Consider the following 56822-nt stretch of genomic DNA (forward strand, 5'->3'; position numbering starts at 1 on the left):
TCGACTCCGTCGTGGCCAGCACGTCGTCCTTGCCCGCGAGGACGGTCACCGGGATCCGCAACCCGCTCAGGTCCTGGCGCGGCGCCTGGCCGAGCGCGAGCGCCAGCGTGAAGTACCACCGCCAGTCGTGCCGCAGGAACGGCGCGATCGCGGCCTTCACGTCCTCGGGATCACTCGACGGCTTGATCACGCCACTGTGCCTGAGCAGGAACGACGTCACGTCGGTGACCGGCATCCGGTGCAGCACGGAGTCCAGTACCGGCCCCGCCGCGCGCAGCAGCCTCGTGCCGGTCAGACCGATCGAACGGCGCAGCCGGGACGGCAGCAGCGGCAGCATGCCCTCGAACGAGTCACCGGGCGCGCCCGCGACGAGCATCAGCCCGGACACGCGCTCGGGGTGCCTGCGCGCCAGCTCGGCGGCGATGGTGACGCCCATCGACCAGCCCAGCACGACGCACCGGTCGATCCCGGCGTCGTCCAGCGTGGCGAGCGCGTCGTCGACGTGATCGGCCAACGTGATGCGCGTCTCATCGCTCGGGCGGTCCGACCCCATCGTGCCGCGCATGTACCAGCTGATCACGTGCGCCTGGTCGAGCAGCGCCGGCCACGACTCGGGCCCGGAGCCGACACCGGGGCAGAGCAGCACCACGGGGCCGTCCGCGTCGGTGCGCCAGACCCTGATCTTGGTGCCGTCGGAGGAGATGACCTCATGCTCCCGCATGCGCGTAAGTCTGCCGTACGGTGCAGGGGTGACGCTCACCGTGCTCGTACCCGACGAATTCGGCGTCGAGAAGCTGTCCGGCGTGGACGGAGTCCGGCCCGTTCGCTACACGCCTGGAGAGCCCTTTCCGCCTGAGGCCGCCGAAGCCGAGGTGCTGGTGCCCAAGTTCCTCGCGGGCACGGATCCGCGTGAAGTGTTCGCGCGGCTGCCGAAGTTGCGGCTCGTGCAGCTGCTGTCCGCGGGCGCGGAGAACTTCGTCGGCCGCGTGCCCGAGGGCGTGCTGCTGTCAACGTGTCGCGGCGCGCACGGCGGCAGCACCGCGGAGTGGGCGATCGGCGCGCTCCTCGCGATATATCGAGACTTCTTCGCGTTCGAGCGGGCGCGCGTCGACGGCCGGTGGGACTACCACTACACCGACACGTTGCAGGACAAGAAGGTTCTCGTCGTCGGCGCGGGCGACCTCGGCGAGCAGTTCCGGCGGCGGCTGGAGCCGTTCGACGCCACGGCGACCCTGGTCGGCCGCACCGCGCGCGACGGCGTGCACGGCGTGGACGAGCTGCCGAATCTGCTCGGCTCGTTCGACGCGGTCGTCGTCTTCACGCCGCTGACCGAGGAGACCGTGCGGCTGGTCGACGCCAAGTTCCTCTCGTCGATGAAGGACGGCGCGATCCTCGTCAACGGCGCGCGCGGCCCGGTCGTCGACACGGATGCATTGGTGGCGGAACTGATGTCGGGACGGCTGCGCGCGGCGCTGGACGTCACCGACCCGGAGCCGCTGCCCGAGGATCATCCACTGTGGACGGCGCCCGGACTGTTCCTGACGCCGCACGTGGCGGGCAGCTGCGAGGGCAACATGCGGCGCGCTTATTCCATTGTCGTCTCGGAAATATCGCGATTCGCGGCCGGACAGTCGCCCCAAAACCTGGTCAACGGGCTGTATTAGACCGTTCGGAGCAACTGAAGCTGCCGATCGGACCTGTTGGACCACTGGCGGGTCTCCTAGCGTGCGGGCCGTGGCTACTCACGACGACCGCTCGACGAAGACGAGCGCGTTTACCGACGAAACCGCCTACTCGTCGGGCGTGCACCACTTCGACGACGGCACGCAGTCCTACGACTCGAAGACCAAGTCGTTCGACAACAGCGGCTACACGCCGCTGACGACGTCGTCCGTTGTGGACACTCGCGACGACGACCTGTTCGACGACGAGCGAACCCCGTTCAGATGGACGGCGGGCCCCGACATCGGCCTGCTGGTGCTGCGCGCGGTGCTCGGTGGTGTCTTCGTGCTGCACGGACTGCAGAAGGTCTTCGGCATGTTCGGCGGCCCCGGCATCGACGGCTTCGCGCAGTTCCTGGAGAAGTCGGGCTTCCGCGAGGCGAGAATCCTCGCGTGGGTCACGGGCGTGACCGAGCTCGCCGGCGGTGGCCTGCTGGTGCTCGGGCTCTTCACGCCGCTGGCCGCGGCGGGCCTGCTCGCGGTGATGGCCAACGTGATCGCCATGAAGTACCGCGGCGGGTTCTTCGCGCCCAACGGCGTCGAGCTCGAACTGGTGCTGGCGGCGGCGGCCTTCGGTGTGCTGTTCGCCGGTCCGGGTCGGGCGGCGCTGGACTACAACCGTTCGTGGTTCCGGCACCCGGTGCTGTCCGGGTTCCTGTGCCTGTTGATCGGCGGTGGTGGCGCGGCCGTAACCCTGTTGGTGTTCCGCTAGCGTTCTGGTTCGTGAACAAGCGTGTGACGGGCGCCCTGATCCAGCTGGCTCTGCTGGTGGTCGGGGTGCCCGTCGTCTATCTCGTGTCTCTTCCGCTGGGGCTGTCGGCGCGGTCGCTGCTGCCGCCGATCGGACTGCTGGCGGGGCTGATCATCGCGGGCTTGATCGTCAAGAAGACGGACCAGCCGGTCAGCGGACCGCTGACCGGCTGGGTGGTGTTTCTGACCTGCGTGGCGCTGGCGCTGTCGATCTAACGCGCAGGTGATCGACTCGCGCGATTGGGCTGCGCCCCCCGGTATCCAGCGTACCGACGGGGTCTGACAATCCCGCGAGTCCTACGTTCCCGCCCCGCGAGTCCCACGTTCCCGCCCCGCGAGTCCCACGTTCCAGCCCCGCGAGTCCCACGTTCCCGCACCGTGAGTCGTACGTTCCCGCCCGGTAAGTCGTACGTTACCGACCCCCTGGGACACCGCCCAGGGGGTCGCATTCGATCGCTCTACCGGTTCGGGTCGCGCACCGCGCCCGTGGACGCGTCGGTCGCCATCCGCGCGTACGCCCGCAGCGCGCCGGTGACCGGTCGCACCCGGTCCTTCGGCTGCCACGGCCGCTCGGACGCCTCCATCTTGGCGCGGCGCTCGGCCAGCACCTCGTCGTCCACCAGCAGTTCCAGCTTCCGCTCGTGCACGTCGATCAGGATCCGGTCGCCGTCCTCGACGAGCCCGATCACGCCACCACCGGCCGCCTCCGGCGAGACGTGGCCGATCGACAGGCCCGAGGTGCCGCCGGAGAACCGGCCGTCGGTGATCAGCGCACACTTCTTGCCGAGGCCCGCGCCCTTGAGGAACGCCGTGGGGTGCAGCATCTCCTGCATGCCGGGACCACCCGCCGGGCCCTCGTAACGCACCACGAGCACGTCACCGGCCTGGATCTCCTTGTTCAGGATCACCGAGACCGCCTGCTCCTGTGACTCCACGACCCGCGCGGGCCCTTCGAAGCGCCACAGGTCCTCGTCGATGCCCGCCGCCTTGATGATCGCGCCGCGCTCGGCGATGTTGCCGCGCAGCACGGCCAGGCCGCCGTCCTTGGTGTAGGCGTGCTCGACGTCGCGGATGCAGCCGCCGGCCGCATCCGTGTCCAAAGAGGACCAGCGGTTCGAGGTCGAGAACGCCTCCGTCGTGCGCACGCCACCCGGCGCGGCGTGGAACAGCTCAACGGCCTTCTCCGACGGCTCCGAAGCGCGGATGTCCCACTCGGCGAGCCACTCCTCCAACGACGGGCTGTGCACCGACCAGACATCGCGGTTCAGCAGGCCGGCCCGGTCGAGTTCGCCCAGCAGAGCCGGGATTCCGCCAGCGCGGTGCACGTCCTCCATGTGGTAGTCGGAGTTCGGCGACACCTTGGACAGGCACGGCACGCGGCGCGACAGGTCGTCGATGTCCTGCAGGGTGAAGTCGATCTCGCCTTCCTGCGCGGCGGCGAGGATGTGCAGCACGGTGTTCGTCGAGCCGCCCATCGCCATGTCCAGCGCCATGGCGTTCTCGAACGCCTTGCGGGACGCGATCGACCGCGGCAGCACGGAAGAGTCGTCCTCCGAGTACCAGCGGCGGCACAGGTCGACGATCACGCGACCGGCCTCGGAGAACAGCTCGCGGCGCGCGGCGTGCGTGGCCAGCGTGGAACCGTTGCCCGGCAACGAAAGGCCGAGCGCCTCGGTGAGGCAGTTCATCGAGTTCGCGGTGAACATGCCGGAGCACGAGCCGCACGTGGGGCACGCGGAGCGCTCGACCTCGGTCAGACCGGACTCGTCCACGTCCGGAGAGGCCGACGCGGAGATCGCGGTGATGAGGTCGGTCGGCGCGACGGCGACGCCCTCGACGACGACGGCCTTGCCCGCCTCCATCGGTCCGCCCGAGACGAAGACGACCGGGATGTTGAGGCGCATCGCGGCGTTGAGCATGCCGGGCGTGATCTTGTCGCAGTTCGAGATGCAGACGATCGCGTCGGCCTGGTGCGCGTTGACCATGTACTCGACGGAGTCCGCGATGATCTCGCGCGAGGGCAGCGAGTAGAGCATGCCGCTGTGGCCCATGGCGATGCCGTCGTCGACCGCGATCGTGTGGAACTCGCGCGGCACGCCACCCGCCTCGCGCACGGCCTCGGCCACGATGTCACCGAGATCGCGCAGGTGTACGTGGCCCGGCACGAATTGCGTGTAGGAGTTGGCGATCGCGATGATGGGCTTGCCGAAGTCACCGTCGGTCATGCCGGTCGCGCGCCAGAGCGCGCGGGCGCCGGCGGCGTTGCGGCCGTGGGTGGTCGTGCGAGAGCGGAGCTGAGGCACTGCTCCTCCAGATTCACTTCAAACAAAAGGCGCGAGGCGTCCAGATCATGGACGTCCAAAAGCGTGTGTCAGTCTCGAAGCGGTGCCGCAAGGTTACTCGGCCGCAGAGCCGCGGACACCAGTAGACCTGCTAGTACCAGCGTGATGACGTGCACAACCGTGCACCACAGGCAGATCTTGCCGATCAGCAGCACCTCGGCGGCGACCAGGTAGACGACCATCAGCACGCCGACGCCGATCCCGACCAGACGCACCGCGCCGAGGGCGGGAACTCGCCACGCGAAGGGGAGCGTGAGCACGGTCATCCCGGCGAAGAACGCGAGCCCGAGGAACGCGACCGGGATGCCGAACAGCTCGGACCACTTGCTCGTGGTGACCGTGGCGCAGTCGATGACCGCGCTCTCAGAGCAGACGAGCGCCTCGGCGTTGAAGTGCGCGTACGTCATGTACGCGGACACGAGCAGGCCCGCGATGGACAGCCAGAGACAGAGCCGAGCGATCACTCCTCCGAAGATACGGGCTCCTCGGTTACCTCTGCGTCAGGCTCGGCCGTGGGATCGGGAACACGCCCACCGCTCACGAGGGACAGCGCGGGCAGGTGGATGAAGCGCACGGCGGGCAGCTTCACCTCGGAGTCGTCCGTGCGCACGGCCGCGAGCCAGCCCTTTTGTGCGACACGGATGGACTTCACGTCCGTCCACGGGAGTACGGTCGAGCCGAACGTGGTCCGAACTAGGAGTTTCTCCGGGTCGACCGTCGTACGGTTGCGCAGAACCCACCATGCCAGCCCGAGTGGCACGACGTAGAGGGCCTGCGTACCGGGCGCGAGCCAGGCGACAGGGGTGATGCAGATTGCCACCATACCCACCGCTAGCAGCGCCGTTGCCGGAATCCGAAAGACGATCCTCTTCACTCGAAAGATTGTTCCACGTCCACGATCCGGGATTTCCGTCTCGCAGAGTTGACGCGCCGACACGCACGGGGATAACGTCCCCGCCATGCAGCGCACGCTCGTTCTCGTACTTCTCAGGCGCGTCGACGCCTGAGCCGAACAAGCTGCGTCGACGCGCGACCCTCGTACGACCCACTCGGGTTGTCGAGGGTTTTTTCGTGTCCGGACCCCGAACCCACGAGGCAAAGAGATGACCAGCGCACCATCGCGACAGGCCCAAGAGCCCCCGTCGCCCCGGCCGGGCCCCCGGCCCAAACCGGCTCCGCCGAGTGGCGCCCCGATTCGCGTCACCGGAGCACAGTCGCTCGTCCGCTCGCTCGAAGCGGTTGGCTGCGAAGTGGTCTTCGGCATTCCCGGCGGGACGATCCTCCCCGCCTACGACCCGCTGCTCGACTCCACGAAGGTCCGGCACATCCTCGTCCGCCACGAGCAGGGCGCGGGACACGCGGCGACCGGTTACGCCCAGGCGACCGGCAAGGTCGGCGTCTGCATGGCCACCTCCGGTCCCGGTGCGACGAACCTCGTGACCCCGCTCGCCGACGCGCACATGGACTCCGTGCCCGTCGTCGCCATCACCGGCCAGCAGACGCGGGCCCTGATCGGCACGGACGCCTTCCAGGAGGCGGACATCTGCGGCATCACCATGCCGATCACCAAGCACAACTTCCTCGTCACCGACCCGGCGGAGATCCCGCGGGCGATCGCCGAGGCGTTCCACCTGGCGTCGACGGGCCGACCGGGCCCGGTGCTGGTGGACATCCCCAAGGACGTGCTGCAGGAGACCACGAGCTTCTCCTGGCCGCCCGAACTGCGCCTGCCCGGCTACCGGCCGACGACCCGGCCGCACGGCAAGCAGGTCCGCGAGGCCGCGAAGCTGATCGTCGGCGCCCGCCGGCCCGTGCTCTACGTCGGCGGCGGCGTGATCAAGGCGGACGCGCACGCCGAACTGCTGCGCCTCGCCGAGGAGACCGGCATCCCGGTCGTCACGACGCTGATGGCGCGCGGCGCGTTCCCGGACTCGCACCCGCAGCACTACGGCATGCCCGGCATGCACGGCACGGTCGCGGCCGTTGCGGCCATGCAGAAGTCGGACCTCCTCGTCGCGCTGGGTGCCCGGTTCGACGACCGCGTGACCGGCCAGCTGTCGACGTTCGCGCCGGACGCCCAGATCGTGCACGCGGACATCGACCCGGCCGAGATCTCCAAGAACCGGCGCGCCGACGTCCCGATCGTCGGTGACTGCAAGGAGATCATCACCGAGCTGATCGACGCGGTGCGGACCGAGAAGGAGAACCGGGCCAAGCCGGTCGACCTGTCCGAGTGGATCAAGACGCTCGACGACATCCGCGGCACGTTCCCGCTCGGCTACGACTGGCCGGAGGACGGCACGCTCTCGCCGCAGTACGTGATCGAGCGCATCGGCCAACTGTCCCCTTCGGACACCATCTACACCGCGGGCGTCGGCCAGCACCAGATGTGGGCGGCCCAGTTCATCAAGTACGAGAACCCCCGCACGTGGATCAACTCCGGCGGCCTCGGCACGATGGGCTACGCGGTCCCGGCCGCGATGGGCATCAAGGCCGGCATGCCGGACCAGGTCTGCTGGGCGATCGACGGCGACGGCTGCTTCCAGATGACCAACCAGGAACTGGCCACGTGCGCGATCGAGGGCATCCCGGTCAAGATCGCCGTCATCAACAACGGCAACCTGGGCATGGTCCGCCAGTGGCAGAACCTGTTCTACGGCGAGCGGTACTCCAACACCGACCTCGGTACGCACAAGCACCGCATCCCGGACTTCAAGCTGCTCGCCGAGGCGCTCGGCTGTGTCGGCCTGCGCGCGGAGTCGCGGGACGAGGTCGACGCCGTGATCCAGCAGGCGCTGGAGATCAACGACCGGCCGGTCGTCATCGACTTCGTCGTCGGCAAGGACGCCCAGGTGTGGCCGATGGTCGCAGCCGGCACCGGCAACTCCGAGATCATGGCCGCACGCGGCATCCGCCCCCTGTTCGACGAGGATCTGTGATGACTCGCCACACCCTGAGCGTTCTGGTCGAGGACAAGCCCGGTGTCCTCGCCCGCGTCGCCGGCCTGTTCTCCCGGCGCGGCTTCAACATCGAGTCGCTCGCCGTCGGCCGCACCGAGTACCCCGACATCTCCCGGATGACGATCGTCGTCTCCGTGGACGAACTGCCACTGGAGCAGGTCACCAAGCAGCTCAACAAGCTGGTGAACGTCATCAAGATCGTCGAGCTCGAGCCGTCCGCGTCCGTGCAGCGACAGCTCCTGCTCGTCAAGGTTCGTGCGGACGCCACCGTCCGTTCACAGGTCCTCGAGACCGTGCAGTTGTTCCGCGCGAAGGTCGTCGACGTATCGCCCGAGGCGGTCACCGTCGAGGCCACCGGCACGTCTGAGAAGCTCGACGCGCTGCTGCGGATGCTGGAGCCCTACGGGCTCCGCGAGATCGTCCAGTCCGGCATGGTCGCCATCGGCCGTGGCGCTCGTTCCATCACCGCCACCGCGGTGCGTTGATTACCTGAGAGGAAATACCTGTGAGCGTCGAGATCTTCTACGACGACGATGCCGACCTGAGCATCATCCAGGGCCGCAAGGTCGCCGTGATCGGTTACGGCAGCCAGGGCCACGCCCACGCGCTGTCGCTGCGCGACTCGGGCGTCGAGGTCCGCATCGGTCTGCAGGAGGGCTCCAAGTCGCGCGCCAAGGCCGAGGAGGAGGGCCTCGAGGTCGGAACGCCGGCCGAGGTCTCCGCGTGGGCCGACGTGATCATGATCCTGGCGCCGGACACCGCGCAGCGGCACATCTACGCCAACGAGATCGCGGCCAACCTTTCCGAGGGTGACGCCCTGTTCTTCGGCCACGGCTTCAACATCCGCTACGGCCTGATCACCGTTCCGTCCGGTGTGGACGTCGCCATGGTCGCCCCGAAGGGCCCCGGCCACCTCGTGCGCCGCCAGTTCGTCGACGGCAAGGGCGTGCCCGCCCTGATCGCGGTCGAGCAGGACGCGTCCGGCAACGCCCAGGCGCTGGCCCTGTCCTACGCCAAGGGCATCGGCGGCACCCGTGCCGGCGTCATCAAGACGACGTTCAAGGAAGAGACCGAGACGGACCTCTTCGGCGAGCAGGCCGTCCTCTGTGGTGGCGCCTCCGCGCTGGTGCAGGCGGGCTTCGAGGTGCTCACCGAGGCGGGCTACGCCCCCGAGGTCGCGTACTTCGAGTGCCTGCACGAGCTCAAGCTGATCGTCGACCTCATGTACGAGGGCGGCATCGCGCGCATGCGTTACTCCATTTCGGACACCGCCGAGTACGGCGACGTCACCCGTGGCCCGCGCGTCATCACGCCCGCGGTCAAGGAGGAGATGCGCAAGATTCTCGCCGAGATCCAGGACGGCCGCTTCGCGCAGGAGTGGGTCTCCGAGGACGACGCCGGCCGCCCGAACTACAAGAAGCTCCAGGCGGAGGGCGAGCAGCACCCGATCGAGGAGGTCGGCAAGAAGCTGCGCGACCTCATGTCGTGGGTGGACCGTCCCATCACCGAGACGGCCTGAGTCTTTCCGCTGGATTGGACTTTTTTCCGGGGAAGGCCCGTGGCGCGCGTGTGACGCGCCGCGGGCCTTCCCGTTTGCCTAGGGCAGGTCCAGGTGGGCCGACACATCGTCGTCGAAGAAGCCCGCGTTCAGATTGATCGTCTTCGTGTCAATGCTGAATCCGACGTCGAGCAGCGGATCGGCACTCGCGGCGCCGGCTCCGAGGGCGAGGGCCCCTGCCGTCATTGCGGTCACGGCCAACATTCGAATCATGAGCGCACCTCGTCAATTCGGGCGAATCTCACTATTTCGGCAGTCGGCGATGCTAGGGGCGCCTTCGGTACGCGGCCACTCGGATCCGCTAGCTTCACTCGCATGACCGACAGTGCTGACAGCGCGCCGATCTACGACGACAAGGCCCACGTCCGCGGCCACCTGGACCTGAGCAAAGCCGAGTGGCTGCGCAGCGAGGAGGGCGACCCGGACGACGAGCACGTCGAGATCGCCTTCGTCGAGCACACCGACGAGAAGACGTACGTGGCGATGCGGAACTCCAAGCATCCGGAAGGTCCGGTCCTGGTCTTCACCATGGCCGAGTGGGACGCGTTCGTGGCCGGCGCCAAGGACGGGGAGTTCGACGAGCCCTGGTGACCCGCGAGTCCCACCCTCGTGCACCCCGAGTCCCACATTCCGGCAGCCCGGAATGTGGGACTCGCGCTGTTGGAGGGTGGGACTCGCGGTGAGCTGGGCCACCCTGGGTAAAACCCGGCACACCCGCTGATTAGACTCGTTAACAGTCCGGACACATTGCGGTGCCCGGTCGGCGCGGGATTCGCGAACGACCGTTCCGCGCCTCACCACCTTCCGAATCATGGGAGCGATGTCCGTGACCAACACGAGCCGACCCGTTGTCCTGATCGCCGAGAAGCTCGCTCCGTCCGTGCTCGACGTGCTCGGCGACGGGGTCGAAGTGCGCCACGTCGACGGCACCGACCGCCCGGCGCTGCTCGAGGCCGTCGCCGACGCCGACGCGCTGCTCGTGCGGTCCGCCACCAAGGTCGACGCCGAGGTGTTCGGGGCGACCCGCAAGCTGAAGGTCGTCGCCCGCGCCGGCGTTGGCCTCGACAACGTCGAGGTGCCCGCGGCGACGCAGAACGGCGTCATGGTGGTGAACGCGCCGACGTCCAACATCGTCAGCGCCGCCGAGCACGCCCTCGCGCTGCTGCTGAGCGTGGCGCGGCAGATCCCGGCCGCCGACCGCAGCCTGCAGGGCGGCGAGTGGAAGCGCAGCTCGTTCAACGGCGTCGAGCTGAACGGCAAGACCGTCGGCGTCGTGGGCCTCGGCAAGATCGGCCAGCTGTTCACGGCCCGCGTCCAGGCGTTCGGCACCAACGTCATCGCGTACGACCCCTACGTGAGCGCCCAGCGCGCCACGCAGCTCGGCGTCGAGCTCGTCAGCCTCGAGGAGCTGCTGGAGCGCGCGGACGCGATCAGCATCCACCTGCCGAAGACGCCGGAGACCAAGGGCCTCATCGGCTCCGAGCAGCTCGCGAAGGCCAAGCGGGGCGTGATCATCGTCAACGCCGCGCGCGGCGGCCTGATCGACGAGGACGCGCTCGCGCAGGCGATCACCGACGGCATCGTCGGCGGCGCGGGCGTCGACGTGTTCGCGACCGAGCCCACCACGTCCAGCCCGCTGTTCGGGCTGCCGAACGTGGTCGTGACGCCGCACCTCGGCGCGTCCACCGGCGAGGCGCAGGACCGCGCGGGCACGGACGTCGCGCGCAGCGTGAAGCTCGCGCTCGCCGGCGAGTTCGTTCCGGACGCGGTGAACGTCCAGGGCGGCGGCGTGGTCGGCGAGGAGGTGCGCCCGTACCTGCCGCTCGTGCAGAAGCTCGGCACCGTCCTCAGTGCACTGTCCTCGAAGGCGCCGGCCGCGGTTCACATCGAGGTGCGCGGTGAGCTGTCCAATGAGGACGTCACGGTGCTGCCGCTCGCCGCACTGCGCGGCGTTTTCTCCAGCGTGGTCGAGTCGCAGGTGACCTTCGTCAACGCGCCGCGGCTCGCCGAGGACCTCGGCGTGGACGTGCAGCTGGTGCGTGAGCCGGAGAGCCCGAACCACCGCAGCGTCGTCAGGGTGCGCGCGGTGCACGCGGACGGCACGCAGCACAGCGTTTCCGGCACCATCAGCGGTATCGCTCAGGTCGAGAAGCTCGTCGAGATCAACGGACGGTCCTTCGACATCCGCGCCGAGGGCCACGTGCTGCTGCTCGAGTACCCGGACCGGCCGGGCGTCATGGGCACCGTCGGCACGCTGCTCGGCGAGGCCGGCGTGAACGTCGAGGCCGCGCAGATCAGCCAGACCAAGGACGGCGCGGACGCGTTCATGCTCCTGCGCGTCGACCGTCCTGTTGACACGGCCGTGCTCGACCCGATCGGAGCAGCCGTGGGCGCCCGCACGGTGCGTGCGGTTGATTTCGGCTGACAGGTAACGGAAACACCCTACGATGGGAGGGAGCCGATCGGCCCCTCCCATCATCATTAATTAGCCTGATTGGCGCAGTTCCTCAAGCAAGATAGAGGATTAGCGTCCTCGGTTTGTGAACCGAACTCGTCTCGCGGTGGTCGCTGCCATCACCGCGCTTTTGATAGACCCCGCGAGCGCGTCAGCGCAAGACGCCCCGCTCGCCAGAAGCCAACCCACCGCCCACGGTCTGGACGCGAAAGCGCTGGCGCTGAAGGTCTCGCCGCGACTGGCGAAAGCGGGCAAGGTCACCGCTTTCGTCGAGCTGGAGAGCAAGCCCGCTGTCGACGCGTTCACGGAAAAGCAAAGCCAGGGCAAAGAAGCGGCCAAGCAGGCCGCGAAGGACGCCCGCAACGAGACGAAGAGCAAGGCCGACCAGGTGGTCGGCCAACTGCGCGTCGCGGACAACGGCACGAAGGAACTGTTCCGCACCACGAACGGTGTTCCCGGTGTCGTCGTGAGCGCCGACGCGAAGAAGGTGCGTGAGCTCGCCTCACGCCCGGACGTGAAGTCCGTCTACCCGGTGGTGCCCAAGAAGCGCACCAACTCCAACGCCGTGCAGCTGACCAAGACGCTCAACGCGTGGCAGCAGTACGGCAAGCTCGGCGACGACATGCGCGTCGGCATCATCGACACCGGCGTCGACTACACGCACGCGAACTTCGGCGGCCCCGGCACGCCGGAGGCGTTCAAGGCGGTCGACCCGCTGAAGGCCGACCCGAAGTACTTCCCGACGGCCAAGGTCGTCGGCGGCTACGACTTCGCGGGCGAGGAGTACGACGGCGCGGACCCGAACTCGGTGCCGAAGCCGGACAACAACCCGATCGACTGTGAGGGCCACGGCTCGCACGTCGCGGGCACCGCGGCGGGCTTCGGCGTCAACGCCGACGGTTCGACGTTCAAGGGCGACTACACCAAGCTCGACGGCAAGACGCTCGACGCGATGCGCATCGGCCCCGGCACCGCGCCGAAGGCGCTGCTGTACTCGCTGAAGGTGTTCGGCTGCGAGGGTTCGACGAACGTCACGGGCCAGGCGCTGGACTGGTCGCTCGACCCCGACGGCGACGGTGACTTCTCCGACCACCTCGACGTGGTCAACCTGTCGCTGGGCAGCGACTACGGCGCTCCGGACGACCCGGACAGCCTGTTCGTCAAGAAGCTCTACAAGAACGGCGTGCTGAGCGTCTTCTCCGCGGGCAACGGCGGCGATCTCTACGACGTCGGCGGCTCGCCGGGCGCGACGCCCGAGGCGCTGACGGTCGCCAGCGTGCGCGACGCCTACGTGCTGCGCGACGCGGCCGAGGTTGTCGGCCAGGGCGTGAAGCCCGGTCAGTACAGCCAGAACTACACCGGCTACCCGACGCTGGACCTGACCAAGCCGGTCGTGGCGCTGACGCAGGCGGGCAACGCCGACGGCTGCCTGCCGTTCACCGAGCAGATCGGTGGCAAGTTCGTCTGGCTGGAGTGGGACGACAACGACGCGACGCGCCGCTGCGGTTCGGGCGCCCGCACCAACAACGCGCAGGCCGCCGGCGCGGCCGGTGTCGTGCTCTCGTCCAATTTGGACAACTTCGCCGCCGGTATCGCCGGCAACGCGGGCATCCCGGTGTTCCAGTTCACCGGCACCGCGACCGCGCAGGTGCGGCCGCTGCTGCAGGCGGGCACGCTGCAGGTCCACATGGCGGGCAACCTGCGCACCTCGCTGCCGACGTACGACAAGAAGCTCGACGACACCCCGAGCACCTTCACCTCCCGCGGCAACCGCAACCTCGCGGTGAAGCCGGACGTGGCGGCGCCCGGTGACACCATCACCTCCACGCTCGTCGGCAGCGGCAACGGCCGCCTGACGATCAGCGGCACCTCGATGGCGGCCCCGCACACCACGGGTATCGCGACCCTCGTGCGCCAGGCCCACCCGGACTGGTCGCTCGAAGAGGTCAAGGCCGCGATCATGAACACCGCCGGCGCGGACGTGAAGCAGGACGGCAAGACCTACGCGCCCAACCGCGTCGGTGCCGGCCGGATCGACGGCAAGGCCGCGCTGGACAACCAGGTCCTGGCGTTCGTGCAGGACGACCCGTCGTACGTCAGCGCGAGCTTCGGCGTCGTCGAGGTCTCGAAGCCGGTGTCGCTCACCAAGACCATCAAGGTCGAGAACAAGAGCACCAAGTGGGTCGACTACAACGTCGGCTACGAGGCGCTGACCACGATCCCCGGCGTGAGCTACCAGCTCTCGACGAACACCGTGCGGCTCAGCCCGAAGGGCATCGCGCGCGTGCAGGTCACGCTGAAGATCGACAACCCGGCCGCGCTGCGCAAGACGATCGACCCCACCATGGTGACGACGCAGCTCGACGTGCCGCGCCAGTTCCTGGCCGACGCGTCCGGCCGCGTGGTGCTCACGCCGAAGTCCGGTTCGTCGGTGGCGCTGAAGGTGCCCGTGTACTCGGCCCCGAAGCCCGTCGCGAACATCTCCACCGCGGGCAGCATCCGCTTCCGCGGCACGGACAAGCAGGCCGTGCTGAACCTCAACGGCCGCGGCATCGACCAGGGCTCGGGCGCGCAGGCGTACCGCTCGCTGGTCAGCGTGCTCGAGCTGCAGGCCAAGTCCCCGCGCCTGCCGCGGTGCAAGGCGAACGTCACGGAGAACTGCACCCTGAACGACACGGCCAAGGGCGGTGACCTGCGCTACGTCGGCGCCGCGTCGACCGCGCCGCTGGCCAAGGCGCAGGGCAAGCCGGAGGAGTCGCTGCTCGCGTTCGGCATCGCGACCTGGGGTGACTGGTACAACCTCGGCGTCAACACGATCCCGTTCGTCGACATCGACGTGAACGGTGACGGCACGCCGGACTTCGAGACCTACGCGACCCGGTTGACCGACACCGACCTGCTGGTCGCCACGACGGTCAACCTCGCCAGCGGCGCCACCGTGGACATCCAGTCCGTGAACGGCCTGTTCGGCGACGTCGACACGAACACGTTCGACACGAACGTCATCGTGCTGCCGGTCTCGCTGGTCTCGCTCGGCATCGACCCGACCAAGGACACCGCGCGACTGTCCTACACGGCCGGTTCCACCGGCTACTACCGCGCGCCGGGCAACGCGAACGGCCTGATCGACGTGATCGACCGGTCGCTGTCGTTCGACCCGCTGAAGCCGGGCCTGTGGGCGCAGGGTGGCGGCGACGCCGCGCTGTCCTACCTGGCGCGGCCGGGCACGGCCCTCGTCGTCAACCGCGACGCGGCCGCGCTGGCGGCGGACAAGGCCGAGGGTCTGCTCGTCCTGAACCACCACAACGCCCGAGGTGACCGTGCCTCGGTCGTCGAGGTGCGGGCCCCGAGGCCGAACGCCTCATAACCGTTCCGTTCACCCTTGACGCGGCCCGGTTCCTACGGTCGAGTGACACTCGACAGTGGGGACTGGGCCGTGTGGGTGTCCCGCAGTACGGGAGACATCACCCCAGAAGGGTGTCCGCCATGCGGCGCAGGGTCCCGATGCCGGTAACCTTTCGCGAAGTAAAGGGTCCCGGAGAAGAACAGGGACTGACACCTGGGAGGTGTGTGGATGCGGCTCGCAGTGATCCCAGGAGACGGGATCGGGCCCGAGGTCGTCGCCGAGGCGTTGAAGGTGCTCGGCGAGGTCGTTCCGGCGGCCGAAATCACCCGCTACGACCTCGGCGCGGCGCGCTGGCACGCCACGGGAGAGTTGTTGCCTGAGTCCGTGCTCGGCGAGCTACGCCAGCACGACGCGATCCTGCTCGGCGCGGTCGGAGATCCGTCGGTGCCGAGTGGAATCCTGGAGCGCGGCCTGTTGCTGCGACTCCGGTTCGAACTCGACCACCACGTGAACCTCCGGCCGGCCCGGCTCTATCCCGGCGTGCGTTCGCCGATCGCGGATCCGCCGGAGATCGACATGGTGGTGGTGCGCGAGGGCACCGAGGGTCCGTACGCGGGCAACGGTGGCCTGCTGCGCAAGGACACCCCGCACGAGATCGCCACCGAGGTGTCCATCAACACCTCGTTCGGCGTCGAGCGCGTGGTGCGTGACGCGTTCGCCCGCGCGGCGGCCCGTCCGCGCAGGCACCTGACGCTCGTCCACAAGACCAACGTGCTCACGCACGCCGGTTCGTTGTGGTCGCGCGTGGTCGAAGAGGTGTCGTTGCAGCATCCCGACGTGACCGTCGCGTACCAGCACGTCGACGCGGCGACCATCCACATGGTCACCGACCCGTCGCGGTACGACGTGATCGTCACCGACAACCTGTTCGGCGACATCCTCACGGACCTGGCGGCCGCCGTGACCGGCGGTATCGGCCTGGCGGCGTCGGGCAACCTGGACGTGACGCGGCGCAACCCGTCGATGTTCGAGCCGGTGCACGGTTCCGCGCCGGACATCGCCGGCCAGGGCATCGCGGACCCGACGGCCGCCGTGCTGTCGGTCGCCCTGCTGCTCGACCACCTGGGCGAGCACGAGGCGTCCCGCCGCATCGAGGCCTCCGTGGCGTTCGACCTGGCGACGCGCGACCACGCCTCGCCGGGCGCGACCTACGCGATCGGCGACCGCCTGGCGGCGCTGGTCTCGTCGAACGTCCGCACGGGCTGACGTTCATACCGTCAAGGCCACCTTTACAACGTTCAACGTTGTAAAGGTGGCCTTGACGGCTTTTCGGGCCCGTTGAGATGACACGTTCGAGTGATCGCTTGTCTCAGGTCGTGGGAGGGCCCTTCCGCCCCTTGGTGAGCTGTGGCAGAGTCCGGGCCATGGCTTCGTTCGCCGCCATCATTATCGACGAGCGCGTCGGGTAAGTGCTTCCCCAAGCACCCGACGCGCAGACCTCTCGCATCCGCGGGGGGTCTTTTTGTTTGTCCTGATGGGAGAAACCGATGACCGGCCCGAGTGACGAGTTCCACGTCTACGACACGACGTTGCGCGATGGCGCGCAGCGTGAGGGGATCTCCTACTCGGTCACGGACAAGCTCGCCGTAGCCAAGCTGCTGGACGGCCTCGGCGTCGGTTTCATCGAGGGCGGCTGGCCCGGTGCGCTGCCGAAGGACACCGAGTTCTTCGCCCGCGCCGCCGCCGGCGACCTCCCGCTCAAGCACGCGCAGCTCGTCGCGTTCGGAGCGACGCGCAAGGCCGGTGTGAAGGTCGAGGAGGACCCGCAGGTGCGGGCGCTCCTCGACTCGCAGGCGCCGGTCGTCACGCTCGTCGCGAAGTCGGATCTCCGGCACATCGAGCGCGCGTTGCGCACGGATGTGACCGAGAACCTGGCCATGGTGCGCGACACCGTGCGGTTCCTCGTGGACAACGGCAGGCGTGTCTTCCTCGACGCGGAGCACTTCTTCGACGGCTACGCGTTCGACCCGGACACCTCGCTGAGGGTTCTCGAGTCCGCTGTGGAGGGTGGCGCGGACGTCGTCGTGCTGTGCGACACGAACGGCGGCCAGCTGCCGCTCGGTCTCGCCGAGACGGTCGCGGAAGTGATCGGGAAGACCGGCTTCCGCGTGGGCATCCACTGCCAGGACGACACGTCCTGCGCCGTGGCCAACAGCGTCGCCGCCGTGCAGGCCGGCGCGACGCACGTGCAGTGCACTGCGAATGGATACGGCGAACGCGCGGGCAACGCGGACCTGTTCGCCGTACTGGGAAACCTCGTGACCAAGCTCGGCATGGACGTGCTCCCGACCGGGGCACTGGCCGAGCTCACCCGTGTCTCCCATGCGCTTGCCGAGATCGCGAACCTCGCACCCGACACCCACCAGGCTTACGTCGGGTCGTCAGCATTCGCCCACAAGGCGGGTCTGCACGCGAGCGCGATCAAGGTCGATCCGGAGCTGTACAACCACATCGATCCGGAGACCGTCGGCAACGACATGCGGGTGCTGGTCACCGAGATGGCCGGTCGGGCGAGTCTGGAACTCAAGGGACGTGAGTTCGGGCTCGACCTGACCGGCCGGTCAGCGGAAGTCGGCAGCGCGCTGCGGCGCGTGAAGGAGCTGGAGGCCAAGGGCTGGTCCTTCGAGGCCGCCGACGCGTCGCTGGAGTTGTTGCTGCGCGACGAGCTGTCTTCATTGGACAGTGCGCCGTTTTCCCTGGAGTCCTACCGGGTGGTGCTCGACCACCGGTCGGACGGCGTGATCGTGTCCGAGGCAACCGTGAAGGTGCACGTGAACGGCGAGCGGGTGATCGCGACCGCCGAGGGCAACGGCCCCGTGCACGCGCTGGACGCCGCGCTGCGCAAGGCGCTGCTGCCGCATCTGTCCTGGTTGGACAGTGTCGAGCTGGCCGACTACAAGGTGCGCATCCTCACCGAGCACCCCGGCACGGACGCCGTGACGCGCGTGCTCGTCGAGTCGACCGACGGCGAGCGCGAGTGGACCACCGTGGGCGTGCACGGCAACATCGTCGAGGCGAGCTGGCTGGCGTTGTGCGACGCGCTGGTGCACAAGGCGATGCGTTCGGTGTCTAGGGTGTAGTACGTGCGCATCGCTCGAATCGCTCATCCAGAAGGTGTGGCCTTCGTCGCAGTACACGGCGAGGAGGCCGCCGAGATCGCCGAACACCCCTTCGGCTCACCGACCTTCACCGGTCGCAAGTGGCCGCTGGCGGACGTCCGGCTGCTCGCCCCGATCCTCCCGACCAAGATCCTCGGCATCGGCCGCAACTACGCCGACCACGCCAAGGAGCTCGGCAACGAGGTCCCCGAGAACCCGTTGATGTTCTTCAAGCCCAACACGTCCGTCATCGGCCCGAACGCGGAGATCAAACTGCCCGCGGTCTCCGAGCGGGTCGACTTCGAGGGCGAGCTGGCGGTGGTGATCGGCCAGCCGTGCCGCGAGGTGACGCCGGCCCGCGCCCGCGACGTGATCATGGGCTACACGATCGCCAACGACGTCACCGCGCGGGACCTGCAGAAGTCCGACGGCCAGTGGACCCGCGCGAAGGGCTTCGACACGTTCTGCCCGCTCGGCCCGTGGATCGAGACGGAGTTCGACCCGTCCGACGTCCGCGTCACGACCACGTTGGACGGCGCCGTCTTGCAAGACGGCCGTACTTCTTCGATGGTGCACGACATCCCGTCACTGATCGCGTACGTCTCGTCGGTGATGACCTTGCTGCCGGGTGACGTGATTCTCACCGGGACACCCGCGGGGGTCGGACCGATGCGGGCCGGACAGACGGTTTCGGTGACTGTGGACGGACTCGGCACGCTCACCAATCCGGTCGCAAACAGGTAGACGTTCGGAGCAATCCGCGCTCCTGCTGTTAACGCGGCGGGTACCCGCGAGTAGCTTCCCGTCTCCATGACGGAGCTCGCGGGTACCCGTGCGCTGCTCGTCGACGGTTCGCAGCTCATCACCGAGGGACTGCGGATCTCGCTGCACCGCACCCAACTCTTCCGCGTTGTCGGCATCGCACACAACGCGGCCGATGCCGCGCGGTCTCTTCGGTCTGTCTCGGTCGACCTCGTTGTTACCGACTTCGACGTGCCTGGGGCTGGGCCTCTGCGGACTGTGCGTGACGTGTTGTCGCATCAGCCTCGGGCTCGGGTTGTGGTCTTGTCCAATGCGGACTGTCCGCACTGGGCTCGGGCGGCGCTCGACGCCGGGGCTGCTGCCTATCTGTTGAAGACGACTCCGTTGGCTGAGCTGTTGCCGTTGATCGCTGGGGTGGTGCGGGGGGCTTCTCCGACTATCGACTCTCGGCTTGGGGCCTTGGCTTCGTTGCCTGCTCGGATGCCGCCGCCGGCTGCTTTGGGGCGGTTGTCTGCTCGGGAGTTCGATGTGTTGGTTGAGATGGCTAAGGGGATGGACAACGCTCGGATTGCGCATCGGTTGTTCATCAGTCATGACACGGTGAAGACGCACGTCAAGGCTATTTTGCGGAAGTTGGAGGCTCGGGATCGGGCTCACGCCGTGGCCATGGTGCTGGGATCTTCTTCTCGCTTGGAGCGCGTGTCGACTGGGTGACGCGGTGGCTTTCGTGGTGGCTTTCCTTGGCTGCCGGTTTGGTGCGTGGTCGCCTTTTACTGCTCGGGGCTCCGCCCCGGACCCCGGCTCAGCTCAAAGAGGGGCCGCCTCCGGGGGTTTCGTTTCGTAGTGGGTCGCGTTGGGGTGGCGGGCCCCTCCCGTCGCATCGCACCTGAGGCAGCCACATCCGAGACCCCAGGTCAAGCGAAAAGCGTGCTTGACCTGGGGTCTCGGATGCGGCAGGGCTTCGCCTGCGATGCGACGGGAGGGGCCCACCACCGGTTGGTTGCGCGCTGCGCGCGCGGTTGTAGCTGCCGGTGCCGTCGTGGTCCTGGTCCCGTGGCTCGCGCTTCGCGCATCGTGTGTGGCGCGAGTCGTACGTTCCCGACCCCCGAGCCGTACGTTCCCGCCGCCGCGACCGCGCGAGTCCTCAATTCGACCCCGGCGAGTCCTCAACTAAGCCCCGCGAGTCCCACCTTCGCGCACCCCGAGTCCCACCTTCGCGCACCCCGAGTCCCACCTTCGCGCACCCCGAGTCCCACCTTCGCGCACCCCGAGTCCCGTCTCCGTGCGCGCGAGTCTTACGTTCCCGCACCCCGCGTCTCAGTTCCCGCACCCAGAACCCGCTGGCCCCACCCAGAACCGCTGGCCCCCCGGAACTGTCGGTCCCCCGGAACTGTCGGTCCCCCGGAACTGTCGGTCCCCCGGAACTGTCGGTCCCCCTCGCTAGCCTGGATACGGGGGCAGCTCACATCCGCCGCGCGCCGACACACCCCCAGCCGACCGTAGCGCCAGCCTCCGACAATCCCGGCCTCCCACCACATCCCGCTCCCCGCGATCCCCGCTCCGCGCGAGTCGTACGTTCTCGACCTCCGAGCCGTACGTTCCCGACCGGTGAGCTGTACGTTCCCGCACCCCGAGCCTGGGCTACGTTCGCTTGATGCGTTCCGGCGCGCGGCGGGCGAACGCCGGGGCGTGTTCTGGGCGTAGGCCGATCGCCACCATGTAGCTCGGAATCACCTGCAGGAACGGGAAGCGCTGCATCACCCTGATCGGCAAAGGAATCTTGCTCGTCCCCACGAAGCCCGCCGCGCCGTTCAAGGCACGGCTCAGGAACGCGTTCTGGATGAACCGTTGCACGTTCTGCGTGACGGCTGTGGGCAGCCACCTGCGGCGGCGCACACGGGACAGCATTGCTGGGGTGGCTCGGCCTTCACGTAGGGGCTTCGCCAGCAACGTGGCGGCGGCTACCGCGTCCTGGATTGCCAGGTTGATGCCGACGCCGCCGATGGGGGACATGGCGTGCGCGGCGTCGCCGATGCACAGTAGGCCGTTGCGGTGCCACTGGCGTAGGCGGTCTAGCTTCACGGTTAGCAGCTTCACGTCGTCGAGTGACTCGACGGTTTCCATGCGGTCTTCCAGCCAGGGAACCAGAGCGGCTACGCGGCGGCGGAAGGACTCGATGCCCTCGGCTCGCATTTGCTGGTCCATGCCTTTGCGGATCAGCATGGCGATTTGGAAGTAGTCGCCGCGGTTGATCAGGACCAGGCCCGCGCCCTGGCCGAAGCGGCCTGTGGCGCCGTTGGGTTCGCCGGCGAAGCGCGGGACGCGGAACCACCAGACGTCCATGGGGACGCCGAACTCGTGTACCGGGAGGCCGGCCTCCTTGCGCACCATGGAATAGCGGCCGTCGGCGGCCACTACGAGGTCCGTGGCGATCTCGCCGGTTTCGCCCTGGCGCGTGCGGTACTTGACGCCGGTGATGCGGTCGCCCTGGCGTTGCAGGCCCGTCACCTCCGTTTCCATGCGGAGGGTGAAGGTTGGTTCGGTGCGCGCCGCGTCGGCGATCAGGTCCAGGAAGTCCCATTGCGGCACGAAAGCGATGTGCTTGTGCGGGCCCGGAAGCCTCGTCATGTCGCCGATGGTCACCGGGCCGCTGTCCAGCAGCACCTGAGCCTTGTCGACGATCTGGTGCGGCACCTCGGCGAACGACGGGCCCAGGCCCAGTTCGTCCAGCAGCGTCAACGTCGAGGCGTGCACCGTGTCGCCGCGGAAGTCGCGCAGGAAGTCCGCGTGCTTCTCCAGCACCGTGACCTCAACGCCGCCCCTGGCCAGCAACAACCCCAGTATCAAGCCCGCGGGGCCGCCGCCCGCGATCAACACCGTCGTCCTTTCCATGGTCCCCTCTTTTCATCATGTGTTGAATAACTACAGAGTGCTCCTCCGGGGCTTGGGCGTCAAGTGCCGTTACCCTGAACGGGTGGTGATGTTGCCTCGTATAGTCCTCTTTGGACGGTCTGGTACCCGAGGCACGAATTGGACACCTTCAGGTGCGTAGTGAGACGACGGCGCGTAAGGTGTCGCGCCCGTCGTACTGCCTACTGGGACACGGTGGGTCCGTCTCGGTAAGAACGCTCGATCGGGCGATTGCTCTTGGCGCTCAGAGCAGTCTGACTAGTTCGTTTGGGCTCTCAAGGGTTCCTTGATCGTGCAAGGACCCACAGGAATCACCTCGTTAGCCGAATCGGACGAGGGCTCCGCGCACCTAGCCTCACGGGGTGACAACTGCGTCCCCGACTTTCACGCGTAAGAGAACCGGCGAGATCCGCGCTGTCTGCCTGGACGTCGACGACACACTTGTCGACTACAGCACTTCATCGCGCGCGGCGTTGGCTTCGATGGTCGGTAACGCCGACGCCTGGTCGTTGTGGCAGCGGATCACTGACGACCACGTGTCGCGGCAGCTCGCCGGTGAACTCGAGTACGAGTCGATGCGCAACATCAGGACGCAGGCCTTCTTCGCCGCCCTGGGCGAGGAGCTCTCGCTGGAGGAGGCGACCCGCCGCGAGCTCGGCCGCCAGGAGGTCCTCACCGCCGGCTGGTGCCTCTTCCCGGACGCGATCCCGACCCTCGACTGGTTGCGCGCCGCCGGACTGCCCATCGCCGCCATCAGCAACGCCTCCGGCCGTCACCAGCGTGTGAAGATCGCGCAGCTGGGGCTCGCCGAGTACTTCGACACCGTCCTGATCGCCGGCGAGGTCGGCTGCGCCAAGCCGGACCGCGTGATCTTCCACACCGCGTGCCTCGCGCTGGGAGTGCCGCCGGGTGACACGGTTCACGTCGGCGACCGGCTGCACGCCGACGCCATCGGCGCGCGCGACGCGGGGATGCACGGCGTGTGGATCAACCGGCTCGGACCGCAGGGCGGCACGCTGCCCGCCGGATTGTCGACGATCAGCAGCCTCGCGGAACTGCCCGAGCTGCTCGTGTGCGAGCTGTCCACCGCCACCGCCTGAGACCTCCGGAGACCGGCCCTCACCAGGACAGATGCTCCTTGGTGGGGGCCGATTTCACGTTCGGGGGACCCGTGGTCTAGTATTTCTCCCGGCACGAACGAGAGGCGCCCGCAAGGGAAGCTGATCAGGAAAGCCATTGGGGTATGGTGTAATTGGCAGCACGACTGATTCTGGTTCAGTTAGTCTAGGTTCGAGTCCTGGTACCCCAGCCACAGAGGCTAAAAACCACTGTGGTAGAGTACAGAACAGCAAAACAGAACAAGATGTTCTAGGGCCCCGTCGTCTAGCGGCCTAGGACGCCGCCCTCTCAAGGCGGTAGCGAGGGTTCGAATCCCTTCGGGGCTACAGAGGTGGGAGAGGCCTGTCACGGTGGTGCCGTGACCAGGCCTCTTTCGCTTTTATTTTGGGGGGCCGAGCCCCCCATGCCCCCCACGTTGCGAGGCTTCGCCTCGCTGGGCTTGCCTTCGGCGTCGCCCCCAGGCCTGGCTGACCGGCCTGGGGGGAAGCTCCATTTCGTCGATTCTTTAAAGGCGCGCTTGTAGGGCTTCTGCTGCTGCCAAAAGATCTGCTGCCCACCTTGCGCCGGGGCGGCGGCCCATTCGGTCGATTGGGCCGGAAACCGATACTGCGGCTACAACCGTGCCCGCGCTGTCTCGGACTGGGGCGCTTACCGAAGCTACGCCTGGTTCGCGTTCTGCGACGCTTTGCGCCCAGCCGCGGCGGCGGACCTCCAGGAGGGTGCGTTCGCCGTATACGGCGTCCGCGAGGACTGCGCGTTGCGTGCCCAGGTCGCTCCACGCCGCCAAGACCTTGGCGCCCGAGCCGGCGGTCATGGGGAGTCGCGCGCCGATCGGCACTGTGTCGCGCAGGCCTGACGGGGGTTCGGCGGCCGAGACGCATACGCGTTGCATGCCGTCCCGGCGGTAGAGCTGCACGCTCTCACCGGTGATGTCGCGCAGGCGTGGCAGCACCGAGGAAGCCGCGTCGAGCAAGGGGTCCGTCGCCCCGCCCGCCAGCTCCGCCAGTGCCGCGCCCGGACGCCATCGGCCGTCGGAACCGCGGCGCAGCAACCGATGCACCTCGAGTCCCACCGCCAACCGGTGCGCGGTCGCACGAGGCAGGCCCGTCCGATTGCACAACTCGGCGAGCCCACACGGATCCTTCGCTACGGCGTTCAACACGGCCACGGCCTTGTCCAGCACGCCGATCCCGCTATGCTGTCCCACAAGCCGATACTAACTTCCCAGCAAGTGAGAAGTCCAGATCTGTCGGCAGTCCAGATCTTGGGAGTGGATGATGAGCGGCACGCTCGCGGAGAAGGTGTGGGAAGCACACGTGGTGCGCCATGGCACTGGCGCGGAACCCGATCTGCTCTACATCGATCTCCATCTCCTCCATGAAGTGACCAGCCCGCAGGCGTTCGACGGGCTGCGGCTCGCGGGTCGCAAGGTGCGGCGCACGGACCTGACGATCGCCACCGAGGACCACAACGTCCCGACCGTCGACATCGACAAGCCGATCGCGGACCCCATCTCGCGCACGCAGGTCGAGACGCTTCGCCGCAACTGCGCGGAGTTCGGTGTCCGGCTGCACCCGATGGGTGACGCAGAGCAGGGCATCGTCCACGTCGTGGGCCCGCAGCTCGGCCTGACGCAGCCCGGAATGACCGTGGTGTGCGGCGACAGCCACACGTCCACGCACGGCGCTTTCGGCGCGCTGGCGTTCGGCATCGGCACGTCCGAGGTGGAGCACGTGCTCGCCACCCAGACGCTTCCGTTGCGTCCGTTCAAGACGATGGCCATCAACGTGGACGGCTCGCTCAAGCCGGGCGTCACGGCGAAGGACATCATCCTCGCCGTCATCGCGAAAATCGGTACCGGCGGCGGACAGGGCTACGTGCTGGAGTACCGGGGGAGCGCGATCGAGGCGCTGTCCATGGAAGCGCGGATGACGGTGTGCAACATGTCGATCGAGGCCGGTGCGCGCGCGGGAATGATCGCGCCCGACCAGACGACTTTCGACTACATCGAAGGCCGTCCGCACGCGCCGTCCGGAGCGGACTGGGACGCCGCGGTGGCGTACTGGAAGACGCTGCGCACCGACGACGACGCGAAGTTCGACGCCGAGGTCCACATCGACGCCGACGAGCTCACCCCCTTCGTCACCTGGGGAACCAACCCCGGTCAGGGACTCCCGCTCGGCGCGGCCGTGCCAGACCCCGCCTCGATCCCCGACGAGAACGAGCGCGTCGCCGCCGAGAAGGCGCTGACGTACATGGGCTTGGAGCCGGGCACGCCACTGCGTGACATCCAGGTCGACACCGTCTTCCTGGGTTCGTGCACGAACGGGCGTATCGAGGACCTGCGCGCCGCCGCGGACGTCCTGCGCGGCAAGCACGTCGCCAGCGGGGTGCGGATGCTCGTGGTACCGGGCTCCATGCGCGTGCGCGCGCAGGCCGAAGAGGAGGGCCTGGACAAGGTCTTCCTCGACGCTGGCGCCGAGTGGCGCCAGGCGGGCTGCTCGATGTGTCTTGGCATGAACCCGGATCAGCTCAAGCCGGGCGAGCGCAGCGCCTCGACCTCCAACCGCAACTTCGAGGGCAGGCAGGGCAAGGGCGGTCGCACCCACCTCGTCTCGCCGCTCGTGGCGGCCGCGACGGCCGTCCGAGGCACGCTGTCCGCCCCCGCAGACCTGGAGAACTGACGATGGAAGCCTTCACCTCCCACACCGGCGTCGGCGTGCCGCTGCGCAGGTCCAACGTGGACACCGACCAGATCATCCCGGCGGTGTACCTGAAGCGGGTGACGCGTACCGGTTTCGAGGACGGTCTCTTCGCCGCGTGGCGCGGTGACGAGCACTTCGTGCTCAATCTGGAACCGTTCAAGGCGGGCAGCGTCCTCGTTGCGGGCGCTGACTTCGGCACCGGATCGTCCCGTGAGCACGCCGTCTGGGCGTTGATGGACTACGGCTTCCGGGTAGTCATCTCCTCGCGTTTCGCCGACATCTTCCGGGGTAACGCGGGCAAGCAGGGACTCGTGGCGGCGCAGTGCGACCAGCAGCATGTCGAGTTGCTGTGGAAGCTCCTCGAGGCGGAGCCGGGTACCGAGGTGACCGTCGACCTCACCGACAAGACCGTCCGTGCCAAGGACTTGGTCGCGCCATTTGAGATCGACGACTACACCCGTTGGCGCCTCTTGGAGGGCCTCGACGACATCGCGCTGACCCTTCGGCACGGCGACGAGATCGGCCGTTTCGAGGGCGGTCGTCAGAGTTGGCTGCCCACAACCGATCCGCTTCCGACGGTCTGAACAGGGGCCGGATTCCCCTCTGATGAGGCCGGAATCCGGCGTCCTTGTCCCTCGTAAGGGCGCAATTAGCCACGCCACAACGAAAAATCTGGCGTGGCGATTGGTATTTCTTGCCATTTGGGCCTACCGTTGCGTTCTAGTCGGCCTGAACTTGGGCCGTGAGCGTCCTGGGAGGGACTGAAGGTGAACAAGGCCCAGCTCATCGAGGCGCTCGCCGAGCGCCTGGGAGACAAGAAGACCGCGGGTGCTGCTGTTGACGGCATCGTCGATGTCATCGTGCGGAGCGTCAACAAGGGCGAGAAGGTCAACATCACGGGCTTCGGTGTCTTCGAGAAGCGCGCACGCGCCGCTCGCACCGCGCGCAACCCGCGCACGGGTGAGACCGTGAAGGTCAAGAAGACCAACGTGCCCGCGTTCCGCCCTGGCTCGACGTTCAAGGACGTCATCAGCGGTGCGAAGAAGCTGCCGAAGGCTGTTGCGGCCAAGCCGGCTGCCCGTCCGGCCGCCGCCGCGGCCGCGAAGCCCGCTGCTGCCAAGGCTCCGGCGACGCGCAGCACCACCACGCGTGCGACCACCACCCGCACTCGTACGGCCGCTGCGGCCACCAAGGCTCCGGCAACGCGCCGGACCACGACGGCCGCCGCCAAGCCGGCTGCCAAGGCCACCGCCACGAAGGCGGCGGCCAAGCCGGCTGCGAAGGCCACCGCCACCAAGGCGGCGGCGAAGCCGGCCGCGAAGCGCACCACGGCCGCGAAGACGACCGCGGCTGCCAAGCCCGCGGCCAAGGCTGCGGCGAAGCCGGCGGCTCGTAAGACGGCCGCCAAGAAGAAGTGAGTGCGCTGCCTGTCTGACTAGGCAGTAACAGCGGAAGGGCCCCGGTGTGCGCACACCGGGGCCCTTCCGCTTTGTTTTACGTAACGCCCGAACCCCGCGTGTTGCCCATTCAGCCCCGCCGAGTCGTCCTCTCGGCACCCCGGAACCGGTGCTACGGACGGGGTAGCGCGGAGGCGATGTAATGGGCGGAAACCAGGGTTGGCCAGCGCGAAGGCGAGTCCGAAGTGGACCACGTGCCGAACGGACGGGTGAAGGCCAGCATCCACACGGAACCCTTCTTGCACGGAATCTCGGAAAGCCGGATTCCGCCCATGTCCGCAAGGGTTCCGACGACGGACGGGATCACGCCGCCCTGCGACGACACGACGGCCCGGCCCTCGTCGGCCGCGATCTCCAGCAGGCGCACCAGACCGGCGTCCTGATCGGGCCAGTAGCCCTCCTCGGCCAGCCGCGGCTCCAAGACGGTGTCCACCGCGAGATCGTCCGCCACGGCCGCCACGGTGTCCACACAGCGCACCCTGGGAGCCGCGTGCACACGCGTGGGGCACCACAACGGCAAGAGTGAACGAAGGCCTGCCGCCTGCCGCCAACCGGCCTCGCTCAACGGCCTGAGATCGTCGTCTCCGGACCATTCGGAGCGCTTGCCGGCCTTGGCGTGCCGCACCAGCAGAACGACCGCCAGATCGGCCGGCAGGCGGGCGAACTCCGCCACCACGGCCCGATCGGCCGCGTACGACAGCAGGGAAGGCGCCTCCGCGAGGGAGACCCACTGGAGTGAGTCCACCTCGTTGTTCGGCACGAAAGACCCCGAAACCGCCTCGGCGGCGAAGTAATGGACATCCTTCGGGCGACCACGATCGACGTACGACACCGTTTGCAGGAACCGGCCCAGCACACACGCGTAACCGGTTTCCTCGGAAATCTCCCGGACCGCGCACGCCGGGACCGTCTCGCCCGCGTCGAGCTTTCCCTTGGGCAACGACCAGTCGTCGTACCGCTGCCGATGCACGACGGCGATCTCGACATCACCATCGGCGTCACGCCACAGGACCGCTCCCGCGGCCACGATCACATCCGACACGCTCAGCCCAACGCCCCGTGTTTGCGCAACAGTTCCATTTGGTGGTCGCGGACCTGCGTGCCGTCCGATGGCGCCGGCTCCCATTCACCGTCCGAACGCAGCACCCAGCACCGCGTCGACGGGGACAGAGCCGAGTCGAACATCTCCTCCAGCTGCGCGGTCAGCCGCGGGTCCGTCACGCGCACCTGCACCTCGACGCGACGGTCCAGGTTGCGGTGCATCATGTCCGCGCTGCCGATCCAGTGCTCGTCGCAGCCGACGAAGTGGAACACCCGCGAGTGCTCCAGGAACCGCCCGAGGATCGACCGCACGCGGATGTTCTCGGACAGTCCCTTGATACCCGGTTTCAACGCGCAGATGCCGCGCACCACGACGTCGACGGGCACACCGGCCTGCGAGGCGCGGTACAGCGCGTCGATCACCTGCTCGTCCACGAGCGAGTTCACCTTGATGCGCACACCGGACGCGTCACCGGCACGGGCGTGCTCGATCTCCCGCTCGATCCGCTCCACGATCCCCTTGCGAACCCCGTACGGGGCAACGAGGAGGCTGCGGTACTCGTCCTGACGGGCATATCCGGTCAGCACGTTGAACAGGTCCGTGAGGTCCGCGCCGATCGTCGGTTCCGCCGTCAGCAGGCCGACGTCCTCGTACAACCGGGCCGTCTTCGGGTTGTAGTTGCCGGTGCCGATGTGGCAGTAACGGCGGATCGTCGATCCCTCCTGCCGCACCACCAGCGCCGTCTTGCAGTGCGTCTTCAACCCCATCAGGCCGTACACGACGTGCACGCCGGCCTTCTCCAGAGCTCGCGCCCACTTGATGTTCGCCTGCTCGTCGAAGCGCGCCTTGATCTCCACCAGCGCCACGACCTGCTTGCCCGCCTCGGCCGCGTCGATGAGCGCGTCCACGATGGGCGAGTCACCGGACGTCCGGTACAGCGTCTGCTTGATGGCGAGCACGTGCGGGTCGGCCGCGGCCTGCTCGATGAACCGCTGCACCGAGGTGGAGAACGAGTCGTACGGGTGGTGCACCAGCACGTCGCCCTCGCGCAGCGTCGCGAACACGCTCTTGGGCGTCTCGCGTTCGCCGAACGCCGGGTGCGTCGCGGGCACGAACGCCGGGTCCTTCAACTGCTTGCGGTCCACGCCGTACAACTGCCACAAACACGACAGATCCAGCAGGCCGGGCACGGTCACCACGTCGTGCGGGTCGACCTCCAGCTCGCGCAACAGCCGTTCGAGCATGTCCTCGGTCATGTCGTCGGCGACTTCCAGCCGCACCGGCGGGCCGAACCGCCGCCGCGCCAGCTCGCGTTCCAACGCCTGCAACAGGTCCTCGTCGCGGTCCTCCTCGACCTCGAGGTCCGCGTTGCGCGTCACCCGGAACGCATGGGACTCGATGACCTCCATGCCCGCGAAGAGCTCACCCAGATGCGCGGTGATGAGTTCTTCCAACGGCAGGAAGGTCGCCGACGACGACGTCCGGTCCGCCTCCACGCGCACGAGCCGCGGCACGTTGTCCGGCACCTTCACGCGGGCGAACCTCTCGCCGCCGCCCTCGGGGTCCCGCACGGTCACCGCGAGGTTCAGCGAGAGACCGGAGATATAAGGAAAGGGGTGCGCCGCGTCGACGGCGAGCGGCGTCAGCACCGGGAAGACCTGGTCGGTGAAGTAGTTCGACATCCGCAGCCGGTCGTAGTCCGTGAGGTCGCCCCACGTCACGATGCTGATCCGGTGTTCCTCCAGGCCCGGCCGGACGTGGTCGAGGAACGCGCGGGCGTGCTGCTCCACCAGCTCCTGCGTGCGCTTGGAGATCCCGGCCAGCTGCTCGCGCGGGGTGAGACCGTCCGCGCTGCGCACGGTGAGGCCGGTGTCGTCGCGGCGCTTCAGGCCGGCGACGCGGACCATGTAGAACTCGTCGAGGTTCGACGCGAAGATGGCGAGGAACTTCGCCCGCTCGAGCAGCGGTTGCGAGTTGTCCTCGGCGAGCGCCAGCACGCGGGCGTTGAAGTCCAACCAGGACAGTTCCCGGTTGAAGTACCGGTCGTCGGGCATGTCCGTGAGCGCGGTTCCGGACGTCACCGCCGGGGGAGCGGACGGGATCGCGCGCGGCGAGGTCGTCCCACTGGCCTCAGGCGTCTCGGCAGGCGCTGCTTTCGCACGCGTGGTGGACGCGCGCCGAGTCGCGGCCCGCGGCTGCGGCTGCCGTCGCGGGGTGACCGCCGGCTTGGTCCGCGCGCGGCGTTTGGGGGTCGCCTTGCCGTCGTTGTTCTCCGTGCTCACGCGATGCATTCTTCCGCACTATCGGCCGTGACGCTCCTGCCGCGAACGACGAGACGGTGAACTCCTCGTCACAGAACCGGCCGGTGAACGGCGATCACCACGCCATCGGGCGTACGTTCAAGGGTCACCCGTTGACCGGGACGCAGCATCCGCCAGCCACCCGCGGTGACCGATTCGGCCGAGACGTCGACCAACACGCCGTCGTCGCGCAGCACCGTCGCGGAGCCGTCCGCGTTGAACCGCTCGACGGTCGCCTGTTCCGACATGGGAAGAACGGTAGACGATCGAAGGGTGGTCGCCGCGCGGAGAGCCGCACCACGCTCGGTTCATGAAAGTACTCACCACGATGACGGCGGCCGCGCTCATCGCGCTGGCCGTCCAGGCACCTTCGGCGGCGGCGGCCGAACGTGCCGAGCGACCTCAACTGGCGGCGGCGGCCAAGAACGTGAAGCTGCGGGCCGCGTTACCCGGAACCGAACGGGCGATCTCCATCGCCTTCATGGACTACGGCGGCAAGGACGTCGCGTTCGTGAGCGGTCAGTTCGGGCTCAAGTCGTTCGACGTCACCGACCTCGACCACCCGAAGCTCCTCGACCACCTCACCAACTCCGAGCTCGCGCTCCCCGGTGACGACCCGAGCAAGGGGTTCTGGGAGAACGAGGACGTCAACGTCGACCCGAGACGAAAACTCGTCTTCATGGCGCGCGAGTCGTCCACGTTCGGCAAGAACAAGCCGGTCGGCACCTACCTGCTGTCGGCGCAGAACCCGGCGGACCTGAAGAAGATCTCCTTCCAGGAGCTGCCCACCGGCCACATCACGTCGTGCGTCAACGACTGCGACTACCTGTGGACGACCGGCTTCGACGGCTCTTCCGAGAAACGCGGAAAGGTCTACGTCACCGACATTCGCGACCCCAAGAACCCGAAACTCCTGCCGGTGTCGGTGGATCCGCGGGGCAAACCGGGCAGCAACCTGGTGACGCACGATGTTCAGGTCGACGCCGCGGGTGTCGCGTGGGTCGCGGGTGACGGGGGCACCCGCGGCTACTGGACCCGTGGAACGCACAAGGATCCGTTGACCGGCCAAGTACGTGAGGCGACCGCGGCCAATCCCGTGCCCTACGCGGGCGGTGGCGTGCCGAAGCTCGACATGCCGAGCGGGTTCACGCACAACTCGCTGCGTCCCGTCGGCGCGACCGAGGCGGACGGACCGGTGCCCACACCGCAGAACCCGGCGGGCAGCCTGCTGTTGCACACCGAGGAGTCCTTCGGGTCGTCCACGTGCAAGGACGAGGGCCGGTTCGTCATCTCGTCGTTGAAGGGCACGGAGAACGGCGAGGGCTGGGGCGACCGGCCGAAGAAGATGAAGACCGTCGGCATCTGGAGCCCGGACGACCAGGAGGGGACGCTCCCCGGCAACGTCGAGTGCTCCGCGCACTACTTCGACGTGAAGAACCGGATCGTCGCCTACTCCTGGTACCAGCAGGGAACCCGGTTCCTCGACATCTCCAACCCCGCCCGGCCGATCCAGATCGGCTACTGGCGGCCCGAGGGAGCGGTCTCGTGGGCGCCGTACTGGCACCGTGACAGTGTTTTCGTCGCGGACAACGAACGCGGCGTCGAGATCGTGCAGCTGACGCGGGAGGCGTTTGCCGCGCAGGCGAGCGGTACCAACGTCCAGCTCGTCGGTCAGCCGGCGACCGTCCGGAAGCTGCCGAAGCAACGGTCGCCGTACGTGCCGAGCCCGGTGTACGGCCGGGCCTGTCCGATGATCAGCAGGCAGGGGGCGTGCGGTCCCGGTTCCTGCTGCTGATCCCAGCCGGTTGGACCAGACCTTCGGAGGGTGGTCGCCGCGTGCACGACCAAGCCACGCTCTGCTCATGAAGGTTCTCGCAACGTTGACAGCAAGTCTGTTGCTGGCACTCACCGTTCAGGGCACCTCGGCGGCGGCGGCCGAGGGCGCTCAGGACAAGGTCGAGAAGCCACGACTCCAGGCGGCGGCCAAGAACGTCCGGCTGCGCACGGTGCTGCCCGGTACCGAGCGGGCCATCTCGATCGCGTTCGCCGAGTACGGGCGCAAGGACGTCGCGTTCGTCAGCGGTGAGTTCGGGCTCAAGACGTTCGACGTGACCGACGCGGACAACCCGAAGTTCCTCGACCACCTGACCAAGCAGGAGATGGCGCTGCCCGGCGACGATCCGTCGCAGCGCTTCTGGGAGAACGAGGACATCAACGTCGACCCGACGCGCAAGCTCGCGTTCCTCGCGCGCGAGGTGAACTCGTTCGGCCGCGCGCTGCCGGGCGACCGGCCGACGGGCACGTACATCATCTCGGCGGTCGACCCGGCGGACCTGAAGGTGCTGACGTTCCACCGGGAGAGCACCGGCCACACGACGACGTGCATCAACGATTGCCAGTTCCTGTGGACGGCCGGTCGTGACCGCACGGACGCGAAGACGGGCCGGATCTTCGTCATCGACATCCGCGACCCGCGCAACCCCAAGGAGCTGCCGGTCGGCCTCGACCAGCGCGGCCTCAAGGGTGAAGGCAAGATCACGCACGACGTGCAGGTCGACGCACAGGGCATCGCGTGGGTGGCCGGCGACGACGGCACGCGCGGCTACTGGACCGAGGGGTGGCACAAGGATCCGCTGACCGGGAAGTACCGCCGCGCCACGGCGATCGACCCGGTGCCGTATGCGGGCGGCAACGTGCCGAAGATCGACATGCCGACGCGGTTCACGCACAACTCGTTCCGGCCGGTCGGCAAGACCCTGCGCGACGGCCCGAAGCCGACGCGCGAGAACCCGGCGGGCAGCCTGGTGCTGCACACCGAGGAGGCGTTCGGCTCGAACACCTGCAAGGACCAGGGCCGGTTCGTCATCTCGTCGTTGCAGGGCACGGAGAACGGCGAGGGCTGGTCCGGCAAGGAGATGAAGACCGTCGGCGTGTGGAGCCCGGACGACCAGGAGGGCACGATCCCCGGTGACGTCACGTGTTCCGCGCACTACTTCGACGTGAGCAAGCGGATCGTCGCCTACTCCTGGTACGAGCAGGGCACGCGGTTCCTCGACATCTCCAACCCGGCCAAGCCGATCCAGATCGCGTACTGGCGGCCGGACGCGGCGGTCTCGTGGGCACCCTACTGGCACAAGGACAACGTGTTCGTCGCCGACCTCGCGCGCGGCGTGGAGATCCTGACGCTGACCAAGGACGCCTACGCGGCCCAGGACAGCGGCGTAGGCGTCACGCTCACCACGGCGTACGCCAAGGAGAAGGTCAGGGACGGCGGCCGGCAGCGCCTGCCGCTCGCCCCTGATCCCGACTACGGCTGGGCCTGCCCGATGGTCGCCAATCGCGAAGGCGGCTGCGGCGAGGGCGAAGCCTGCTGCTGATGCCTGACCCTCCTACGGGCGATGACCTGTCGCCCGTAGGAGATCATCGGCACCTCGACGGTCTTGTAGAGCAGGCTCGCGAGAACCAGACCGAGTGCGGTCACCGTGATCGCCTGAAATATCCCGGAAAGTTCCGGCACCGCGAGCGCGATCGCCGTCGCGGAGATCGTCTGCACCAGATAGAGCGAGTACGAACGTTCGCCCACAAACTGCAGCGGGCGCATCGACAGGAATTTCTGAACCGGCCCGTTCGCGATCAACGCGGGCAGCAGCAGGAACATACCGGCGCTGTAGACCGGAATCACCAGCACGTGACCGGGGATTGTGCCGAACGAGCCGAGGAAACCGCAGATCGGCTTCACCGCGAGGTGCAGCCCGACGAAACCAATTGAGACGATCACGCTGACGACGGGATTCGTCAGCGGGCGCAGCAGAGCGAATCCGCGCGAGCTGTGCATCACCAGTGCGAGCGCGCATCCGGTGAGGATCGAGAAGTAGTGCATCGGCCAGCCGCCGTTGGGATGTGTCAGCGTGAAGCCGGCCAGTGCGGCGGCGACGATCATGCCGAGCGCCGCGACCGAGAGGCGGCGCTTGATCGCCACGACGCCGACGAGCACCACGAGCAGCGGCCAGACCAGGTAGAACTTCTGCTCCACGCCGAGCGACCAGGACTGCGCGTAGGCGTTGCCGGGCGCGAACTCGTTGAGGAACGTCAGGTAGTACGGCAGTGCCTTGCCCACGCCGTTGTCGTGGAAGAGGCCCGCGAGGCTGCCCGCGACGGTGACGGCGAGCAACACGAAGTACACCGGAAGAATGCGGAACGCCCGGCGCAGATAGAACTCCGGCAACGAGATCCGGCCCGTTCTCCGCTCTTCGCGCAGCATGAGTGTCGTGATCAGGAAACCGCTGAGCACGAAGAACATCTGGACGCCAATCCACCCCTGCAGCCAATCCGGGCCGCCGTAGTGGAAGAACACGACCATCACCGCGGCGAACGCGCGCAGGCCGTCCAGAGCAGGAAATCGGCGCAACGCCAGGTAGTCGGCGTGCGTCAGGGAACTCATGTGCGTGGAACTCCTCGCAGGGTGCAGTCGGGGTACAGACGTAAAGGTGCCGACCCTGCAGGAGAAGTTGCTCGGTTTGGTTATTTAGTGGCTGAGATCACGATCACTTTTGAGGTTTGCTCACCTAATCCGAGACCGCTCGCGACGCGCAGATCCTCGGGTGTGTCCACATCGCACCGCAGCGTCGGCCACGGCCCCAGCAGCGGCGTTGCGCCACTCGAAACGTGCTTTGCGGCGCTGTCTTCGCCGAACCGCGGGTCGAGGTCCGCGTTCGGCGCCGCGAGCAGCAGGGTCGTGCCGGTGTTCTGGCGGTCCGGGACGAACGCGCGCCGTCGCCCGGCGAGTTCGATGGCGGCGGCGAGCTCTTCGGGTCGCAGTGCGGGGAGGTCCGCCTGCAGTGCGCCCACGCGCGGTGAACCGAGCGCTTGTGCGCCGTGACGCAGGGCGGCGTTGAGGCCTGGCTGGGGCGGTTCCGGGATGGACTCCACGCCCAGTGCGGCCATCTCGGCGGCCACGGCCGGGTCCGATGTGACGGCGAACACGCGTCTCACGCCCTCGGCCCGGAGTGCCGCCGACACGGTGTCGAGGGCGAGGGCGAGCGCCAGGGCGGCGTGGGTCACCGGATCACCGGTGGCACCGGCCAGCCTGGTTTTGGCCCGGTCGAGCGTTTTGACCGGGACCACGAGGTCCACTTCGTCGCGCACGTGGCCATACTCCCTGATGCTCCGATAGGCCATGTCCGACGGATCCTGGTCGATGAGAGTCACGGGCGAGCGGTCCGGAGGCGGTGCCGCCGAAGTGGCCTCATACCGGGCGTATTCGGCCGCTTCGGCGGTGCCGCCTCCGGGCCCCTCGGCCGCGACTATCGCGGGCGAGGATCCGTCGGACATGGCCTAGTGTGGCCGCAGGTCGTCAGCGTATGGAGGAGTGACCACGTGGCTAGGGAGAAGGGTGGTTTCTGGGTCGGAGTCGCCGCGGCGATCGTCTACCCGATGGCCGCCGTGCTCGGACGGCACCGCATCCAGAACGGTGACCGGATCCCACGCACCGGGCCGGTGCTGATCGTGATCAACCACATCTCCCACCTGGACCCGTGCTACGACGCGGTGTTCGTGCACAAGAACGGGCGGGTGCCGCACTTCTTCGCGAAGCACAGCCTGTGGAACGTGCCGGTGATGGGCGCGATCCTGCGCGGCGCGAAGCAGATCCCGGTCTACCGGGGCACCGCCGACGCGCGGAAGAGCCTGTTCGAGGCCAACCGGGCGGTCGAGGAGGGCCAGGCCATCGTGATCTACCCGGAGGGCACGATCACCAAGGACCCGGCGGGCTGGCCGATGAACTCGCGCACCGGCGTGGCCCGGCTCGCGCTCGACCACGACGTCCCGGTGATCCCCGTCGCGCGCTGGGGCACGCTGGACCTCTACAACCACTACGAGAAGCGCTTCCGGCCGTTCCCGCGCAAGACCATCACGCACCGGGTGGGCGAGCCGATCGACCTGTCGGAGTTCCGGGGGCGCGAGGAGTCGATCACCTTGCTGCGCGAGGTGACGAACGTGATGATGAACAGGGTGAAGGAGCTGCTCGCGGAGATCCGCGAGGAGCAGGCGCCCGAAGGTTTCTACAGCCCGAGGAAGAGCTGACCATGGCCGTTGAGCGTGTTGCGGTGCTGGGCGCCGGTTCCTGGGGCACCACCTTCGCGAAGGTGGTCGCGGACTCCGGGCCGGATGTGGCGTTGTGGGCCCGGCGCGAGGAGGTCGCGTCCGCGATCACGGCCACGCGCACCAACCCGGACTACCTGCCGGGTGTCTCGTTGCCCGCGAACCTCGTCGCGACCTCGGATCCCGCGAAGGCGCTGGACGGCGCCCAGGCGGTCATCCTGGCCGTGCCGTCGCAGACGTTGCGCGCGAACCTGACGGGCTGGCGGGACCTGCTGCCCGCCGACGCAACTTTGGTTTCACTGGCCAAGGGCGTCGAGCTGGGCACGTTGAAGCGGATGAGCGAGGTGATCCGCGAGGTCGCCGCCGTCGACGAGTCACAGGTCGCCGTCGTGTCCGGTCCGAACCTGGCCAAGGAGATCGCGGCCGAGCAGCCGACCGCGACCGTCATCGCGTGCACGGACCACGACCGCGCGGTCGACCTGCAGCACGCGTGCTCCAATAGCTACTTCCGGCCGTACACCAACACCGACGTCGTCGGCTGTGAGCTCGGCGGCGCGTGCAAGAACGTGATCGCGCTGGCGTGCGGCATGGCTGCCGGACTCGGGTTCGGCGACAACACCATGGCCTCGATCATCACGCGCGGCCTCGCCGAGACCGCGCGGCTGGGTGCCGCCCTCGGCGCGGACCCGCTGACGTTCGCCGGACTGGCCGGCCTCGGTGACCTCGTCGCGACGTGCGCGTCGCCGTTGTCCCGCAACCGTTCGTTCGGTGAGCGCCTGGGGCGTGGCGAGTCGCTCGCGCAGGCGCAGGAGGCGACGCACGGCCAGGTCGCCGAGGGCGTGAAGTCGTGCTCGTCGATCCGCTCGCTCGCCGCTCAGGTCGGCGTGGACATGCCGATCACCGACGGCGTGCACATGGTGTGCCACGACGGTCTGTCCGCACGCGACCTCGGTGCGGCACTGCTGGGGCGGGAGCGCAAGGCCGAGCGTCAGTGACGCTGGGGGATGGCACACGGGTCGTCCACACCGGACCTTCGTCGCCGGGGTCGCCACTGGCGGCCTCGGTGTACCGGTTGGGCGGTGAGGACACCTATGGCCGTCCGCACAACGCGACCTGGCGTGACCTGGAGTCCGCACTGGGCTCTTTGGACGGTGGCGAGTGCGTGCTGTTCCCGTCCGGGATGGCGGCGATCTCGGCGTTGTTCCGCGTCCTGCTGTCCACAGGGGACACTCTCGTGCTGCCGTCGGACGGGTACTTCCTGACGCGCCGGCTGGCTTCCACCTACTCCGTTGTGGAGGTTCCGACCGCCGGGCCATATCCGTCTTTCGACGGTGTGCGGCTGGTGTTGCTCGAGTCGCCGTCCAACCCCGGTCTGAACGTCTGCGACATCGCTTCGCTTGCTGCCGAGGCTCATGCCGCGGGGGCACTGGTGGCGGTGGACAACACGACCGCGACGCCGTTGGGGCAGCGGCCGTTGGAGCTCGGCGCGGACATCGTGGTGGCGTCGGACACCAAGGCGGTCGCCGGGCATTCCGATGTCGTGCTCGGGCACGTGTCCGTTGTGGACGCCTCGCTGGCTGAACGGTTGCGCGACGAGCGGACGTTGTCGGGTGCGATCCCCGGTCCGTTCGAGGCATGGCTCGCGCATCGCGGACTCGGCACTTTGGACCTTCGGCTCGCGCGTCAGGCTCAGAACGCCGCTGCGTTGTACGAGGCAATGTCCGGGAAGGTGTCCGGGCTGCGCTGGCCGGGAGCTCCCGAGGATCCCGCCTACCTGCTCGCGGCTCAGCAGATGCGGCGCTTCAACGGCGTGCTGACGTTCGAACTGCCCTCGGTCGCCGCTGTTGATCGGTTCCTCGCGGCCTCGGAGTTGGTGGCGGCGGCGACGTCGTTCGGCGGGCTGCACTCGTCGCTCGACCGGCGGGCGCAGTGGGGGGATCCGGTTCCCGAGGGCCTGTGCCGGTTCTCCGCGGGGTGCGAGGACCCGGCCGACCTGGTGGCCGATGTGCTCCGGGCCCTGTCCCACGCTCTGGGATCGGATTGACCCGTCGCCGGGTCTTCGGGAGCATTTGTCTCGTGTCTTTTCGCGCGATGATCGACGGACGGGGTCACATCGACCTCCGTCTGGTCTGTAGCGCGCTCTGTCCTGCCTGGTGATAGCCCCGCCTTCGTTGCTCATCACCCCTTGGTAAGGACTTTCTCCGATGTTCGCCGTGCCTGAGAACACCGTTGCTCTGCCTTCGTCCGCTGTCGCCGTGCACCCGGTGCGGGTCGCGCTGCAGGTCGCGCTCGACCGTGACCGGTGGAAGCACCTGCTGCGCTACGACCCCGAAGAGCGCTTCTCCACGTTGATCGAGAAGACCGACGACCAGGAGATCTGGCTCATGAGCTGGCTGCCCGGCCAGACCGCGACCCTGCATGACCACGCCCAGACGACCGGGGCGTTCACCGTGGTCAGCGGCGTGCTGACCGAGGTGGTGACCACCCGGATCCAGGTCGTGCACCAGCTCGTGGAGGGTCAGTCGCGCGTGTGGGGGCCCGGCTACGTGCACCAGGTGCGCAACGACGGCACGGACCCCGCGATCTCCATCCACGTGTACCGCCACGGCACGCGGGCGATGAACGCCTACCGGTACGACCCGGTCACCGGCCCCGTTCGCTGACGTGCGCGGGCACGTCGTGGCTGGTCGCGTCGTCGGAGATCGGTGACCCCCACGTCGTGTGCAGCGGCAGCACGCCGGCCCACACGGCGTCGGCGGCGAGGTCCTCGGGCTCCTCACCGGGACCACCCTCGCGCACCTTCACGGAAGCCTCGGTCAGGTCGATCGCCAGCACCGCGGTCTTGGCGATCTCCTTCTTGTTGGGGTTGCGGGCGTAATCCCAGGATCCCGGCGACACGTGGTCGACGATCGCGCGCAGCCCGAGCTCGACGTCCTCCGCGAGCTCGGCGGTGCCGTGAACGACCGCGCTGCGGTAGTTCATCGAGTGGTGGAACACCGACCGCGAGTAGACGACCCCGTCGACCAGCGTGACGGCGACGCAGACCGGCTTCCCGGCGATCAGCTCGCGCAACGACCGCGCGCCCGTGGAACCATGCAGGTAGAGGGTGTTGCCGTGTCGGCCGTAGGCCGTCGGCAGCACCACGGGGGCACCATCGACTTCGACCGCGAGGTGGCAGATGAGCCCGGCGTCGAGGATCTCGTAGAGCCTCGAGCGTTCGGTGACGGCACGATGCTTGCCGCGCTGGACCGTGCTGCGTGCGGTGGGTGAGAGTGTCGTCATGGGTATCACTTTCCGGTGAGAAGTGGCATCCTGAAATAGCCAATTTCGCGCTAGTTGAGAAGGCCACTTGTGGAGCTGCCGATCACGCTCGACCGCGAGTCCGCCGAACCGCTGGCCGTCCAGCTCGCGGACGCCCTGCGCAGCGCCGCGGCCGACGGGCGGTTGCGCAGCGGCGACCGCCTGCCGTCGACCCGCGCGCTGGCCGACCGCCTCAGCGTGAGTCGCACGGTCACCGCCGCCGCGTACGAGCAGCTGCACGCGGAGGGCTGGATCGCGGGTCGCCACGGCTCCGGCACGTACGTCACCACAACTCCGCCTGGCGTATTGCGCAAACGAACCCGCAAGCAGTCACAACCGGCCGAGGAGCCCGAGATCGTCGACCTCGCGCCGGGCGCGCCGTGGGCGGGCGGCCTGGACCGTGCCGCGTGGCGCCGGGCGTGGCGGGCGGCGGCCGACGTCGCGCCGCTGTCCCGGCCGTTCCGCGCGGGCCTGCCCGAGTACCGGGAGGCGATCGCGGAACACCTGCTGCGCCACCGCGGCCTCGCACTCGGCGACGACCCCGTCCTCGCCACCGGCGGCACCACCGCCGCGCTGACCGAGCTGGCAGCCGCCGTGTTGCAGCGCGGCGACAAGATCGCCGTGGAGGAACCCGGCTACCAGCGTGCCGTGTCGACGTTCAAGGCCGCCGGTCTGAAGGTGCTGCCCGCGTTGGTCGACGAGGAGGGCCTGCTCGTCGAGGCCGTACCGCCCGGTGTGCGCGCCGTCTACTGCTCGCCGGCACACCAGTACCCACTCGGCGGCCGCATGTCGGCGGGCCGGCGGGTGGCTCTCGTCGAACGCGCCCGGCGCGACGGCTGGCTCGTCATCGAGGACGACTACGACGGCGAGCTGCGCTACGACGTCGCGCCGTTGCCGTTGCTCGCCGCGCTGGCGCCGGACGTCGTCGTACACCTCGGCACGACGTCGAAGATCCTCACGCCCACGCTCGGCACGGGCTGGATGGTGGCGCCCGAACCGATCGCCGCCCAGGTCCTCGGCCACCGCGACCGCACCGGCACCAGTCCGGCCGCGGCGGGCCAGCGGGTACTCGTCGAGCTGGCGCGCAACGGCGATCTCGGGCGGCACCTGCGAAAGCTGCGCCGCGAGCTGTCCGAACGCCGAGCGCTGCTCGTCGAGGCGTTCACCGACGCGGGCATCAAGGTGCTCGGCGACGACGCGGGCGCGCACATCGTCGTGCCGGTGCCGGACGCGGAGACCGAGCAGCGGCTGCTCAAGGCCGCCGAGAACCGCGGGCTGCGGCTGGACGGGCTCGGCAGGCACCACGTGAACCGGCCCAAGGTGCATGGCATGGCCGTGGGGTACAGCGCCTGTTCGCGTGAGCAGCTGATAGCCGCTTTGCCGGTACTGGTGGAGCTGCTGCGGTCATAGTCTTTTCGGTGCCGTCGCATGACTCAGAAAGGCCTGTCATGCACGTGCTGGCAACAATCGCGATCGTGCTGGCGACGGTCGTCCCTCCGGGTGAGAAGGTCACGATCGACGTCGTCACCGTCAACGGCACCGGCTGTCCACGTGGCAGCGCCGTGGTCGCCGTCTCGCCGGACAACACCGCGTTCACCCTCAACCTCGAGGAGATGGTCGCCGCGGCCGGCAAGCTCGCCCGGCCGGGAGACGCGCGCAGGTCGTGCACGTTCAACCTGCGCATGCGTGCCACGGGCGGATACGAGCTCGGCATCGAGCGCGCCGTCTACCGCGGCTGGGGCCAGATCGAGCGGGGCGCGGTCGGGACGGCTCGCCCGCAGCACTATTTCCAGGGCTCGCCAGGCCTGCCCGGTATGCCCCGGCGGTTCCCCGGACCGTTCAGCGACGACTGGGAGATCACCGACGACACCCCGAGGGAACCGTCGTGCGATACACCGCGCAACCTTGTCGTCACGATTGAGCTCGGGATGAGCGCGGGGACCTCGGACCCGAAGACCACCAGCTATCTCGGAATGGGCAGCTCCGACGGGTCATTGCCGACCGTGTACCGCCTGTTGTGGAAGCGCTGCCCGTAGGGACCCGTTAGCCCATCCGGGTAGGGTCGGGCGCTATGACGGATGGGACGCAGCGCAAGACGAGGGTCGCCGTGGTGTTCGGCGGCCGCAGCTCCGAGCACACGATCTCGTGCGTGTCGGCGGGGAGCGTGCTGTCCCACCTGGACCGGGACCGGTTCGAGGTGGTGCCGGTCGGCATCACCCCGGAAGGCGGCTGGGTACTCGGATCGGGTGACACCAAGGCGCTGGAGATGGGCGGCCGAAACCTCCCGACGGTCCGCTCGCTCGGCGAGCTGACCCCGGTCGAGCCGGGCACCGCCCTGACGGACGTCGACGTCGTCTTCCCGGTGCTGCACGGCGCGTGGGGCGAGGACGGCACCATCCAGGGCCTGCTGGAGCTCGCGAACCTGCCCTACGTCGGCCCCGGCGTCCTCGCCAGCGCGATGGCGATGGACAAGGCGTTCGCCAAGCGCGTCCTCGCGGCCGCGGGCCTGCCGGTCGGCACCTTCTCGGTGCTGGAACGCACTTCGTCGACGTTGTCGCTGGACGAGCGCTCACGCCTGGGGCTGCCGGTCTTCGTGAAGCCCGCGCGCGCCGGTTCGTCGGTCGGCATCTCGAAGGTCAAGGACTGGGCGGACCTCGACGCCGCCATCGCCTACGCCCGCCAGACCGACCCCAAGGTCATCATCGAGGCGGCCGTGACCGGCCGCGAGATCGAGTGCGGCGTGCTGGAGTTCCCCGACGGCCGGGTCGAGGCGTCGCTGCCCGCCGAGCTGCGGATCGTCGGCGAGGGCGTCGACTGGTACGACTTCGACGCCAAGTACCTCGACGACGTCTGCGAGTTCGACATCCCGGCGAAGCTCGACGACGAGCTCACCGCGCAGCTGCGCGCCATGGCGGTCACGGCGTTCCACGCGCTCGACTGCCAGGGACTGTCCAGGGTGGACTTCTTCGTCAGCGACGCGGGTGAGCTGGTGATCAACGAGGTGAACACCATGCCCGGCTTCACGCCGATCTCCATGTACCCGCGGATGTGGGCGGAGACGGGCGTGGACTATGCGACGTTGCTCACCACGTTGATCGACACGGCACTCGCTCGGGGCACGGGCCTGCGCTGAGTTGCTATGGGGGGAGCTTTCCAAGCGCTGACCGCTTGGAAAGCTCCCCCCATGCAACGGTCGGGAATGTACGGCTCGTGGGTCGGGAATGTACGGCTCGTGGGTCGGGAACGTACGGCTCATGGGTCGGGAACGTACGACTCGCGGGGCGGGAACGTACGACTCGCGGGATTGTCGGACCCCGGCGATACGCTGGATACCGGGGGCCGGAGGCCAAGCCGACCTTGTGGATCTTGGGGTTACGGCGTCGTCTTGACGGGCGCCTTCGGCAGCAGGTCGCGGATCGTCGTCGACACGTCCTGCAGCGGACCCGTCCCCGCGTCGCCCGGCACGGTCAACGCCACGTACACGGGCCGGTCGACCACGTACCAGGTAGCCGCACCGGACCCGTCGACGACAAGCCAAGTCACGTCCGAGATCACGCGCAGCTCGGACGTCGGCGACAGCTCCGAAGGACGGTTCAGCCCGCACCGCAGCACGACCGGATCGTGTTGAGCGTCACCCCAGGCGACGGCACCGACCGGCGCGGGGGAGGCGATCTCCCGGCGCGGCAGCATGTCCTTACCGGACGGCAGGCCGACCGGGAGCTTGTCGACCAGTGTCGTGCACTCCGGTGAGGCGGCGGCGGGCGCGTCGACCGTCACCAGCGCCAGTGGGCCCGAGCGGCCGGCCTCGTCCGACGGCGGAGTCGAAGAGGTTCCGAGTACGAGTCCGAGCGCGGCGACACCGGCGGCGAGCAGCACGGCGAGCCCGACCGCTACGGCGATCAGCGGCCGGGACAGCACCGAAGTGGATTCCTGTGTCACCCGGCTATGACAGCACGGGCTAGAGGTGCACCACCGGGCAGGTCAGTGTCCGGGTGATGCCCTCCACGTTCTGGATGCGGGCGACCACGAGCTGGCCCAGCTGGTCGACGGTGTCGGCCTCGGCGCGGACGATGACGTCGTACGGGCCGGTGACGTCCTCGGCCGTCGTGACCCCGGCGATGCCGGAGATTTCGGAGGCGACTGCAGCGGCCTTGCCGACCTCGGTCTGGATGAGGATGTATGCGTGCACCACGGCGTGCCCCTTCGTCGCGACAGGTTTGGTCGGGGTAGGAACGTGTCACGCAACGTACCCCAGTTGGGGTTCCGAATGCTCAGATTGGGAGGCAACTTTGCGTCCGGAGCCGCCGCACGACGCGGAGACGGTCGCCGATGTGGGTGAGTTCCATCTCATCCACCGGGTGACGACCGGTCGGGCGCAGCCCCCCACCACGCTGCTCGGCCCCGGTGACGACGCGGCCATCGTCGCCGTGCCGGACGGGCGGGTCGTGGCCTCCACTGACGTGCTCGTCGAGGGTGTCCACTTCAGACTCGACTGGTCTACTCCCGAGCAGGTGGGCCGGAAAGCGGCCGCCGTGAACCTCGCGGACATCGTCGCGATGGGCGCGCTGCCGTCCGCCTTGCTCGTCGGTTTCGCGTGCCCGCCGGACACCCCGGCGACGGTCGTGGACGGCATCATGTCCGGCCTCTGGGCGGAGGCCGCGGTCGCCGGCGCGGGCGTCGTCGGCGGGGACATGGTGAGCTCGGCGACGTTGGTGATCTCCATCACCGCTTTGGGGGACATGAACGGTCTGGAGCCCGTCACGCGGTCCGGTGCGCTCATCGGCGACGTCGTCGCGGTGTGCGGGAGGCTCGGCTGGGCGGCGGCCGGACTGGCTGTGCTCAGCCGCGGGTTCCGCTCTCCCGTGGGCATCGTCGCCGCGCAGCGCACGCCCGAACCGCCGTACCCGGCCGGCCCGCAGGCGGCCGCGGCGGGCGCGACGTCCATGATCGACGTGAGCGACGGGCTGCTCGCCGACCTCGGCCACATCGCGGAAGCCTCGGGCGTCGCGATCGACATCCGCACCGAGCTGCTCCAGGTGCACCCGCGTCTGCTGGACGTCGCGTCGGCGCTCGGCGCGGACGCGCGCCACTGGACGTTGACCGGTGGCGAGGATCACGCGCTGGCGGCCACGTTCCCCGGCCCGAAGGCCGTGCCCGAGGACTGGACGACCATCGGCACCGTGCGGGCGGGCAGCGGCGTGACCGTCGACGGCCGGATCTACGAAAAACCTCCTGGCTGGGAGCACTGGCGGACGTAGACTGGTGGATGTGGAACTATACGAGAGAGCGTATAACCATCCAGACTCGGCGAAGCTCATCGCGGAGCTTCAGCAGGTGTTCGTCGTCCGCTACGGCAGTGAGGACGTCACGCCCGTCGACCCCGCCCAGTTCGCCGCGCCGAACGGCTACTTCGCGGTCGGCTACCTCGACGAGGTCCCCATCGCGTGCGGCGGCTGGCGCGCCCGGCCCGAGATGGGCGCGGCCGAGATCAAACGCATGTACGTCGTCGAAGCCTTCCAGGGACGCGGGCTCTCTCGCACGTTCCTCGCGCACCTCGAGGCGACCGCGAAAAACGCGGGTCACTCGCGGATGATCCTCGAGACCGGCACCAAGCAGCCCGAGGCGATCGGCCTCTACGAGTCCAGCGGATACGCCGAGATCGAGAAGTTCGGTGTGTACAAGGACGAACCGGAAAGCGTTTGTTACGGCAAGGACCTGTAGGTTCGCCGTATGGCCATCTATGCACTCGGGGAGTACGAACCGCAGATCCATCCGGAGGCCTATGTGCACCCGGATGCGACCGTCATCGGTGACGTGCGGATCGGCGCGTTCTCCTCGGTATGGCCACAGGCCGTGCTGCGCGGCGACTACGGGCGCATCGAGATCGGCGAGCGCACCAGCGTCCAGGACGGCACGGTGATCCACTGCACCGAGGTGCACCCGGTGCACATCGGCTCGTCCTGCGTGATCGGCCACAACGTGCACATCGAGGGCGCCACCATTGGCGACGACTGCCTGATCGCGTCGGGTTCGGTGGTGCTCAACGGTTCCATCGTCGGCAACGGCGCCATCCTCGGCGCCGGCGCCGTGATGTCGTTCGACGGACGTCTGCCCGAACGCTCGATGGCCCTGGGCGTGCCCGCGCGGGTGCGCGAAGGCCATGTCGTGCCGGAAAAGGCGTGGAGTTTCATCGTCGAGAAATACGTCTCCAACATTGAGGTGTACCGCTCGGGATTGCGCAGGCTCGACTGAGTAGGGTTCTCCGCCGTGGCAAAACCTCTCGCTGAGATCGTCGACCCCGGCTGGGCGGAAGCACTTGCCCCGGTCGAAGACCGCATCACGGCCATGGGCGAGTTCCTGCGCGCCGAGGTCGCCGCGGGCCGCACCTACCTGCCGGCCGGCGAGAACGTGCTGCGGGCGTTCAAGCAGCCGTTCCACCAGGTGCGCGTGCTGATCGTGGGCCAGGACCCGTACCCGACGCCCGGCCACGCCGTCGGCCTGTCGTTCTCGGTGGCGCCCGAGGTCCGGCCGCTGCCGAAGTCCTTGGTCAACATCTTCAACGAGTACGCCAAGGATCTCGGGCATCCGTTGCCCGCCAACGGAGATCTCACCCCGTGGTCCGAGCGCGGCGTGCTGTTGCTGAACAGGGCGCTGACCGTCCAGCCCGGCAAGCCCAACGCGCACCAGGGCAAGGGCTGGGAAGAGGTGACGGAGCAGGCGATCCGTGCGCTCGCCGCGCGGGACGCGCCGCTCGTGTCGATCCTGTGGGGCCGCAACGCGCGCAACCTGCGTCCGCTCCTGGACCCGTTGCCGTGCATCGAGTCCGCGCACCCGTCGCCGCTGTCCGCCCACGCCGGGTTCTTCGGGTCACGGCCGTTCAGCCGCGCCAACGAACTGCTGGAGAAGCAGGGCGCGGAGCCGATCGACTGGAAGCTCCCGTAGTTCACCGCCCGCGAAATCCAATGTGGTCCGGTGGCGCTCGTCAGTAGCGTCGCTGGACATGTGGGGGAAGCGCGACCTGTCGCTGGTCGTCAGCGGCGCTGTGGTGACCGAGTTCGGCAACGCGATCACGATGATCGTCCTGCTGCTGTGGGCGACGCCGATCAGCCCGCTGCTCGTCGCGGGCGTCCTGATCGCCGAACTGCTGCCGATCGCACTGGGCGCCCCGGTCGCGGGCTGGCTGGTCGACCGGTTCCCCAACCGCAGGCTGATCATCCTGACGCTCCTGGCCCAGGGCGCCGCAACGGCCGTGATCGCCGCGGTCGTGGGCAACCCGGTCCTCGTCCTGGCCCTGGTGTTCGTCTCGGGCTGCGGCCGGGCGATCACTGCGCCCGCGATGTCGGCTCTGATTCCGCACGTCGCGGGCGAGGAGAACTCGACCAGGGCCTACGCCTGGATGGGCACCGGCCGCAGCCTGGGTCTGCTCACGGGCGCCACGGGAGGCGCACTGCTCGCCGGTCAGGTCGGGTACGGCCCGGCCATGCTCATCGACGGCGGCACGTTCGTGATCTACGCCCTGATCCTGACGCTCGTCAGAGCCGAACGCCGGGGCGACCACGAGCAGCGTCCGAGTGCGCTGGCGGGTATCCGGCATGTCCGCACGGACAAGGTCCTCCTGGCGGGCATCAGCGGCCTGGCGATGTTCATCGGCTGCATCGTGGTGATCAACGTCGCAGACCCGGCCTACGTCCGGTACGTGCTCAACGGCGACGAGTTCACGCTGGGCGCGCTGCAGTCGTGCTGGATGGTCGGTGTCATCGCGGGCAACCGCATCGCGGCGCGACTCAGGACCGAGCACCAGGTCACGAGCTGGCTGGGCTGGGCGGGAGTGGGCATCGGTGTCGCGGTCTGCATCCCGGCGGCCGTGCCGCACGTGGCCGCGAGCGCGATCGGCTGGCTGCTCGGTGGCACCTGCAACGGCATCGACAACGTCACGGAGAAGGCGCTGGTCCGCATGCGCACGCCCGACGAGATGCGCGGACGCGTGTTCGCGGCGGTCAGCTCGGTGACGAACGCGGCCAACCTGCTCGGCACGGCGGCCGGTGGCCTGTTGATGCTGGTCATGGGCCCGCGATGGGTGTTCGCGATCGGCGGCGCGGGCGCGATCGTGACCGGGATCGCCTGCCTGATCATGGTCCGGAAAGCAAAAAGCCCGGCCGAAGCCGGGCTTCTCACGTCTTAGGCACTGGCCTCAGCCGCGAACGACCTTGCCGGCCTTCAGGCACGAGGTGCACACGTTCAGCCGCTGGCGCTGCGAGGACGAGACCTTCGCGCGCACGGACTGGATGTTCGGGTTCCAGCGGCGGTTCGTCTTCCGCTGGGAGTGCGAAACCGAATGGCCGAAGCCCGGCCCCTTGCCACAGACGTCGCACACGGCAGCCACGTCAGCCACTCCTTCATAAAGATTGCTGGTGTCTCACGCCCCGGTGGGCGCGCAAGCGTGCACAAGCCTCAACCGGGCACGGCAACCCAGCAAGGGTAGCCGGTGGCCTCCACGCAGACCAAACCGGGTGGATACTCTCCCCGCCATGCACGATCTGGATGCGGTGGCGGTGCGGCGGTGGGCGGACGCGTGCGTCCGGTCCTTGGACGCGAATCGTGAGGCCATCGACCAGATCAACGTCTTCCCCGTCCCCGACGGTGACACGGGGACGAACCTGCTGCACACGATGCAGTCCGCCTTGGACGCTCTGCTCCGGGCGCCCCTGACCACGGTCGGCGAGGCGCTGTCCGCGCTGGCCAAGGGGGCGCTGCAGGGAGCGCGCGGCAACTCGGGCGTGATCCTGTCGCAGGTGCTCAGAGGCCTCGCGGAGGCCGTTCAGAACACCAACGAGGTCACCGGCACGGCGTTGAAGAAAGCGCTCACCAGGGCCGACGAGCTGGCCACGGCCGCCGTCTCCAACCCTGTCGCGGGAACCGTCCTCAGCGTGCTTCACGCGACCGCCGAGGCCGCCAACGAGACCGACACGGACGACCTCGACCAGATCGTCGTGGTCGCGGCCAAGGCGGCCGCCAAGGCCCTGGCCGAGACACCGCGCCAGCTCGCCGTGCTGGCCAAGGCCGGGGTGGTCGACGCAGGTGGGCGGGGCCTCGTTGTGTTGTTGGACACACTGGCCGCCGTCGTGACCGGCACGGAGGTCGAGACACCGCCGCAGAGCGTCGTGCCCAGGACCATCGAGAGCCTGACCACCGCGCGCGAGGCCGGGTCCACCGAGTTCGAGTACGAGGTCATGTACCTGCTCGACGGCGCGGACGACACCGAGCAGCTCAAGCGCGACCTGTGCCAGCTCGGCGACTGCGTCTCGGTCGTCGGGGACGGCGCCGGGCTGTGGACCGTGCACGTGCACTGCAACGACATCGGCGCGGCCGTCGAGAGCGGCGTGCGGGCCGGGCGGCCGCATCGGATCACCGTGCAGCGGTTCGCGGACCAGATCGAGGCGCAGGCGTCCCGGTTCGTGAAGGACCGCGCGATCCTCGTGCTGGCCAGCGGTGCGGTCGACCTGTTCCGCGCCGAGGGCGCCGCCGTCGTCGACCTCGCGCACGACATCACGGCGAACGACCTGCTCAGCGCCATCGTCGGCACGCGGGCGCGGCACGTCGCGATCCTGCCCGGCGACCCGGACGTGCGCGACGAGCTCGACGAGGCCGTCGCCTACGCGGGCGCGGCCGGTCAGGACGTCGTCGTCGTGCCGACGGCCTCACCGGTGCAGGCGCTGGCCGCACTCGCCGTGCACGACCCGAACCGGCGCGCGGGCGACGACGTCGTCGCGATGGCCGAGGCCTCGGCCGCCACCCGGCGCGGCGAGCTCAGCGTGTCCGAGAACGAGGCCATCACGTGGGTCGGCCGCTGCCAGCCCGGTGACCTGCTCGGCATGCTCGACGGCGAGGTCGTGCTCATCGAGCCGGGACCGCCGTCGCCGGAGAACCTCAGCGACCTCGCGTGCCGGCTCGTCGACCGGATGCTCGCCGGCGGTGGCGAACTGGTCACGCTGATCCTGGGCGAGGCGTGCCCAGAGGGCCTCGTCGACGTGTTGGAGGACCATCTGCGGGTCACCCATCCGGAGGTGGAAGTGACCGCGTATCCGGGTGGCCAGCCGGACGCCGTGATTTTTGTCGGTGTCGAGTAGTACAAAGGCAGCGATGATCTCCTTCGACGACAAGCTGCAGCCGTTGCTCGGCAAGAAGAGCGCCGACGCACTGGAGACCGGCCTCGGCATCACGACGGTCGGCGACCTGCTGCGCCACTACCCGCGTCGCTACGACGAGCGCGGCAAGCTCACCGAGATCGCGTCGCTGGAGCTCGACGAGCACGTCACCGTGCAGGCCAAGGTCAATAAGTGCACCAAGCGGCGGATGAAGAGCCGGCACGGGCACATGACCGAGGCGGTCATCACGGACGGCACTAGCGAACTGCACCTCGTCTTCTTCGGCGGCCCGGCGCACTCGGCGGAGAAGGAGCTGCTGCCCGGCACGAAGGCGATGTTCGCGGGCAAGGTCGGTCAGTTCCGCAACAAGCTGCAGCTCGCGCACCCGGCCTTCGAGATCCTCACCGAGGACTCGTCGGGGTCGGACTTCCTGAAGGCCTTCCTGCCCGTCTACCCGGCGTCGCAGCAGATCAACACGTGGAACATCGAGAACTGCGTCAAGCAGCTGCTGGAGGTGTGGGACGGCGTCGCCACCGATCCGCTTCCGGAGGAGCTGCGCGAACGCCACGAGCTGATCGGGCTCGAGAAGGCGTTGCGGGCGATCCACCGCCCGGAGAGCTGGGCGGAGATCTCGCTCGCGCGCAAGCGGTTGAAGTGGGACGAGGCGCTCGCCGTCCAGCTCGCCCTGGCGCAGCGCCGCAAGTCCGCCGGTGCGCGACCGGCTCCGTCGTGCGCCCCGAAGAAGGGCGGAATCCTCGACGCGTTCGACGCGCGGTTGCCGTTCAAGCTCACCAACGGGCAGGTCGAGGTGGGCGAGCAGATCGCGCACGACATCACCGTGACGCACCCGATGAACCGCCTCCTGCAAGGAGAAGTCGGCTCGGGAAAAACCATGGTGGCTCTTAGAGCAATGCTCCAGGTCGTCGACTCGGGCCGCCAGGCCGCGATGCTCGCCCCCACGGAAGTCCTTGCGGCACAACACGCCCGCTCGTTGCGCGAGATGCTCGGCGACCTGGCGGAGGCGGGTCAGCTGGGCGGCGCGGAGAACGCGACGCGCGTGACGTTGCTGACGGGTTCGATGAACACGGCGCAACGCAAGCAGGCGCTGCTGGACATCATGACCGGCGAGGCGGGCATCGTCGTCGGCACGCACGCGATCATCCAGGAGAAGGTGGAGTTCCACTCGCTGGCGCTGGTCGTCGTCGACGAGCAGCACCGCTTCGGCGTCGAGCAACGCGACGCGCTGCGGGCCCGTGCGGGCAAGGAGAACCCGCACGTGCTGGTGATGACCGCGACCCCGATCCCGCGCACGGTCGCGATGACGGTCTACGGCGACCTCGAGGTCTCCGCGCTGCGCGAACTGCCGCAGGGGCGCTCGCCGATCAAGACGTCCGTGGTGCCCGCCAAGGACAAGCCCGCGTGGCTGGACCGGGCGTTCGCGCGGGTGCGTGAGGAGGTCGCCAAGGGGCATCAGGCGTACTTCGTGTGCCCGCGCATCGGCGACGGCGACAATGGCGACAGCGACGAGGAAGAACCGCCGGCCGAGGACGGCTCGGAGAACAAGCGCCCGCCGCTGTCGGTCGTCGACGTGGCGAACGCGCTGGTCGCGGGCCCGTTGAAGGGGCTGCGCGTCGAGATCCTGCACGGCCGCATGCCGTCGGACGAGAAGGACGCCGTCATGCGCGCCTTCGCGGCGAACGAGGTGAACGTGCTCGTGGCGACGACGGTCGTCGAGGTCGGCGTGAACGTCCCGAACGCCACCGTCATGGCCATCATGGACGCCGACCGCTTCGGCGTGAGCCAGCTGCACCAGCTGCGCGGCCGCGTCGGCCGGGGCAGCGCGCCGGGGCTGTGCCTGCTCGTCACCGACATGCCCGAGATGACGACGACCATGGAACGCCTGCGCGCGGTCGAGTCCACTTTGGACGGCTTCGAGCTCGCCGAGCTGGACCTGCGGTTGCGCCGCGAGGGCGACATCCTCGGGGCCGCGCAGTCCGGCAAGCGGTCGGCGTTGAAGATGCTGTCGCTGCTGGAGGACGTGGACGTTATTGCTGCCTCACGGGTGGAGGCGCAGGAGTTCGTGGACGACGACCCGGACCTGAAGAAGCAGCCGGGCCTGGCGTCGATGGTGGCCGCACTGTTGACCGATGAACGCGCGGAGTTCCTGGTAAAGGCTTAATCCCACCCGATTGGGGAAAGGGTTTGGACCCGGTCCATGACCTAGCTTCGCCCCATGACTTGTATACCTTCCACCGCGTACAGCCGGGATCTCGGTGACGAGCTGCGGCGCCTGCGGGAGACGCACACCAAGTTCACCGGCCGGTGGATGGGACACCTCGTCGGGTGGGACCAGAGCAAGATCTCCAACGTCGAGAACGGCAAGGTGCGCGCGAGCGAGATCGACCTCGTGCAGTACCTCACTGCCTGCGGCAAGGACCGCGAGTTCATCGACGACTTCCTGAACCGCTACCGCAACGCCTTCGACAGCTACTTCGTGCAGGTGCCCGAGAACCTGCGCACGATGTCGATGGCTGAGGCGACGGCCAACAAGATCACCGGTTTCTACATGGTGGCGATCCCTGGCCTGTTGCAGACAGAGGACTATGCGCGCGAGTTGTTCAGGTGCCGCAACGGGGTGCCTCTCGACAAGATCGAGAGGGCCGTCCGCTTCCGGATGGACCGGCAGGCGATCCTGCAGCGCCACGATCGGCCCGCATGCACCTTCTTCGTGCATGAGTTGGCTCTGCGGATGAGGGTTGGCGGCCATCGCTTGATGGAGGAGCAGTACTGCAGGCTGATGCACCACACGCATTCGATCCGCATCGTGCCGCTCTCCAGCGGACCTGCAGGCGCCCTCAATGCAAGTTACGTGCTCTGGCAGTACGAGAAGGCTAACCCTGTGGCATTCAGCGAGAGTGATCTCGCCAAGGTGTTCGCGCAGGACGAGGCGGCAATCAACCGGTGTAAGGCGATCTTCGAGCGGCTGGATACCGTGGCGTTGGGTGAGGGACAATCGCGGAGCCTGCTGACGGATCTCGTCAGCCGATCGCGAGAGGGCCTCAATGCCACAGGACTTCGTTTGGCGTAAGAGCAGCTACAGCAGCGGTAGCAGCGAAGACAGCGAATGCCTGGAGGTCGCGTTCGCAGACGCTGTGCACGTGCGGGACTCCAAGAACGCCGCTGGACCCGAGCTCGGCTTCTCGGAGGCGTCTTGGCGTGCCTTCGTCACTCGACTCTGAGGCCTGGCCGCGCGGCAGCCTGCTCGCCGGTCTGTCGCCGAAGATGCAGGCGGTCGTCCTGGAGCTGGGCACGCCGGTTATGTTCGGCTCCCATCACGTGCTGCTCCGCGAGGGTGAACGCTCCACGCACGTGATCCTGCTGGTCGACGGCTTCGTGAAAGTCACGGCCACCACCCAGGAGGGCAGGCTCGCCCTCCTGGCCATCCGGGTCGGCGGCGAGATCGTCGGCGAGCTGGGCAGCCTCGACGACCAGCCGCGCTCGGCGGACGTCACGACCGTCGGCCGGGTTCACGGCCGCGTGATCACGCAGGCCGACTTCCGTCGTTGTCTGGCCGAACACGCCGAGATCGCGCTCGCCGTCGCTCGCAACGTCGGTCAGAAGCTCCGCTGGGCCACGCGACGGCGAATCGACTTCGCGGGCCTCGAGGTGAAGGTCCGCCTGGCCCGCGTCCTGGTCGAGCTGGCCGCGCGGTACGGCCGCGACACCGCCGACGGCCTGATGATCGACCTCGAACTCACCCAGCCGGAGCTCGCGGCCCTGGTGGGCGCCGCCGAGCCGACCATCCACAAAGCACTGGCCGAGCTGCGCCGCAGAGGCGTGATCGAGACCAGGTACCGCTGCACGGTCGTGCGCGACCTGGTGGCGTTGTGCGCCGCCGCGGGCGTGGATCCACCCTGATCCCGTCCTATTACGGGGTTTGGCCGCGCGAGATGTGGCGCACTGGGACCCATGACGGTGGTGATGTGCGCGGCGTGGCCCGCCACCAGCCTGTTGAGCAGGCTGAACGGCCAGGCGCGGGTGGCGTTGCTGGGGTTGGGGACACCGATCGGTTACCGGGCCCGGCAGGTGGTGTTCCGGTCAGGGGAGTGGGCCAGGCACGCGGTACTGCTGCTCGGCGGCGTCGCGACGCAGGTCGTGGACGACGTGCCGGTCGCCGTGCTCGGCACGGGGGACCTGATCGAGCACCGGCCCCGCGTGGACGTGGTCGCCTGCGTTCCGCTGCAGGCCAGGCTGATCCACTCCGAACAGCTGCTGCGGTTCCTGCACCGCCACCCGGACGCGTGCGTCGAGGTCGCGCGATCGCTCGCCGCGCGCCTGCACCAGGCGCAGCTGCGGCACGCCGACGGGTTGACGTGCCCGCCGTCGGTGCGGGTCGCGCGAGTGCTGCTCGACGTGGCCGAGCGGTTCGGCGAGGTGCCGCTGAGCCAGTCCGAGGTGAGCGGGCTCGCCGGGGTGGCGTTGCGCACCGCGGAGAAGGCGTTGCAGGACATGGAGAACCGCGGTCTCGTGGAACGCTGCTACCGGCGGATCGTGATCACCGACCTGCCCGGTCTCCGCGTCACGGCGGCCCCAGTTTCGTCAGGTCCAGCGCTTCACGCGTCAGACTGAACCCGTCCGGCGGCACGGACTTCGGCGAGGCGAGCCAGCCGCCCTTGTCACGCGGCCGCGAGCTGAGCTCGCCGTCGATCAGCAGCGAGACGTAGCAGCCGTAGTCGATGGCGAACCCGTCGTACAGCGTGCCGGGCGTCTTGTGGTCGACGATGCCTCGCTTGAGCACGTGCAGCAGCCGCGCGTCGTACAGCTCGTCGATCGTCTCGTGCCGCATGCAGGCCAGTTGGTCGACGACGAACGTGCGGGACCGCCGGCGACCGACGACCTCGTCGACTAGCAGCCGCAACATGTGCCTCGCCGAGGAGTTCTCGCTGATCGCGGTCTGCTTGTCGCGCATGTACCAGTCGCGCGCGGCACGCCGGACGTCGGCCATCGCGATCGGCTCGTTGTGCGCGTGCTGCGCGGCGAGCGCGGCGATGTTGATCGCATCGCGCGGCACCCCCTCGGCGGCGCGGACGAGCTCGTTGAACGCGTTGCGGCGGAACAGGTCTTCGACGAACGCCTCCGCGCTCGCCGGCTTGCCGACCACCGACGGTAGCCGCGACGACGCGTGGTTGAAGAACAGCTCGGCGAAGAACTCGCGGGCGCCGCTGCGCTGCTGATCGAACATGAGGAAGTCGTCGAGGCTGACGGCACTCGCCGCGTCGGCGCCGACCTCGATGCCGACGTAGTCGCCCGCCGCGCCGGGCTCACTGAACCGCGACCGGCGTTCGATGGCCGCGATCTTCACGGTGATGCCCGCGGTCGGCAGCACGCTGCGGCGCAACAGATCCGCGAGCAACGGCTGCAGGTCCAGCGGAATCGAGCTCCACTCGTCCAGCAGCAGCCACAACCGCCGCTGTCCCAGCGCCCGCGTGATTCCCCGGAGCGCTCGGCTCAGCGGCCCGAACACGATGTGGTGCCGTTCGACGCCGGTGCGCCGGGTGCGACTCTCCGCGCTGAACGTCTCCCGGCTGCTCAACCCGGCCTTCGGCCGGTGACTGAGCTCGATACCGTGTTCGGTCGACGCCGAGCCGCCGACGCGCGTCTCCTGTTCGACCTGTCCGACGACCTCGACGACGGTCGCGGCCTCGGCCAGCGTGTCGAGCGCTTCGAGCAGTTTCGTCTCGTCCCCGATGTCGCGTTCGGACGCGGCCGTCAGCAGTTCCTCGTGCACCGCCTCGAGCGTGTCGACGAGCAGATGCGTCCCCCTGGTCGAAGCGCTGACGGCGACGTCGCCGTACATGCCGCCGGCCGAGCCGATGGTGCGCAGGTCGAGGTAGACGGCCACGTCGCCGGTGCGTTCGACCAGGTCGCTGAGGAAGTGCAACGCGTGCGTCTTCCCGGTGCCGCGGCGCCCGTACAGGATCTGGTGGTCGGCCGAGTGCAGCATCGCCGCGAAGCTGCCCGCCGCGACGTACGTTGACGCGAGCGTGTACCTGTCCGTGCTTTCCGCACGCCTCGGAATGCGCATCAGCGCTTGGTTGAGGTGCTTCTGCCGCATCATCGCCTTCGAGCGTTCCCCCTGCGTCCCGGTGACGCAGCCACCGGTCGGGTTACTTCGGGCGTGTCAGCGCGTCCGTTGTGTCCGGATCGGCCCTACGTTGCTGCGCGTGCGCTGCATGATCATCGCTCTGGTGCTGCTGCTCCTCGCGCCTCCGGCGTCCGCCGCGTCCGCGAAACCGTTGAGTGGCGGGGAGTCCCGCTACCCGCACGCCATCCGGCTGGCTCACGGCCGGTTCGCCGGTGACGTCGTGGTGAGCGTGAACAACTGGCGGGAGACACAGATCTACCGCGGACGGCGCTCCTTCAAGCTGGTCGCGAAGTTCACTGATCCCGAGGCCGCTGCTTCGTCGATGTGTTGTGCGCACATCTACGAGTTGCCTTCTCGCGTGGGTGCGTTGCCTGCGGGGACGTTGCTGTGGGCGGGCAGCACCGGGTTCAAGGACGTCGGCATGTCGTTGCGCGTGTGGCGTTCGCTCGACGGCGGCTCGTCGTGGTCCTTCTTGTCGACGTGCGCCTCTTCTTCCGGTGGCATCTGGGAGCCGGAGTTGTCCGTGGACGCTTCGGGTCGCCTGGTGT

General features: G+C 68.5%; 55 protein-coding genes and 2 tRNA genes (2 of these 57 cut by a window edge). 40 read left to right on the forward strand and 17 right to left on the reverse strand.

Annotated elements, in window-relative coordinates:
• Window positions 1-721: the 5' portion of an alpha/beta fold hydrolase gene (locus tag QSK35_RS37880; RefSeq protein WP_285752609.1), read on the reverse strand. It extends 182 nt beyond the left edge of the window; 721 of the gene's 903 nt are visible here — the first part of the coding sequence; its start codon is at window positions 719-721; its stop codon lies beyond the left edge, outside the window.
• Window positions 722-749: 28 nt separating this feature from the next.
• On the opposite strand from QSK35_RS37880, the gene QSK35_RS37885 reads away from it, so the two are divergent.
• The 3 genes from QSK35_RS37885 (at window position 750) to QSK35_RS37895 (ending at window position 2687) form a co-directional block, all read left to right on the forward strand.
• Complete coding sequence (locus QSK35_RS37885; protein WP_285752611.1) at window positions 750-1664, forward strand: 2-hydroxyacid dehydrogenase; 915 nt, start codon at window positions 750-752, stop codon at window positions 1662-1664.
• 70 nt (window positions 1665-1734) lie between these two features.
• Complete coding sequence (locus QSK35_RS37890) at window positions 1735-2433, forward strand: DoxX family protein (RefSeq protein WP_285752613.1); 699 nt, start codon at window positions 1735-1737, stop codon at window positions 2431-2433.
• Window positions 2434-2444: 11 nt separating this feature from the next.
• Window positions 2445-2687, forward strand: coding sequence for a hypothetical protein (locus QSK35_RS37895; protein ID WP_285752615.1), 243 nt, complete (start codon window positions 2445-2447; stop codon window positions 2685-2687).
• Between the two features lie 242 nt (window positions 2688-2929).
• Here the strand turns inward: QSK35_RS37895 and ilvD are convergent, their stop codons facing one another.
• The 3 genes from ilvD to QSK35_RS37910 all read right to left on the reverse strand — a co-directional run bounded on the left by ilvD (window position 2930) and on the right by QSK35_RS37910 (window position 5633).
• A complete protein-coding gene (ilvD, locus tag QSK35_RS37900; protein ID WP_285752617.1) occupies window positions 2930-4774 on the reverse strand; it encodes a dihydroxy-acid dehydratase in 1845 nt (614 codons plus the stop codon).
• Window positions 4775-4842: 68 nt separating this feature from the next.
• Window positions 4843-5277 carry a vitamin K epoxide reductase family protein gene (locus QSK35_RS37905; protein WP_285752619.1) on the reverse strand — a complete coding sequence of 145 codons (435 nt, stop codon included), beginning with the start codon at window positions 5275-5277 and terminating at the stop codon, window positions 4843-4845.
• Entirely contained in the window at window positions 5274-5633 is a 360-nt protein-coding gene (locus tag QSK35_RS37910) for a PH domain-containing protein (protein ID WP_285752620.1), read from the reverse strand. The genes QSK35_RS37905 and QSK35_RS37910 overlap by 4 nt, the downstream gene beginning before the upstream one ends.
• A gap of 283 nt (window positions 5634-5916) precedes the next feature.
• On the opposite strand from QSK35_RS37910, the gene QSK35_RS37915 reads away from it, so the two are divergent.
• Genes QSK35_RS37915 through ilvC form a run of 3 tightly spaced genes read left to right on the forward strand, consistent with a single transcriptional unit; the run spans window position 5917 to window position 9292 of the window.
• Window positions 5917-7752: an acetolactate synthase large subunit gene (locus tag QSK35_RS37915; RefSeq protein WP_285752622.1), complete on the forward strand. Its 1836-nt coding sequence runs from the start codon at window positions 5917-5919 to the stop codon at window positions 7750-7752.
• Window positions 7752-8258, forward strand: a complete 507-nt coding sequence (gene ilvN / locus QSK35_RS37920; RefSeq protein WP_285752624.1) for an acetolactate synthase small subunit — start codon at window positions 7752-7754, stop codon at window positions 8256-8258. Before QSK35_RS37915 ends, ilvN begins: the two co-directional genes overlap by 1 nt.
• A 20-nt stretch (window positions 8259-8278) precedes the next feature.
• Window positions 8279-9292: a ketol-acid reductoisomerase gene (ilvC, locus tag QSK35_RS37925; RefSeq protein WP_285752626.1), complete on the forward strand. Its 1014-nt coding sequence runs from the start codon at window positions 8279-8281 to the stop codon at window positions 9290-9292.
• Between the two features lie 78 nt (window positions 9293-9370).
• On the opposite strand, the gene QSK35_RS37930 is transcribed toward ilvC, so the two are convergent.
• On the reverse strand, window positions 9371-9544 hold the full coding sequence (locus QSK35_RS37930; RefSeq protein WP_285752627.1) for a hypothetical protein: 174 nt from the start codon (window positions 9542-9544) through the stop codon (window positions 9371-9373).
• Between the two features lie 102 nt (window positions 9545-9646).
• On the opposite strand from QSK35_RS37930, the gene QSK35_RS37935 reads away from it, so the two are divergent.
• The 7 genes from QSK35_RS37935 to QSK35_RS37965 all read left to right on the forward strand — a co-directional run bounded on the left by QSK35_RS37935 (window position 9647) and on the right by QSK35_RS37965 (window position 19766).
• On the forward strand, window positions 9647-9922 hold the full coding sequence (locus QSK35_RS37935; RefSeq protein WP_285752628.1) for a DUF397 domain-containing protein: 276 nt from the start codon (window positions 9647-9649) through the stop codon (window positions 9920-9922).
• Window positions 9923-10151: 229 nt separating this feature from the next.
• Entirely contained in the window at window positions 10152-11756 is a 1605-nt protein-coding gene (serA, locus tag QSK35_RS37940) for a phosphoglycerate dehydrogenase (RefSeq protein WP_502881769.1), read from the forward strand.
• A gap of 115 nt (window positions 11757-11871) precedes the next feature.
• A complete protein-coding gene (locus QSK35_RS37945; protein ID WP_285752630.1) occupies window positions 11872-15153 on the forward strand; it encodes a S8 family peptidase in 3282 nt (1093 codons plus the stop codon).
• Between the two features lie 207 nt (window positions 15154-15360).
• Window positions 15361-16398, forward strand: coding sequence for a 3-isopropylmalate dehydrogenase (locus QSK35_RS37950; protein WP_285752632.1), 1038 nt, complete (start codon window positions 15361-15363; stop codon window positions 16396-16398).
• A gap of 281 nt (window positions 16399-16679) precedes the next feature.
• Window positions 16680-18272, forward strand: a complete 1593-nt coding sequence (gene cimA, locus QSK35_RS37955) for a citramalate synthase (RefSeq protein WP_285752633.1) — start codon at window positions 16680-16682, stop codon at window positions 18270-18272.
• Window positions 18273-18275: 3 nt separating this feature from the next.
• A complete protein-coding gene (locus QSK35_RS37960) occupies window positions 18276-19034 on the forward strand; it encodes a fumarylacetoacetate hydrolase family protein (protein ID WP_285752635.1) in 759 nt (252 codons plus the stop codon).
• A 66-nt stretch (window positions 19035-19100) separates the two neighbouring features.
• Window positions 19101-19766, forward strand: a complete 666-nt coding sequence (locus QSK35_RS37965; protein ID WP_285752637.1) for a response regulator transcription factor — start codon at window positions 19101-19103, stop codon at window positions 19764-19766.
• 927 nt (window positions 19767-20693) lie between these two features.
• Here the strand turns inward: QSK35_RS37965 and QSK35_RS37970 are convergent.
• Complete coding sequence (locus QSK35_RS37970; protein WP_285752639.1) at window positions 20694-21944, reverse strand: FAD-dependent oxidoreductase; 1251 nt, start codon at window positions 21942-21944, stop codon at window positions 20694-20696.
• Between the two features lie 380 nt (window positions 21945-22324).
• Here QSK35_RS37970 and QSK35_RS37975 point away from each other — a divergent pair, with 380 nt between their 5' ends.
• The 3 genes from QSK35_RS37975 to QSK35_RS37985 all read left to right on the forward strand — a co-directional run bounded on the left by QSK35_RS37975 (window position 22325) and on the right by QSK35_RS37985 (window position 23407).
• Window positions 22325-23062 (forward strand): HAD family hydrolase, encoded by a 738-nt coding sequence (locus QSK35_RS37975; protein ID WP_285752640.1) that lies wholly within the window; start codon window positions 22325-22327, stop codon window positions 23060-23062.
• Between the two features lie 137 nt (window positions 23063-23199).
• Window positions 23200-23274: transfer RNA gene (locus QSK35_RS37980), tRNA-Gln, on the forward strand.
• Window positions 23275-23334: 60 nt separating this feature from the next.
• Window positions 23335-23407 (forward strand) — tRNA-Glu (locus tag QSK35_RS37985).
• A 179-nt stretch (window positions 23408-23586) separates the two neighbouring features.
• Here the strand turns inward: QSK35_RS37985 and QSK35_RS37990 are convergent.
• Window positions 23587-24288 carry an IclR family transcriptional regulator gene (locus tag QSK35_RS37990; protein WP_285752642.1) on the reverse strand — a complete coding sequence of 234 codons (702 nt, stop codon included), beginning with the start codon at window positions 24286-24288 and terminating at the stop codon, window positions 23587-23589.
• Between the two features lie 70 nt (window positions 24289-24358).
• Between QSK35_RS37990 and leuC the strand changes: the two genes are divergently transcribed.
• The 3 genes from leuC (at window position 24359) to QSK35_RS38005 (ending at window position 27204) form a co-directional block, all read left to right on the forward strand.
• Window positions 24359-25765, forward strand: coding sequence for a 3-isopropylmalate dehydratase large subunit (leuC, locus tag QSK35_RS37995; RefSeq protein WP_285752644.1), 1407 nt, complete (start codon window positions 24359-24361; stop codon window positions 25763-25765).
• Between the two features lie 2 nt (window positions 25766-25767).
• Window positions 25768-26370: a 3-isopropylmalate dehydratase small subunit gene (leuD, locus tag QSK35_RS38000; protein ID WP_285752645.1), complete on the forward strand. Its 603-nt coding sequence runs from the start codon at window positions 25768-25770 to the stop codon at window positions 26368-26370.
• Window positions 26371-26553: 183 nt separating this feature from the next.
• The gene (locus QSK35_RS38005; RefSeq protein ID WP_285752647.1) at window positions 26554-27204 is read left to right on the forward strand and encodes an HU family DNA-binding protein; all 651 of its coding nucleotides are present in this window, start codon (window positions 26554-26556) and stop codon (window positions 27202-27204) included.
• A 151-nt stretch (window positions 27205-27355) separates the two neighbouring features.
• On the opposite strand, the gene QSK35_RS38010 is transcribed toward QSK35_RS38005, so the two are convergent.
• Genes QSK35_RS38010 through QSK35_RS38020 form a run of 3 tightly spaced genes read right to left on the reverse strand, consistent with a single transcriptional unit; the run spans window position 27356 to window position 30833 of the window.
• The gene (locus QSK35_RS38010) at window positions 27356-28285 is read right to left on the reverse strand and encodes an NUDIX hydrolase (RefSeq protein WP_285752649.1); all 930 of its coding nucleotides are present in this window, start codon (window positions 28283-28285) and stop codon (window positions 27356-27358) included.
• 2 nt (window positions 28286-28287) lie between these two features.
• Window positions 28288-30576: an RNA degradosome polyphosphate kinase gene (locus QSK35_RS38015; protein WP_285752651.1), complete on the reverse strand. Its 2289-nt coding sequence runs from the start codon at window positions 30574-30576 to the stop codon at window positions 28288-28290.
• Between the two features lie 59 nt (window positions 30577-30635).
• Entirely contained in the window at window positions 30636-30833 is a 198-nt protein-coding gene (locus QSK35_RS38020; RefSeq protein ID WP_285752652.1) for a hypothetical protein, read from the reverse strand.
• Between the two features lie 62 nt (window positions 30834-30895).
• Here QSK35_RS38020 and QSK35_RS38025 point away from each other — a divergent pair, with 62 nt between their 5' ends.
• Window positions 30896-32380, forward strand: coding sequence for an LVIVD repeat-containing protein (locus QSK35_RS38025; protein ID WP_285752653.1), 1485 nt, complete (start codon window positions 30896-30898; stop codon window positions 32378-32380).
• A gap of 67 nt (window positions 32381-32447) precedes the next feature.
• Window positions 32448-33962, forward strand: coding sequence for an LVIVD repeat-containing protein (locus QSK35_RS38030; protein WP_285752654.1), 1515 nt, complete (start codon window positions 32448-32450; stop codon window positions 33960-33962).
• Here the strand turns inward: QSK35_RS38030 and QSK35_RS38035 are convergent.
• Together QSK35_RS38035 and cofC are read right to left on the reverse strand one after the other, a co-directional pair.
• Entirely contained in the window at window positions 33893-35026 is a 1134-nt protein-coding gene (locus QSK35_RS38035; RefSeq protein WP_285752656.1) for an acyltransferase family protein, read from the reverse strand. The two genes, QSK35_RS38030 and QSK35_RS38035, sit on opposite strands and share 70 nt — an antisense overlap.
• 80 nt (window positions 35027-35106) lie before the next feature.
• A complete protein-coding gene (gene cofC, locus QSK35_RS38040) occupies window positions 35107-35916 on the reverse strand; it encodes a 2-phospho-L-lactate guanylyltransferase (RefSeq protein ID WP_352244190.1) in 810 nt (269 codons plus the stop codon).
• A 45-nt stretch (window positions 35917-35961) separates the two neighbouring features.
• On the opposite strand from cofC, the gene QSK35_RS38045 reads away from it, so the two are divergent.
• The 4 genes from QSK35_RS38045 to QSK35_RS38060 all read left to right on the forward strand — a co-directional run bounded on the left by QSK35_RS38045 (window position 35962) and on the right by QSK35_RS38060 (window position 39347).
• A complete protein-coding gene (locus QSK35_RS38045; protein ID WP_285752658.1) occupies window positions 35962-36666 on the forward strand; it encodes a lysophospholipid acyltransferase family protein in 705 nt (234 codons plus the stop codon).
• A 2-nt stretch (window positions 36667-36668) separates the two neighbouring features.
• The gene (locus tag QSK35_RS38050) at window positions 36669-37679 is read left to right on the forward strand and encodes an NAD(P)H-dependent glycerol-3-phosphate dehydrogenase (RefSeq protein ID WP_285752659.1); all 1011 of its coding nucleotides are present in this window, start codon (window positions 36669-36671) and stop codon (window positions 37677-37679) included.
• The gene (locus QSK35_RS38055; RefSeq protein ID WP_285752660.1) at window positions 37676-38728 is read left to right on the forward strand and encodes a cystathionine gamma-lyase; all 1053 of its coding nucleotides are present in this window, start codon (window positions 37676-37678) and stop codon (window positions 38726-38728) included. The genes QSK35_RS38050 and QSK35_RS38055 overlap by 4 nt, the downstream gene beginning before the upstream one ends.
• A 160-nt stretch (window positions 38729-38888) precedes the next feature.
• Complete coding sequence (locus QSK35_RS38060; protein ID WP_285752661.1) at window positions 38889-39347, forward strand: cysteine dioxygenase; 459 nt, start codon at window positions 38889-38891, stop codon at window positions 39345-39347.
• Here QSK35_RS38060 and QSK35_RS38065 read toward each other — a convergent pair.
• A complete protein-coding gene (locus tag QSK35_RS38065; protein WP_285752663.1) occupies window positions 39328-39966 on the reverse strand; it encodes a pyridoxamine 5'-phosphate oxidase family protein in 639 nt (212 codons plus the stop codon). The two genes, QSK35_RS38060 and QSK35_RS38065, sit on opposite strands and share 20 nt — an antisense overlap.
• A 69-nt stretch (window positions 39967-40035) precedes the next feature.
• Between QSK35_RS38065 and pdxR the strand changes: the two genes are divergently transcribed.
• The 3 genes from pdxR to QSK35_RS38080 are packed head-to-tail and all read left to right on the forward strand — an operon-like array spanning window position 40036 to window position 43117.
• Window positions 40036-41394, forward strand: a complete 1359-nt coding sequence (pdxR, locus tag QSK35_RS38070; protein WP_285752665.1) for a MocR-like pyridoxine biosynthesis transcription factor PdxR — start codon at window positions 40036-40038, stop codon at window positions 41392-41394.
• A 38-nt stretch (window positions 41395-41432) separates the two neighbouring features.
• Window positions 41433-42020: a DUF4360 domain-containing protein gene (locus tag QSK35_RS38075; RefSeq protein ID WP_285752667.1), complete on the forward strand. Its 588-nt coding sequence runs from the start codon at window positions 41433-41435 to the stop codon at window positions 42018-42020.
• A 35-nt stretch (window positions 42021-42055) separates the two neighbouring features.
• Window positions 42056-43117, forward strand: coding sequence for a D-alanine--D-alanine ligase family protein (locus QSK35_RS38080; protein WP_285752669.1), 1062 nt, complete (start codon window positions 42056-42058; stop codon window positions 43115-43117).
• Window positions 43118-43356: 239 nt separating this feature from the next.
• On the opposite strand, the gene QSK35_RS38085 is transcribed toward QSK35_RS38080, so the two are convergent.
• Window positions 43357-43923 (reverse strand): DUF3515 domain-containing protein, encoded by a 567-nt coding sequence (locus QSK35_RS38085; protein WP_285752671.1) that lies wholly within the window; start codon window positions 43921-43923, stop codon window positions 43357-43359.
• A gap of 19 nt (window positions 43924-43942) precedes the next feature.
• Window positions 43943-44176 (reverse strand): Lrp/AsnC ligand binding domain-containing protein, encoded by a 234-nt coding sequence (locus tag QSK35_RS38090; protein WP_146359910.1) that lies wholly within the window; start codon window positions 44174-44176, stop codon window positions 43943-43945.
• Window positions 44177-44273: 97 nt separating this feature from the next.
• Between QSK35_RS38090 and QSK35_RS38095 the strand changes: the two genes are divergently transcribed.
• From QSK35_RS38095 to QSK35_RS38115, 5 genes are read left to right on the forward strand one after another with little or no spacing between them, the layout of a single operon-like run.
• A complete protein-coding gene (locus QSK35_RS38095) occupies window positions 44274-45242 on the forward strand; it encodes a thiamine-phosphate kinase (protein ID WP_285752674.1) in 969 nt (322 codons plus the stop codon).
• A gap of 10 nt (window positions 45243-45252) precedes the next feature.
• Window positions 45253-45705: a GNAT family N-acetyltransferase gene (locus tag QSK35_RS38100; RefSeq protein ID WP_285752676.1), complete on the forward strand. Its 453-nt coding sequence runs from the start codon at window positions 45253-45255 to the stop codon at window positions 45703-45705.
• 9 nt (window positions 45706-45714) lie between these two features.
• Entirely contained in the window at window positions 45715-46236 is a 522-nt protein-coding gene (locus QSK35_RS38105; RefSeq protein WP_285752678.1) for a gamma carbonic anhydrase family protein, read from the forward strand.
• 15 nt (window positions 46237-46251) lie between these two features.
• Window positions 46252-46926: a uracil-DNA glycosylase gene (locus QSK35_RS38110; RefSeq protein WP_285752680.1), complete on the forward strand. Its 675-nt coding sequence runs from the start codon at window positions 46252-46254 to the stop codon at window positions 46924-46926.
• 58 nt (window positions 46927-46984) lie between these two features.
• Entirely contained in the window at window positions 46985-48166 is a 1182-nt protein-coding gene (locus tag QSK35_RS38115) for an MFS transporter (RefSeq protein WP_285752682.1), read from the forward strand.
• A 9-nt stretch (window positions 48167-48175) separates the two neighbouring features.
• Here QSK35_RS38115 and rpmB read toward each other — a convergent pair whose 3' ends face one another.
• The gene (gene rpmB / locus QSK35_RS38120) at window positions 48176-48367 is read right to left on the reverse strand and encodes a 50S ribosomal protein L28 (protein ID WP_285752683.1); all 192 of its coding nucleotides are present in this window, start codon (window positions 48365-48367) and stop codon (window positions 48176-48178) included.
• 145 nt (window positions 48368-48512) lie between these two features.
• On the opposite strand from rpmB, the gene QSK35_RS38125 reads away from it, so the two are divergent.
• Genes QSK35_RS38125 through QSK35_RS38150 form a run of 6 tightly spaced genes read left to right on the forward strand, consistent with a single transcriptional unit; the run spans window position 48513 to window position 54758 of the window.
• Complete coding sequence (locus QSK35_RS38125) at window positions 48513-50111, forward strand: DAK2 domain-containing protein (protein ID WP_285752684.1); 1599 nt, start codon at window positions 48513-48515, stop codon at window positions 50109-50111.
• Between the two features lie 13 nt (window positions 50112-50124).
• On the forward strand, window positions 50125-52308 hold the full coding sequence (recG, locus tag QSK35_RS38130) for an ATP-dependent DNA helicase RecG (protein ID WP_285752686.1): 2184 nt from the start codon (window positions 50125-50127) through the stop codon (window positions 52306-52308).
• Between the two features lie 54 nt (window positions 52309-52362).
• Entirely contained in the window at window positions 52363-53217 is an 855-nt protein-coding gene (locus tag QSK35_RS38135) for a helix-turn-helix domain-containing protein (RefSeq protein WP_285752687.1), read from the forward strand.
• Complete coding sequence (locus QSK35_RS38140; protein WP_285752689.1) at window positions 53192-53368, forward strand: DUF397 domain-containing protein; 177 nt, start codon at window positions 53192-53194, stop codon at window positions 53366-53368. The genes QSK35_RS38135 and QSK35_RS38140 overlap by 26 nt, the downstream gene beginning before the upstream one ends.
• Window positions 53346-54047, forward strand: a complete 702-nt coding sequence (locus tag QSK35_RS38145; RefSeq protein ID WP_285752691.1) for a Crp/Fnr family transcriptional regulator — start codon at window positions 53346-53348, stop codon at window positions 54045-54047. The genes QSK35_RS38140 and QSK35_RS38145 overlap by 23 nt, the downstream gene beginning before the upstream one ends.
• A gap of 51 nt (window positions 54048-54098) precedes the next feature.
• On the forward strand, window positions 54099-54758 hold the full coding sequence (locus QSK35_RS38150) for a Crp/Fnr family transcriptional regulator (protein WP_285752693.1): 660 nt from the start codon (window positions 54099-54101) through the stop codon (window positions 54756-54758).
• Here QSK35_RS38150 and QSK35_RS38155 read toward each other — a convergent pair.
• Entirely contained in the window at window positions 54709-56247 is a 1539-nt protein-coding gene (locus QSK35_RS38155; protein ID WP_285752695.1) for a hypothetical protein, read from the reverse strand. The two genes, QSK35_RS38150 and QSK35_RS38155, sit on opposite strands and share 50 nt — an antisense overlap.
• A 106-nt stretch (window positions 56248-56353) precedes the next feature.
• Between QSK35_RS38155 and QSK35_RS38160 the strand changes: the two genes are divergently transcribed.
• A protein-coding gene (locus tag QSK35_RS38160; protein ID WP_285752697.1) for a glycoside hydrolase family protein crosses the window boundary here: on the forward strand, window positions 56354-56822 show its 5' end (the start). The gene runs 632 nt beyond the window's last position; 469 of the gene's 1101 nt are visible here — the first part of the coding sequence; the start codon lies at window positions 56354-56356; the stop codon falls past the right edge of the window.

It is taken from the genome of Lentzea sp. NBRC 105346 (assembly GCF_030269605.1).
Classification (GTDB): Bacteria; Actinomycetota; Actinomycetes; order Mycobacteriales; family Pseudonocardiaceae; genus Lentzea.

What these genes read in the sequence shown, in the direction of transcription:
- QSK35_RS38080 (WP_285752669.1), top strand. Translation starts at nt 42,056, where the DNA reads ATGACGGATGGGACGCAGCGCAAGACGAGGGTCGCCGTGGTGTTCGGC.
- QSK35_RS38030 (WP_285752654.1), top strand. Translation starts at nt 32,448, where the DNA reads ATGAAGGTTCTCGCAACGTTGACAGCAAGTCTGTTGCTGGCACTCACC.
- QSK35_RS38150 (WP_285752693.1), top strand. Translation starts at nt 54,099, where the DNA reads ATGACGGTGGTGATGTGCGCGGCGTGGCCCGCCACCAGCCTGTTGAGC.
- QSK35_RS38015 (WP_285752651.1), bottom strand. Translation starts at nt 30,576, where the DNA reads ATGCATCGCGTGAGCACGGAGAACAACGACGGCAAGGCGACCCCCAAA.
- QSK35_RS38020 (WP_285752652.1), bottom strand. Translation starts at nt 30,833, where the DNA reads ATGTCGGAACAGGCGACCGTCGAGCGGTTCAACGCGGACGGCTCCGCG.
- QSK35_RS38155 (WP_285752695.1), bottom strand. Translation starts at nt 56,247, where the DNA reads ATGATGCGGCAGAAGCACCTCAACCAAGCGCTGATGCGCATTCCGAGG.
- QSK35_RS37935 (WP_285752628.1), top strand. Translation starts at nt 9,647, where the DNA reads ATGACCGACAGTGCTGACAGCGCGCCGATCTACGACGACAAGGCCCAC.
- QSK35_RS38125 (WP_285752684.1), top strand. Translation starts at nt 48,513, where the DNA reads ATGCACGATCTGGATGCGGTGGCGGTGCGGCGGTGGGCGGACGCGTGC.
- QSK35_RS38075 (WP_285752667.1), top strand. Translation starts at nt 41,433, where the DNA reads ATGCACGTGCTGGCAACAATCGCGATCGTGCTGGCGACGGTCGTCCCT.
- leuC (WP_285752644.1), top strand. Translation starts at nt 24,359, where the DNA reads ATGAGCGGCACGCTCGCGGAGAAGGTGTGGGAAGCACACGTGGTGCGC.
- ilvN (WP_285752624.1), top strand. Translation starts at nt 7,752, where the DNA reads ATGACTCGCCACACCCTGAGCGTTCTGGTCGAGGACAAGCCCGGTGTC.
- serA (WP_502881769.1), top strand. Translation starts at nt 10,152, where the DNA reads ATGTCCGTGACCAACACGAGCCGACCCGTTGTCCTGATCGCCGAGAAG.
- QSK35_RS38105 (WP_285752678.1), top strand. Translation starts at nt 45,715, where the DNA reads ATGGCCATCTATGCACTCGGGGAGTACGAACCGCAGATCCATCCGGAG.
- QSK35_RS37930 (WP_285752627.1), bottom strand. Translation starts at nt 9,544, where the DNA reads ATGATTCGAATGTTGGCCGTGACCGCAATGACGGCAGGGGCCCTCGCC.
- QSK35_RS37915 (WP_285752622.1), top strand. Translation starts at nt 5,917, where the DNA reads ATGACCAGCGCACCATCGCGACAGGCCCAAGAGCCCCCGTCGCCCCGG.
- QSK35_RS38035 (WP_285752656.1), bottom strand. Translation starts at nt 35,026, where the DNA reads ATGAGTTCCCTGACGCACGCCGACTACCTGGCGTTGCGCCGATTTCCT.
- QSK35_RS38050 (WP_285752659.1), top strand. Translation starts at nt 36,669, where the DNA reads ATGGCCGTTGAGCGTGTTGCGGTGCTGGGCGCCGGTTCCTGGGGCACC.
- QSK35_RS37970 (WP_285752639.1), bottom strand. Translation starts at nt 21,944, where the DNA reads ATGGAAAGGACGACGGTGTTGATCGCGGGCGGCGGCCCCGCGGGCTTG.
- leuD (WP_285752645.1), top strand. Translation starts at nt 25,768, where the DNA reads ATGGAAGCCTTCACCTCCCACACCGGCGTCGGCGTGCCGCTGCGCAGG.
- QSK35_RS38135 (WP_285752687.1), top strand. Translation starts at nt 52,363, where the DNA reads ATGACTTGTATACCTTCCACCGCGTACAGCCGGGATCTCGGTGACGAG.
- QSK35_RS38115 (WP_285752682.1), top strand. Translation starts at nt 46,985, where the DNA reads ATGTGGGGGAAGCGCGACCTGTCGCTGGTCGTCAGCGGCGCTGTGGTG.
- cofC (WP_352244190.1), bottom strand. Translation starts at nt 35,916, where the DNA reads ATGTCCGACGGATCCTCGCCCGCGATAGTCGCGGCCGAGGGGCCCGGA.
- QSK35_RS38060 (WP_285752661.1), top strand. Translation starts at nt 38,889, where the DNA reads ATGTTCGCCGTGCCTGAGAACACCGTTGCTCTGCCTTCGTCCGCTGTC.
- QSK35_RS37950 (WP_285752632.1), top strand. Translation starts at nt 15,361, where the DNA reads ATGCGGCTCGCAGTGATCCCAGGAGACGGGATCGGGCCCGAGGTCGTC.
- cimA (WP_285752633.1), top strand. Translation starts at nt 16,680, where the DNA reads ATGACCGGCCCGAGTGACGAGTTCCACGTCTACGACACGACGTTGCGC.
- QSK35_RS37965 (WP_285752637.1), top strand. Translation starts at nt 19,101, where the DNA reads ATGACGGAGCTCGCGGGTACCCGTGCGCTGCTCGTCGACGGTTCGCAG.
- QSK35_RS38140 (WP_285752689.1), top strand. Translation starts at nt 53,192, where the DNA reads ATGCCACAGGACTTCGTTTGGCGTAAGAGCAGCTACAGCAGCGGTAGC.
- QSK35_RS38065 (WP_285752663.1), bottom strand. Translation starts at nt 39,966, where the DNA reads ATGACGACACTCTCACCCACCGCACGCAGCACGGTCCAGCGCGGCAAG.
- recG (WP_285752686.1), top strand. Translation starts at nt 50,125, where the DNA reads ATGATCTCCTTCGACGACAAGCTGCAGCCGTTGCTCGGCAAGAAGAGC.
- QSK35_RS38025 (WP_285752653.1), top strand. Translation starts at nt 30,896, where the DNA reads ATGAAAGTACTCACCACGATGACGGCGGCCGCGCTCATCGCGCTGGCC.